The sequence below is a fragment of the Bacillus sp. 123MFChir2 genome (assembly GCF_000383235.1).
In the GTDB taxonomy this organism is placed as follows: Bacteria; Bacillota; Bacilli; order Bacillales; family Bacillaceae_G; genus Bacillus_A.
In genome coordinates, this window is sequence record NZ_KB910936.1 from 1 (window position 1) to 57,671 (window position 57,671).

The window sequence follows — 57,671 nt, forward strand, 5'->3', positions numbered from 1 at the left end:
GGAATGCCGCCAATGCAGGGAATACCGCCAATGCAGGGAATACCGCCAATGCAGGGAATACCGCCAATGCAGGGAATGCCGCCAATGCAGGGAATGCCGCCAATGCAGGGGATGCCGCCAATACAGGGAAGACCACCATATGATATGCAATACACTTTTATGCCGAATTCAAATGTTGAGCCTGTGACAATGGAAAATAATGTACCGCCGATGGGGGCAATGCAAGAGGATTGCGGTTGTGATGGCGAGCCGGAATTGTACAGTCCGCAGCCTGGAATGCCTTATTTCCCACGTGAGTTTAATCAGCAAAACCCATATATTCCGTATACACCGCAGCCGGGCACAATGTATTATCAACAAAATCCTCCCTCTGTATTTGGAACACCTTATCCAGAAGAGGAAAATTAATAAGAGTGATAAGAAGCCGTTCTTTTATAAAGAACGGTTTTTGTATGAGAATCTGTTTGGTAATTTGGTGGAGATTACAAAATAAAGTATTTTGAGTAAAAAGAATTGTAAAAGGCCTTATTGTTGGGAGCGGTATTATATTAGGTGTATGTAGTAAGCGCAGGTCTTTAGGAAGGTCGAACAGACGAAAATGAAAGGGAGTTCCTGAAAAGGATCCCCTTAATTATTGAGCGTCTTCATGCTCACTTAGGTCATAAGTGTCATTTAGCAGCAGCACATCCGAAATTTTAAGTAAAATACTTACAGTGTAAAAACCCTCTTTGTGACTCATGATAAGAGGGAGCTTTTCGAATGAAAAGTTCATTCTAACAGAGGGGGTTTTTGCATTGAACAAAAAAATTAAAATTATTGCTGCTTCTTTGTTAGTTACCAGTGCGTTAGCTGCATGTGGTACACCTAAAAATAAAAGTGCGATGGACCGTAATGCTAATTATAATTATGAGCGCACATCTTATGAGAATGCGTATCCGCATAGAGATAATGTAGCAGGTACAGACCGTTACACAGATTATGTCACATACCGTAACGATACGCGAACTGACCAGTATGGGAATGTAAAGTATACTAAAATTAATCAAGACATTCACAATAGTCGTGATAACGTTGGATACAATTATTACCGTGATGTAAACTATCATGGACAAATGACAAACCCATACCCAACTCGTAATGTAACGATGAACAACACGTATATAAACAACGATGGAAAAGTAGCTGAAGCAGTTTCCAACCGAGTAAAAGGGATGGATAATGTAGATCGTGTTTCTACTGTTGTACGTGGTAATGATGTTGTCATTGCGGTCAAAACTCGCAACAATCCAGACGAAAAAGCGCTAGAAAATGACATTCGCAAAGCTGTTGCGCCTCTTGTAAATAATCGTAATGTCTATGTAACAGCGAAAGCAGATATGTTTACTCGCGTTGATACAATGAGTACGCAGCTACGAAATGGAACAATTACAAATGATTTAAATCGTGATGTAACAAATATGTTCCGAGACCTTCGTACAAATGTAACTAACGTGGTACGATAATGGCGAGAAGGGGAGATGTTATTTCCCCTTCTTTTCACTTATGTAGTGTATCGCTTTTTCTGTTAATAAATGTATATCTTCTATGCAGTCTAATTGAAGTTCATCTTCTAATAAGTCTGAATTAATTGCACTATAATGTTGCTTTAATTCATGTAAGTCCGTGATGAGTTGATTCGGCTGAGGATTCGTTTTTCGTTCATTTAGTCGATGAGCCCAGACAGATTCATCACTGCAAATACATGAAATAGATGTTAAAACCCCTTCGTGTTGTTCGACCCAAGATTTTAACTTCAGTACATCCTCTAAGTGGTTATAGCCAAAATCGATAATAACGGTTGCATTGCAAGCAAGGGTGGATTCTAATAATCGGAAAAGGATATTAAAGCAAGCATTGTTTCGAATGAAGTGATCTGTTATATGGTCAGCGATGGAATCGTATAAATCGTCTTTATGAATGACTGGTATATGTAGTTGTGCGCCTACAGCATTTGATAGTGTTGTTTTGCCGGTACCCATTTTTCCTCTAAATAAGATTACTTGTGTCATCATTGCATATCCTTTCATTGAAGTATTTTCTGTATTCGACAATTTTTGTAATAATCCTGCTTCATAGAAGTAAAGGAACTAATAGAGAGTTTTGAAAAATATAAGCATAGGATATTTCAAAAAATATTACGCCGGGGTTAAAATTTTTCGACATATAGACGACTGCTGTTATGCAGAAACAAAGGGCTCTGCACTTGCTCTCTCCCACCTAAAAAGAATGGTTTTATGCCGTTTTTAAAATTTGAATTTATATATTTCCTTCTTGCTTTCTCTTACCATTAATGTTATATTAACAAAGCGATGAGCTAATTTACGTAAGACGAGAGATATGCTTAAGTGCTAAACACGCGGATGTGGCCGCCTGGTCTCTCGCCGTAAACGCATCAAGACGCCTGCATGACAGGCGTCTTTCTTATTATATAGAAAATTAAATTCTTATTATATAGAAAATTAAAGCGGAGTAGGCTGAAGAGCTTACTCCGCTTATTTGTATTCTTAATTTTGTACACCTAATTCTATATTGATAAAAAAGTCTATTTTATACAAATTCATTTTAATGTTTCTGCATATCAATTGTTGCTATGTAGAATACAACATAATCACTACTTGCTTCCTCCGCTTGTTTTAAACTGTGCATGTGGCAGGAAAAGGACCTGACCGTTTCTATGCACGGCCAGATGTTCTCGTCCATCTAAAAATAAAGGGGTTTTTATGTCGGTTTTTAATTTGTATTTATATAGTTAGTTAATGCTGTTTTTCGAGATATCTAACTTCAAATCTTCTAAGGGGCATAAAACTTCTTTTTTCGGTCAAACTGTAAATAGAAACTTTTATTTTCCCTAAAAGAGGTGATAGCATATGAAGTTCATGATCGTTGCCATGCAGATTGTGCTAGCTGCGTTTTATTTGTATCATGAATCGAGTGTAGCATCGGCAGAGAGTTCGAGTAATGCAGCCCAGCAGGAACCTCAAATTACAATCATGTTGCAGCGTATATATTTAGATGGGGAAGTGAGCCAGGAAATTTTTAGAGAAGAAGTTGTGAATTTAGAAAAGCTTTTAGAGCAATATAAAGATTGGCAACTCGTTGATCGAGATGATGTGCAAATTGTACTGCAACAGCACATTGATGATATTTCGCCGTTATTAAAAACGAGTGGGTATTTTGGAGTTTCGAAAGAGGGAATCCTCCAAATTTTTAACGGTGTACCGGAAAAGGACAATGCCATCCATTCCTTTTTTCAAATTGATATAAAAAAGATGGAAAGTTATCAGCGTGAGCAGCTGAAACGAGGAATTCGGGTGAAGTCAAAAGAGCGATTTGTGAAAGTGATGAAAGATATGGAGCAATATTCTATGAGCAATGGAAACAGCCGTAGCGTAAGATAGCTGCGGCTTGTTTCTTATTTTTATTTTGCTAAAATCATTTTTCGAGAGCAGCGTGTTAAATATGAAAATGAAAAAATAGGATGGAGAACATTTGTTGGGGGAATCTCGCATTTCTATCGTTATTTATGTTAAAATGGAATACATGATTTGAGAGGGAGAGATACAGTTTTGTTTGAATATATTACAGGTTATGTGGAATATGTAGGACCGGAGTATATCGTTCTTGATCATAATGGAATTGGTTATCAAATTTTCACGCCAAATCCGTATGTATTCCAAAGAAGTAAACAAGAACTTCGTGTATATACATATCATTATGTAAGAGAAGATATTATGGCTCTTTACGGATTTAAAACGCGTGAAGAGCGTTTACTATTTACAAAGCTTTTAGGTGTATCGGGGATTGGACCAAAGGGAGCGCTTGCGATTTTAGCTTCTGGTCAAACGGGGCAAGTTGTACAAGCGATTGAACATGAGGATGAAAAATTCTTAGTGAAGTTCCCGGGTGTCGGAAAGAAAACAGCACGTCAAATGATTTTGGACTTAAAAGGGAAATTGGCAGATGTTGTGCCGGATGCTTTTGTTGACTTGTTTTCAGATTCAGATCGTTTCGATGAGAAGAAAGGAACATCTGCCGAGCTTGATGAAGCGTTGGAAGCACTTCGAGCACTTGGATATGCAGAGCGAGAAGTATCTCGCGTCGTGCCAGAATTATTAAAAGAATCACTTACGACGGATCAATATATTAAAAAGGCACTTAGTCTTTTACTAAATGGTAAGAGGTGAGTAGGATGGACGAACGTCTCGTTTCAGGAGAATCCGCGTATGAAGATGCGGACTTAGAATATTCGTTAAGACCACAAACGCTCCGTCAATATATTGGCCAAGATAAAGCGAAGCATAATTTAGAAGTGTTTATTGAAGCTGCAAAAATGCGTGAGGAAACGTTAGATCACGTATTGTTATATGGACCGCCAGGACTTGGGAAAACGACATTAGCAAACATTATTGCAAATGAAATGGGCGTGAATATTCGTACAACATCAGGACCAGCAATTGAACGACCTGGTGATTTAGCAGCAGTATTAACAGCACTTCAACCAGGTGATGTTTTATTCATTGATGAAATTCACCGTTTACATCGTTCGATTGAAGAAGTATTGTATCCAGCGATGGAAGATTTTTGTCTTGATATTGTCATTGGAAAAGGACCAAGTGCACGCTCAGTTCGGCTCGATCTACCTCCATTTACGTTAATTGGGGCAACAACGCGTGCAGGGGCATTATCTGCACCGCTTCGAGATCGCTTCGGTGTATTGTCTCGTTTAGAGTATTACACAGTTGATCAGTTATCAGCTATTGTAGAACGTACTGCAGAAGTGTTTGAGGTTGAAATCGACTCTTTAGCTGCTTTAGAAATTGCAAGGCGTGCGCGCGGTACGCCTCGTATTGCGAACCGTTTATTGCGCCGTGTACGTGACTTTGCGCAAGTTCGAGGCGATGGAACGATTGCGATAGAAATTACGCAAATGGCCCTCGAACTACTACAAGTAGATAAGCTTGGTCTCGATCATATTGATCATAAATTATTGCTTGGTATTATTGAAAAATTCCGCGGTGGTCCAGTTGGATTAGAGACGGTTTCCGCGACAATTGGGGAAGAATCACACACAATTGAAGATGTGTATGAGCCGTATTTGCTGCAAATTGGCTTCTTGCAAAGAACGCCAAGAGGCCGCATTGTTACACCGCTTGTATATGAACACTTCGGATTGGAGATGCCGCAAGCATGACAGATATGCCAAAGCTGTTCATTACAGTAGGTATTCTGTTTATTGTTACTGGATTAGCTTGGAAGTTTCACTTTATAGGTAGACTTCCAGGCGATATTTTTGTGAAAAAAGGAAACGTTACCTTTTATTTTCCCATCATTACGTGTATTGTGATAAGTATTGTATTATCTTTGTAACTACCCAGTCATACATTTCATTGGAAAGTTATTTTCAGTTTTGGCATCTAGATTGCTGTCATGAAGATAAAAATGGACATACACCTCGCTACCTTTCTTTGTTTTCAAACGTTGCGCGTGGCAGGAAAAGGCCCTGACCGCTCCAACACGCGGCCAGTTGCTCTCGCCAACCTAAAAAGAAAGTGGTTTTCTGCCTTTTTTTCATAGAGTGACTGATAGTAGTTACTTATCTTTTATTATGTATGTCATAAATCGATTTAAATAGAAATAGGTGAACATAAGTTATGGATATTAATCTGTTTGATTTTCATTTACCAGAAGAACTCATTGCACAAATACCACTTGAAGAGCGGGAAACATCAAGATTAATGGTGTTAGATCGTGAAACGGGTGAGATTCAGCATAAACATTTCACAGATATTCTTTCTTATTTACATGAAGGGGATTGCTTAGTTTTAAATGAAACGAAAGTAATGCCTGCTCGTTTGCACGGTGTAAAAGAAGATACAGGGGCACATATTGAAGTGCTTTTATTAAAGCAAGAAGATGGAGATACTTGGGAGACGCTTGTTAAACCAGCGAAACGTGTGAAAGAAGGAACGATAATTTCTTTTGGAGAAGGAAAACTAAAAGCAACATGTGTTGGAACTGGTGAACAAGGCGGACGTCAGTTGGAATTTTCATATGACGGCATTTTCTATGAAATTTTAGATGAGCTTGGTGAAATGCCACTTCCCCCGTATATTAAAGAAACGCTTGAAGACCGTGACCGTTATCAGACGGTATTTGCACGTGAAGTTGGTTCGGCAGCTGCGCCAACAGCGGGGCTTCATTTTACAGAAGAGCTGTTAGAAGAACTGAAGAAAAAAGGCATTCAATTAGCGTTTATTACGCTTCATGTTGGTCTTGGGACATTTAGACCGGTTTCTGCGGAAACAATTGAAGAGCATCATATGCATGCGGAATATTATCATATGTCAGCGGAAACAGCAGACCTTCTAAATCGTGTGAAGCAAGAAGGAGGGCGTATTATTACTGTTGGAACAACATCAACGCGTACACTTGAAACGATTGCAACGGATAATAATGGCAAGATTTGCGAGGCTTCTGGCTGGACTGATATTTTTATGTATCCAGGATATGAATTTAAAGCAATTGATGGTTTAATTACAAACTTCCATTTGCCAAAGTCAACTTTAATTATGCTTGTGAGTGCATTTGCAGGAAGAGAAAATGTTCTTCATGCGTACAATGAAGCGGTGAAAGAAAAATATCGTTTCTTTAGCTTCGGTGATGCGATGTTTGTTGCCTCTCACTCTCAAGTAGAGAAGAAATAAAAAAGGAGTAAAGATATGACAGCAATACGTTATGAATTAATTAAAACATGTAAACAAACAGGCGCACGTTTAGGGCGTGTTCATACACCACACGGCTCATTTGAAACGCCAATTTTTATGCCAGTTGGAACACTTGCGACAGTAAAAACAATGTCACCAGAAGAGTTAAAAGCAATGGATGCGGGTATTATTTTAAGTAATACGTATCATTTATGGCTTCGTCCTGGTCATGAAATTGTACGTGAGGCAGGCGGCTTACATAAATTTATGAACTGGGATCGTTCGATTTTAACAGATTCAGGCGGTTTCCAGGTATTTAGTTTAAGTGACTTCCGCCGTATTGAAGAGGAAGGCGTTCATTTCCGCAATCACTTAAATGGGGATAAATTATTCCTATCACCAGAAAAGGCAATGGAAATTCAAAATGCACTTGGTTCTGATATTATGATGGCATTTGATGAGTGCCCGCCGTTTCCAGCAACATTTGAGTATATGAAAAAATCAGTAGAACGTACGAGCCGCTGGGCAGAACGTTGCTTAAAAGCGCACCAGCGTCCAGAGGATCAAGGTTTATTTGGTATTGTACAGGGCGGAGAGTTTGAAGAACTTCGCCGTCAAAGTGCCCGCGACCTTGTTTCAATGGATTTCCCAGGTTATGCAGTGGGTGGTTTATCCGTTGGAGAACCGAAAGATATTATGAACCGTGTGCTTGAATTTACAACACCGCTTCTTCCTGATAACAAGCCGCGTTATTTAATGGGTGTTGGATCACCAGATTCGTTAATTGACGGTGCAATCCGTGGTGTCGATATGTTCGACTGTGTACTTCCAACTCGTATTGCACGAAACGGTACGTGTATGACAAGTGAAGGCCGTTTAGTTGTGAAAAATGCAAAATTTGCGAAAGACTTTGGTCCGCTTGATCCGAATTGTGATTGTTATACATGTAAAAACTATTCACGTGCATACATTCGTCACTTAATGAAATGTGATGAAACATTCGGAATTCGTTTAACGTCTTACCACAACCTGCATTTTCTGTTAAAATTAATGGAGCAGGTGAGACAGGCCATTCGTGAAGATCGTCTTGGAGATTTCCGAGAGGAGTTCTTTGAACAATATGGCTTTAATAAACCGAATGCTAAAAACTTCTAATACATAATAATTAAGGAGGAATAAAAAATGAATCCAGGTATGATGAATATTGTCATGATCGTTGCGATGTTTGCGATTTTCTACTTCTTACTAATTCGCCCACAACAAAAACGTCAAAAGGCTGTAGCGCAAATGCAAAGCGAACTGACAAAAGGCGATGCAATCGTAACAATTGGTGGCTTACACGGTACAATCGAATCTGTAACTGATACAACAATCGTGATTAAATCTGGTGGTTCACACCTTACATTTGATCGCAGCGCAATTCGTGAAGTTGTGAAAAACTAATACAAAAGGTGCCCTAAAAACATTACTTTTAGGGCACCTTTTTTTCATAAAGTAACGGAGTAGTTACATTTTCTTATTACAATTAATTACATTTTCAATTAAGCCTTTACCAGGAAAATCAGCAGCAATAATTCCTGTATATGCTGGTTTGTTATTCGCTATATAATCAGTTGTTAACACGTTTGTTCCTTCAAATGAAATGGTGCAAATCCCCATAAAACAACCTGTTCTAGGGAAGTCTGGATAGGAACTATTCCAACCAGGAGTAGTAAGGCCAGTAGCAAGGCGAGGCGCAGATGTTCCAGGGCTACTATGTCCACTTGCTACAAAGTATGGGAATGAACCGCCGCTACCACTTAAATAATTTATATATTTATATTGATAACCATTTAGGTAATCCTGATTTGCTTCTTCCAGGTGCCCTTTTACAGATTCCCATTTCGCATATAGATCCCAGTTTGTAGACAGCGAATATTTATCTTGTTTATAAAATTCGTACCCATAACTAATACCAATATTTGATCCACCAACATCGCGAAGAATAACAATTTTACCACGCATTTCTTTTAGTTTAGGATTAGTTATTCTTCCGTCTTGACTATCCCAAAAGAATCCAGGGTATTTATCCATATATCCGCGAAGTGTGTTAGTAAATACTTCATTTGATTCGGAGCTATATTCTTGTTTCACTCGCATCAAAATTGTTTCACTTGGGTTTTCTTTTAAGAATGTAGTAACCTCATTTAGGACGTCATCAAACATTGCATTCAAATAAAAAGGACCATGATGAATTGCAAAAGCGCCATCTGTATATTTACAACGAATATCTAAAAAACGAATTCCAGAATGTAATTGCGTTTGTAATGACATAGATTGTGTATGGACGATATCGGCCGGAGCGCTCCATGAAGTACTATAAGCCATGGAATCGTGTGTACCTGGAATTGATAATTGACTTAATTTCGTATTACCGTTAATGCTCTTCATCCAATTTGGGTTTTCATATCCTATTGTAGAATCATGAGAATAACCTGGATGTTCATGAGCAAATGCAGATGAAGAAAAAGTGAAAATAAGCATGAAAGCGATCATGCAACTAAAAATGTTTTTCAAGTTGATTTCCTCCTTGTATAGTAGTAAAAGGTTTGTGATAGAATGTCTAGTTGATTCAGAGTGCTGGAGAAGCATAGAAGTATCGTTCAGTTTTATTTCCCTGTTTATTTAGGATGCATAAAGACTTGTGGAATTGATTTCTGGGAATAAACGACTTTTAGCTTTTCTATCGGATATACTCCCGCTGAATTTTGTTACATTTTTCACAATACTAATTGTATAGTGGAAAATAATAATTTCAATATATAAATTAAACAATAAATATGCAATTATGCATATTTAAGAGGGGTTATGTAAGGTTTTTGATGGCTTTTTTAATTATATACGGGTAAAAAAACGTAGAAGCTGTCTTCAAAAGTCTCTATTTATATAAATCCATTTTAATTTTTCGACATATAAGTAGCTGTTATGCAGAATGCAACACGACCTGTACTCGCTTGTTCCCTTTGTTTTAAAACATCCGCATGTGGCAGGAAAAGGCACTGACCGCTTCTATGCACGGCCAGATGCTCTCGTCCTCCCTTAAAAAGAAAGAGGTTTTTATGTCGGTTTTTTAATTTGGATATATAGTAATTTTTTGAGACAGCATCTATGTTTAATATGTTGTTCGCTTCCCGATATTGACTCCGAGTATGCCCCCAACTGTACTTGCCGCAATAATGACAAGTTGATAGAGAAGCTGTGCGTTCGATAACGCCGATGAAAAGCCTAAATAATTTACAAGAAATACGAGAATAGCAAATATGGCTCCAGTTGATCCACCGACAAACCATCCTTTTCCTTGTGCTTTTACTCCAGCAACAAATCCAGCGATTACTGTCGACACAATAGCGAGGACAAGAAGTGTGATAGATAAAGTCCCTTCATTTATGTTTGTAAATTTCAATAATAAAGCAATGATGATACTTGCTAGGCAAGCGAAAATAAGTAAGGTAACGATGCCGAATCCAACTGCAATTGATAATTTTTTAGTTCCATCCATAGAGCATCTCTCCTTTCTAATACAAGCATATTTCCTCTTTTGCTAAGTTAGACTAGTTTCTTTTTGTGCGGGGAAACTAATGTATAGAAATTGCAATGAGAAAGGAAAGGAAAGATGGAACTACTTCAAATTGTCTTTCGAACAATTCTTTTATACAGTGTGATGTTAATTATTTTTCGGCTGATGGGAAAACGCGAAATTGGTGAATTAAGTGTTTTAGACTTAGTCGTGTTTATTATGCTTGGTGAAATGGCGGTCATCGCAATTGAAAATATGGATAAGGCAATTTGGCATCAACTCGTTCCGATGGTGCTTATTATGATCATTCAAATTACGTTATCCCTCATCTCGTTAAAAAGTCAGCGCATTCGTCACATATTAGAAGGAGAGCCGGCTATTATTGTACGTGAAGGGAAGATTGATGAGAAGCAAATGCGTAAACAACGTTACAACATGGATGATTTACTTATGCAATTACGTGAACAAAGTATTGGTGATATACGTGATGTCGAGTATGCGATTTTAGAGCCATCGGGAAGATTATCAGTATTTGAAAAACAAAAAAGTAAGAAAAGTAAAAATGACACACCATTATTTTCGGTTCCGCTTATTATTGATGGAGAAATTCAGAAAAAACATTTATACATGATAGAACATACCGATATATGGCTGGAGGATAAGTTAAAGAAACTCGGACATATAGATATTGAGAAGATTTCATATTGTAGTTTTCAAAACGGTCAATTTTTTGTCGATTTAAAAGATGAGTAAATATACGATCCAAATAGGACTTCATGGAACTTTGTCGAATAAAAAAGGGGAAAGATGTCTAATTTGGAGTGAATGATATGGGAGTCACACTAGAAAAAGCTACAGTTTCTGACGCGGAATTGATTTATGCTATGCAAGTAGAGGCTTTTCTACCGGTATTGGAAACATACAAAGATTACAATACGAATCCGGCAAATGAGAAGCTTGATAGAGTCATTACAAGAATCGACAATCCGCATGGTCGATTTTATAAAATCATATACAATAAGGACATTGTTGGTGCTGTAAGTATAGCTTGGAAAGAAGGGACAAATGAATTTTGGATTAGTCCAATGTTCATTCTTCCGAAATATCAAGGGAATGGCATTGCTCAGAAAGTAATATTGTTACTAGAAGAGTTGTTCCCGCAAGCAACAAGTTGGAAATTAGCCACAATTTTAGAGGAAAAACGGAACTGTTATCTGTATGAAAAAATGGGTTTTGTACAGACTAGTGTTAGAAAAAGATTGAATGATTGTACAACGCTTGTCTATTACAAAAAGCCATTGCCGCTTACTAAATAAAAATAGCTATCGAAATACATTCGATAGCTATTTTTATTTAAAAAAAGAAAATTTACGAAGAATCGGGAGCCTTAGTAATTCTTCTTTTCGAATAATGCGAAAAAGGATTAACAGAAATACGTATAGTATCGAAGTAGATAAGACTTCCCATAATGTTTGCATACCAAGTGAAGGAGAGAAGATCATGCGCTTATGTATGTAATAACCCACTCCTCCGGTGATGATAATAGCAAGTAAGCCGTATATATAATCTTTTATATAAATAGTAAATGTAATTTTTTTCAAGACAGTTGCATAGTGAAGTAAAGTAACTGTAACAATATTGGCTGCAATTGCAAGAGCGACGCCCATCATTTGAAACTGTGGTTGCGAGGCCAAGACGAAAATAACAAGTAATTTCACAATTGCCCCGATAAATGTATTCATCATGGCAGCCCGTGCTAAATTTAGAGCTTGTAATACAGATGTGAGTGGTCCTTGGAAATAGTGAAATAAAAAGCAAGGTGCAAGGACTTGAATGAAAAGAGTTGCACTATCGGAACCGTACATAAGCGTTAAAATGGGCGAAGCGAATACATATAAAATGACGACAGACCATCCGCCTGTAATAAGAGAGATGCGCAGTGCTTGCTGTAATCTATGCTCTACTAAACGGCGTTGTTTTTTTGCATTTGCTTCACTAATAGAGGGCACAAGTGCCGTGGAAAGAGCATATGTAATAAAGGCTGGAAGAGACAAAAGTGGAAACGCATATCCATTTAATATGCCGTATTGCTGCGTTGCGATTGAAGCGGCAACTCCAGCAATTGCTAAACTTTGCATAACAACGATTGGTTCGAAAAAGTAAGAAATAGATCCAATTAAACGGCTTCCCGTTGTAGGCAGTGCGATATCCATTAAAGAATAAAAGGTACCTTTGCTTTCTTTTACAGTACTTATAAAATGAGAACGAATGGAAAGATGTTTTTCTCTTTGAAATAACGTTAATAAAAATAAGAGAGAAGCAACTTCTCCAAGCACAGCAGAGAGCATAGCACCTGCTGCTGCGTACTCTACTCCATATGGTAAAAAAAAGCGAATGCATACAGCGATAATCGTAATGCGAACGACTTGTTCTAGCACCTGTGCATAGGCACTCGGCTTCATATTTTGTCTTCCTTGAAAGTAACCACGAAGCACAGAGGAAACGGCAATGATAGGTACAACTGGTAAAATAGCGATTAATGGATAGTAAGTTCGTTTATCGGTTAATAATGTTTTTGCTAGTAAAGGAGCAAGAAGCATAATTCCGATTGTTAATAGAATACTAATGACTGAGGTAATGGATAATGAAACGGTTAATATTTTTTTAACTTGCTGTTTATCGTGTTTAGCTTCTGCTTCAGCAATCAGTTTTGCGATGGCAACTGGAAGACCGATTTGTGTAATGGTAATAGCTAATATAAATGTTGGAACAGCCATCATATATAGCCCAACACCTTCTTCTCCTAAAATGCGCGCCATCACAATGCGGTTTATAAAGCCTAATATTTTTGTAATAAAACCAGCGAACATTAAAATAAAAGCACCTCGTAAAAAGGTTTGTTTCGTCATCGTCTTCTCCTACCTTCTCAAAATCAATGGAATGATTTACAATAATTTATATGCATGAATAAGATAAGCATGACAAGCTTTTGAAATGAGGAACGTGAGACCAGAGGGAGATGAGCTAGAAATGGCTGAGAAAGATGCAATAGTAGAAGCGTATCGAGAGAAATTACAAATCGTTTTGAACAGTAAAGTAGAAGAGTTTCAAATGCTCGGCTATGATCGTGTTACACTAGAAGACGTATGGAAATGTTTAAAGAATAAAAAGTGGAAAAAAGTAGGGTCTGATGTCAGATTGTATGAGCTTGTAAATGATGTGTTAACGTTAACAGCTAGCGATTATATGACATATTTAACGCTGAAGGCGTATCAAGCACCGCTTTGGTCGTTTGATGAATATGAAAATAAATAATAAGGTTGTAATTGGTTTGTTCTTCCTCTTGCAGTATAATAGTGAATATTGATAAAGAGGTAATTTTGGAACAAGCGCTTTTGTTCAAAGGAGGAACAAGAAACATATGGCAAAGCGAAGTAGCAGAATCGTTGCCTTTTTCCTCGTTGTGTTATTAATCGGAGGAATCATTGGAACAACGACAAAAAACATTACAAAAGGAATTAACCTCGGACTTGATCTGCGAGGCGGCTTTGAAATCTTATATGAAGTAAAGCCAGCGAAAAAAGGGGATAAAGTTACGAGGGATACTCTTGTGAGTACGGTTGGTGCGCTTGAAAAACGTGTAAACGTTCTTGGTGTAAGCGAACCGAACATCCAAATTGAAGGAAATGATCGCATTCGTGTGCAGCTTGCCGGCGTCAAAGATCAACAGCAAGCCCGAGATGTATTATCAACGCAAGCGAAATTAACATTCCGTGATGTGAATGATAATATTCTTATGGACGGTGCGGATTTAGCAACGAACGGAGCTAAGCAAACGTTCGATGAACAAGGTCGACCAAGTGTTGGCTTAAAGTTAAAGAGTGCTGATAAATTCCGTCAAGTAACTGAGAAAGTATTAAGCATGAAGCCGAATAACTTAATGGTAATTTGGCTTGACTTTGAAGAAGGAAAAGATTCTTACAAGGCAGAAGCAGCGAAGCCAAAACCGAAATATTTATCAGCAGCTACTGTGAGTCAAGTATTTAATCAGGCGGAAGTATCTATTGTTGGTGGGAACTTTACAGTAGAGAGCGCAAAACAACTTTCAGAGTTGTTAAATGCCGGAGCACTTCCTGTTGATTTAAAAGAAATATACTCTACTTCTGTTGGAGCGAAATTTGGTGAGCAAGCCTTGCAAAAAACAATTTTTGCGAGTGCAATCGGTATAGCTCTTATTTTCTTGTTTATGCTTGTATTCTATCGTCTACCTGGTCTTGTAGCGATAATTATGCTTGGTTTATATATTTACATAACGTTACTCGTATTTAATTGGATGCACGCGGTTCTTACATTGCCGGGTATAGCAGCACTCGTGCTCGGGGTCGGAATTGCGGTTGATGCAAATGTAATTACATATGAAAGGCTGAAAGAAGAACTGCGCATCGGAAAATCGATGTTATCAGCATATCGTGCAGGTAATCAACGTTCGTTATCAACCATTTTAGATGCGAATATTACAACACTTGCAGCAGCTGGTGTCTTATTTGCATATGGTACAAGTTCTGTTAGAGGATTTGCGACAAGTTTAATTGTAAGTATTTTTGTCGGCTTTATCACAAACGTATATGGTACACGTTTTTTACTTGGCTTACTTGTGAAGAGTCGTTACTTTGATAAAAAATATGCTTACTTTGGTGTAAAACCGAAGGAAGTTATTCCGTTATCAAAAGGTGTAGAACATGCACCAACAAGATTTGACCGTATTAACTTTGTTAGTATCGGACATAAATTTTTCTGGTTCTCAGTTGTTGTCATGATTGCGGGTTCAATTATTTTACCAATTTTCAAGTTGAATCTAGGTATTGATTTTGAAAGTGGTACGCGCATGGATATTAAAACAAATCAAGCGATAACAGTATCACAAGTACAAAAAGAATTGCATGATTTGAAAGTAGATGTGAAACAAGAAGATATCGTGCCAACAGGTAATGATAATAAAGGATTTGCTGTTCGTACAATTGGTGTGCTATCAAAAGATGATATTTCGAAAGTAAAAACTGTCTTCCACGATAAATATGGTACAGAGCCAAACGTAAGTACAGTTTCTCCAACAATCGGGAAAGAAATTGCGCGAAATGCACTTATCGCTGTGCTGATCGCATCAGTTGTTATCATTTTATATGTGAGCATTCGTTTCCGCTTCACATATGCATTATCAGCAGTATTAGCACTTCTGCACGATGCATTCTTCATTATCGTTGCATTCAGCTTACTTCATCTAGAAGTTGACCTAACGTTTATCGCAGCGGTATTAACAATTATTGGTTATTCTATTAACGATTCAATTGTTACGTTTGACCGAAATCGCGAGCTATACAAACAAAAACAAAAAATTCGCACGTTAAGCGATTTAGAAGAGATTGTGAATGCGAGTATTCGCCAAACAATTGGTCGTTCAATTAATACGGTTATGACAGTGTTACTGCCTGTTATTACGTTATTAATTTTCGGCAGTGAGTCATTACGTAACTTCTCAATTGCGTTATTTGTCGGTTTAATTGTTGGTACTTACTCTTCTGTTTTCGTTGCATCCCAAATTTGGCTAATGCTTGAAAATCGCCGTTTGAAAAAAGGAAAAGGTCAGAAGAAAGTAGAAGTAAAGACATCTGAACCGCAAGTATAAGAAAAAACATTTAAATTTGAATGAAAAGAGATGCCTCTTTGCAGGCATTTCTTTTTTTGTTCTGGGATAGAATAAAGTGAAGGTTAGTGCGGGATAAAGTGAAACTTCCATTAGTGGAGTGGGTATCCCCTGCTTTTCTTCTTTAGAGAAGTGGCAGAATCTTGAGGTAGGGGTTTTACTATCCATGAATAGCGGAGTAAAGTGTACGTTGGTGAAAGAAAGGGTTTCGATTATGGAAAAAGATGAACGTTTTAAACAAGCGGAATTTGGTGCAATTATTGGAATTGTCGGCAATATTGTGCTTGCAATTGTCAAGGCGGTTATTGGATATATTGGAAATAGTAAGGCGCTTATGGCGGATGCAGTTCATTCTGGGTCGGATGTGATCGGTTCATTAGCAGTCTTCTTTGGGCTGCGTGCAGCAAAGCAACCGCCTGATGAGGATCATCCATATGGACATGGGAAAGCAGAATCTATTTCTGCAATTATTGTAGCTGTTCTCCTATTTATTGTTGGAATTGAAATTGTTGTTTCTTCTGTTAAAGCTTTTACAGAAGTGCTTGAGCCTCCGCGCTGGATTACTGTGATTGCTGTCCTTCTTTCGATTGTTGTGAAAGAAGGGATGTTTCGTTATAAATATCAGCTAGGCAAAAGGATAAATAGTGATGCTATTATTGCGAATGCGTATGAGCATCGTTCTGATGTATTTTCGTCAATTGCGGCTTTAATTGGTATTGGAGCAGCAATTATCGGGAGTAAATTGGGGGTGGAGTGGCTTGTATATGCCGATCCAGTTGCCGGTTTATTTGTATCTTTACTCGTTATAAAGATGGCTTGGGATATCGGAAAAGAAGCGATTCATACAACGCTGGATCACGTGCTTCATGAGGAAGATATTATCCCAATGAGAGAAGCGGTTATGCAAGTGGAAGGAATTAAGAAAATCGGTGCGCTATATGCAAGAGAGCATGGACATTACGTCATCGTTGATATTAAGGTGTCTGTTGATCCATACATTTCGGTAGAAGAAGGACATCGCATTGGTAAACGTGTGAAAGAGGTGCTCATGCAGCAAGATCATGTACAAAATGTTTTTGTTCATATTAATCCATACTCTCCTGATTAATATAGGGGAGAACCACTTGAAAGAGTCTAATTGGTTAATCAAACCTCATTGTCACCCCTTAGTCTGTCTTGTATAATAGACAGGTTAAGGGGTGATTTCGTGTTACAACCGAAGACGCGTTGGAAGGAAAAGGATAATAATGAGGAGCATGTGGAACAATTGGCAAACAAAATTCAATTGTCATCTCTTGTTACTTCGTTATTATTAAATAGAGGTTTAGATACAGAAGAAAAGATTGTGGATTTTTTAAATACAGAGCAGCAAGAATTTCACGATCCTTTTTTACTTGAAGGTATGGATCGTACTGCACTGCGCATTCGCCAAGCGATTCAAAACGGTGAACAAATTTTAATTTTCGGTGACTATGATGCGGACGGTGTTAGTAGTACAACCGTTTTATTTTTAGCATTACAAGAACTTGGAGCGGATGTAGAGTTTTATATTCCGAACCGATTTACAGAAGGATATGGACCGAATGAAGAAGCGTTTCGTTGGGCGCATCGTGCTGGTTTCTCACTTATTATTACGGTTGATACAGGGATTGCTGCTGTTCATGAGGCGCAAGTTGCGAAGGAGCTTGGCATTGATTTAATTATTACTGATCACCATGAGCCGCCGCCAGAATTGCCGGAAGCTTTCGCTATCATTCATCCGAAGTTAGAGGATGGTATATATCCATTTCACTATTTAGCAGGTGTTGGTGTTGCGTTTAAAGTTGCCCATGCTTTGCTTGGTAAGGTACCAGAACATTTATTGGAAATTGCTGTTATTGGTACAGTAGCCGATTTAGTGCCTCTTTCTGGTGAAAATCGTCTGCTTGTGCAGCGTGGTTTGAAAAAAATGCGAACGACGCAGCGAGTGGGATTACAAGCGTTGTTTAAAGTTGCAAATATTTCGCAAGGCGAAATTACAGAAGAAAGTGTTGGATTTGCAATCGGACCACGTATTAATGCGGTCGGACGATTAGAAGATGCAGCTCCGGCTGTTCATTTATTATTATCAGAAGACGTAGAAGAGGCAAAAGAACTCGCACAAGAAATCGATGAACTAAACAAATTACGAAAAGACATTGTAAAGCAAATTACAGAAGAAGCGATTGCGGAAGTAGAAGCACATTATCCACCAGAAGAGAATACAGTATTAGTGTTGGCAAAAGAAGGGTGGAATCCCGGCGTAATTGGAATTGTTGCTTCAAAGCTCGTAGATCGCTTTTATAGACCAGCAATTGTCCTAAGTATTGATCCTGAAAAAGGCACAGCAAAAGGTTCAGCTCGTAGTATTGAAGGTTTTGATTTATACGCGAATTTATCAGATTGCCGTGATATATTACCGCATTTTGGTGGTCATCCAATGGCAGCTGGTATGACTCTTAGTATGGAGGATGTCGATGAACTGCGCCGCCGCTTAAATGAGCAAGCTGCTGCATTGTTATCGGATGAAGATTTTATTCCAGTTACTACGGTCGATGTCGTATGTAAAGTGGAGGATGTCACACTTGCAGCAATAGAAGAAATGCAAAAGCTTTCTCCGTTTGGTGTTGGAAATCCAAAGCCACGCATCGCTGTGAAAGATGCAAGTCTAGAGAGTATTCGAGCCATTGGCTCCGATGGCTCGCATTTGAAAATGACACTTCGTGATGGACAAGCAACATTAGATAGTATTGGCTTTGGTTTCGGGGCATTCGCAAAAGAAATTTCTCCTGTAGCGCAAGTATCGATTGTCGGAGAAGCTTCTATTAACGAATGGAATAATTTCCGTAAACCACAAATTATGGTTCAAGACATTGCTGTAGAAGCTTGGCAATTATTTGATTGGCGCAGCATGCGTAATGTAGAAACGAATTTAGCAGATCTTTCACGTGATAAACTGACAATCGTGTATTTTAAGGAAGAAGCACTGCAGAAGTTTTCGTTAGAAACATATAAAGATTATGCAATACATGCGAAAGATGTGACAACATTAGAAGATCGATACGCTGTTCTTCTTGATTTACCAGATAGGGCAGAAGATTTAAAGCACATATGTGAAAAAGGATTCCCAGCTCGTATTTATACTGTATTTTATCAAGAAAACAATCATTTATTTAGTACGGTTCCTACGAGAGAGCATTTTAAATGGTATTTTTCATTCCTGCAACAAAAAGCACCATTTTCACTTCGTCAATATGGAGAGCAGCTTTGCCGTCATAAAGGCTGGTCAAAAGATACAGTAAATTTCATGACACAGGTGTTTTTTGAGTTAGAATTTGTTACAATAAGAGACGGTGTCATTTTTATGGCAGAAGAAATGCAAAAGCGTGATTTAACCGAATCAAACACGTATCGTGAGAAAACAAGCCAATTACAATTAGAAAAGGAACTGGTTTATAGCACATATCAGCAGTTATATGCATGGTTTGAAACGATTCGTAATCATAAAGAAGTAGAACAGTTAGGGTAAAGGACTTGTATTTACAACTCTGTTATATTCGAGGAGGATTCATAAATATGGATTTCAAGCAACATATTGCAATCGTACCAGATTATCCGAAAGAAGGTATTGTCTTTAAAGACATCACACCTTTAATGAACGATGGACAAGCATATAAAGCAGCAACTGATGAAATTGTTGCGTATGCAAAAGAAAGAGATATCGACCTTGTAGTAGGACCAGAAGCACGTGGTTTTATTATTGGATGTCCAGTTTCTTATGCATTAGAAGTAGGTTTTGCACCAGTTCGTAAATTAGGTAAATTGCCACGCGAAGTAATCAAAGTAGATTACGGTAAAGAGTATGGTAAAGATGTGTTAACAATTCATAAAGATGCAATCAAACCAGGTCAACGCGTATTAATTACAGATGACTTATTAGCTACAGGTGGAACAATTGAAGCAACAATTAAGCTAGTAGAAGAACTTGGCGGTGTTGTTGCAGGTATCGCATTTTTAGTAGAACTTACTTACTTAGATGGCCGTAAAATGTTAGATGGCTATGACGTATTAGTGTTAGAACAATATTAATCGTAAACAGGGCAACATGCGGAGTACCCGTGAATCTCTTTGAGAGGATCGGGTATTTTTATATATGTATCGAAAAAAAGTAAAGTGAAATGTCTGTAAAATCTTTTCCTTTTCACAATTCACAATCATTACGTTATAATGGTAAGATAAAAATTATTCTAATTGGCAAAGGTAAAGATTATGAATCTTCAATAAAAGGTGATTAGATGGCGAATGAACAAGTACTAACAGCTGAGCAGGTACTGGAGAAAGCAGGGCAATATTTACACAATGAGGACATTGACCTTGTTGCGCGCGCGTATGAATTTGCACGTGCGGCACATAGTGAGCAATACCGAAAATCAGGTGAACCATATATTATCCACCCTATTCAAGTAGCAGGAATTTTAGTTGACTTACACATGGATCCGTCTACTGTATCAGCGGGTTTTTTACATGATGTAGTAGAAGATACAGATGTAACATTAGAAGACATTGAACGTGAATTTACAAAAGAGATTGCGATGCTTGTTGATGGTGTAACAAAATTAGGGAAAATTAAATACAAATCTCATGAACAGCAGCAGGCAGAAAATCATCGAAAAATGTTTATCGCAATGGCGCAAGATATTCGTGTTATTTTAATTAAGCTTGCAGACCGCCTTCATAACATGCGAACATTGAAACATTTACCACAAGAAAAACAACGCCGCATTGCAAATGAAACATTAGAAATTTTCGCACCATTAGCACACAGACTCGGAATTAATACGATTAAGTGGGAACTAGAAGATACAGCGCTTCGTTATTTAAATCCGCAGCAATATTATCGTATTGTCAACTTAATGAAACGTAAGCGTGCAGAACGCGAAGAATATTTAGATGAAGTTATGACCGGAATTCGTGACAAATTAAAAGAGGTTGCAATTCAACCAGAGATTTCTGGTCGTCCGAAGCATATTTATAGCATTTATCGAAAAATGGCAATGCAAAATAAACAATTCAATGAAATTTACGATTTGTTAGCTGTTCGTGTTGTTGTAAATAGTATTAAAGATTGCTATGCCGTTCTAGGTATTATTCATACGTGCTGGAAGCCGATGCCGGGCCGTTTTAAAGATTATATCGCAATGCCAAAAGCGAACTTGTATCAGTCGCTGCATACGACAGTAATTGGACCGAAAGGTGATCCGCTTGAAGTGCAAATTCGTACGAAAGAAATGCATGAAATTGCCGAATACGGAATTGCGGCCCACTGGGCATATAAAGAAGGAAAAGCTGCTGAAACAACAGGTACGCTTGAGAAAAAATTAACATGGTTCCGTCAAATTTTAGAATGGCAAAACGAAGCTTCGAATGCAGAAGAATTTATGGAATCATTAAAAATTGATTTATTCTCTGATATGGTATTTGTCTTTACACCAAAAGGAGATGTCATGGAATTGCCGCTTGGCTCTGTACCAATTGACTTTGCTTACCGCGTTCACTCTGAAATCGGGAATAAAACGATTGGTGCAAAAGTAAACAGTAAAATGGTCACCCTAGATTATAAGTTAAAAACAGGTGACATCATTGAAATTTTAACATCTAAACATTCATATGGCCCGAGTCAGGACTGGGTGAAATTAGCGCAAACATCCCATGCGAAAAATAAAATTCGTCAATTTTTCAAAAAGCAACGCCGCGATGAGAATATTGAAAAAGGTCGCGAGCTTGTTGAAAAAGAGGTGCGAGGCCTTGAGTATGAGATGAAAGAAGTGTTAGCACCTGATAATTTAAAGCGCGTTGCTGAGAAGTTTAATTTTGCAAACGAAGAAGATATGTTTGCAGCTGTTGGATATAACGGAATTACTGCATCGCAAATTGTGACGCGCTTAACAGATAAATTCCGTAAGCAACGTGAAGAAGATTTAACAGAAGTAAAAGAAGTTCGAAAACCAATGAAAATTCGCAAATGGGATTCTGGTGTAAAAGTAAGCGGTGCAGATAATTTACTTATCCGTTTATCGAAGTGCTGTAATCCAGTTCCGGGCGACGATATCATTGGTTATATTACAAAAGGTCGCGGTGTCTCGATTCACCGTACAGACTGTGTAAATATTCATACAGAAGAAGCGCAGGCAAGACTGTTAGAAGTAGAGTGGGAAGGCAGCCCAGAAAAAGAAATTGAATACAATGTTGATATTGAAATTTCAGGGTATGATCGTCGCGGTTTACTAAATGAAGTACTGCAAGCTGTAACAGAAACGAAAACATACATTTCAGCTGTTTCAGGAAGAAGTGATCGCAACAAAATGGCGACAATTCATATGTCTATTTCAATTCGTAACTTACAGCATTTGAAAAAAGTTGTCGAGCGCATTAAACGGGTTCCAGAAATTTATGCAGTGCGCCGCATGATGCATTAATAAGGAGTGAAGTGAAATGAGAGTTGTCTTACAACGATCAAAAGAAGCATCTGTAACGGTAAAAGGTGAAGTTGTAGGGCAAATTCCTTTCGGTTTAACACTATTAGTTGGAATCGCCCATGAAGATACAGAAAAAGATGCAACATATATCGCTGAAAAAATTGCAAACTTACGCATTTTTGAAGACGAAAACGAAAAAATGAACCATTCTGTATTAGATGTTGGTGGACAAGTTCTTTCCATTTCTCAGTTCACGTTATACGGAGATTGCCGAAAAGGAAGAAGGCCAAACTTTATGGATGCAGCAAAACCTGACTACGCAGAACGCTTATACGAATTCTTTAACGAAGAACTTCGCAAACAAGGACTGCATGTAGAAACAGGAAAGTTCGGAGCGATGATGGACGTTCAGCTTATTAATGATGGTCCAGTGACATTGATTGTAGAGAGTAAATAATGATGGGAAGAGAGGGGGGTGTTCTCCTCTCTTTTTTTGCTTTGTTTAAAACATATGCATAATTGGTCTATTGTATAATGGAAAGGGGGAGTGATGTGATGAATAGAGAATATGAAAAGTTAATTGTAAAAAATTTCTTTAATTCAAAAGTACAAGAGAGAATTATGTACGAATTATCTTCAGTAAAAAAGCGAGAGAAAGCTTTAGGGCGCCTTGCTCATCACTATGACTCCATATTGAATCCTACATATATTGAGAAAATCCCGAAAAAATTGATTCACGTTGAAGGTATTGCAAAACTTTTAAAAGAATATGGTGCAGGAGATTGTTGTTATGTCATCTCATTTATTAAGGAAATAGATGGTACGTTCATGCAATTAGAATCTGCAATAGAAGAAGTAATTTGGTGCGGCTTACCTTGTTTCATTTCATGTATACCTGAAAAATTGGTGTATTTTCAGAGTGAACAAGGATTTGGACCACCAGAAAGATATATTTTACGGAAATAAGGAATAAGGTTCGAGAGTGAAAAGAAGGGGATGTAATGACATCATGCAGAGTATTTATGATTATTTTGATGAATTGCAAAATAACATTTTTAATTTAGAACCAAAAGATATTGAATTGAAATATTTTGATATTTGTAAGCGGCTATCAGATACAGCGTTTGTACAAGACATATACGAATTGAATATGAATGAGTATGAAGAAGGGTTAGAGGATAGCTTTAAAGCGGCATTGCGATATTTACATGATGATAAAATAAAAGCAATTTATTTTGAGTATGATATGGATAATAATTGGGCAAGTGAATTTTATCTATGTAAAGATTACGATGAGCTTTCAGAAGAGGATGATGACTGGGCTTGTGATTGGGATTTACATATAGAAGGACCAAGCCTTAGTAGATTTGCTCAAATGTATCAAATGAAAGGTGGATTTAATACTCCAAAAGAATCGATAGGCATAACATTATTTTTGATTGTTAGAACGATTGTTTCATTCTTAAATGTAGTAAAAAAATATAATATATCTATTCCTGTTTGTATAGCGCATCATGATCAGGATCCTATTATGAGAACCCAAAAGGACTAGTTATAGGTAAAAATAAGGAATAATATTTCCATGTATTATCGTTATGGATTAAATTATACAAAAGGTGCTCGATATTATGAAGTATTCATACAAGGGATTTTCGCGAAATTTATTAGCGCAGATTAAGGAGATAGAACAATCTTTAAAAGAGCCTATTGCATTATTGTTAAAAAAATATAAACCCGTTTTCGCAGAAAAAAATATAGATTTTGATGCAGGACTTGAGATAGAGGGAGAAAAATATTTTACTCCTGGATACAATTTTGCTGTTGTTATGGCAATATCGAAAGAAGATGAGTTATTTGATGTATATATAATGACAATTTGGAAATGTGAACGAACGTGGCTTGGTTTACCTGTTTCTAAGAATATACCTGGCTGCAGAATTACGGGAGAGTTAGTGGAGGAATCAGTAGAAGAAATTTTATTAGAGCTAACAGAACATATTGAAGAAATATGGAAAGATGATGCGCTTGAAGGTAAGTTATAGTATGTGTGTAGTGTGATTGTTAGGCGAAAAGAACTTTATCAGATGATTCCTGTTAGTAACAACGTATAACCCTTACATCAATATGGAACACTATTCATTAGAATTCCACTACCGAATGTGAGGGATATACGTATGCGTATGAATGAGAAGGGAAACTCTGCTACTAACGGAGCGAACCAATTGTTTAATGTGAATTTTCATGAGTTTATTTCAAAAGAACAGCAAAATACATCGCTAGAACTTGCTTCTGAATTTGGGATTTCTTTAAAAGATGTGAAAACTTTAAAGAAGCACCTCGGACGTTCTTGAGAATCTTGACAATAATTGTGAATAACCGTATAGTAGTAAACAAATTCATTTTTTACAGTTACATATGGTATAAACCGACGATAGAGAAGAGTAGATGAGAGCCACATGAAAAGAGAGGAAATGTCTAAGGCTGAAAACATTTCTGCATGATGACTGATCGAATGACACTCTGTAGGTTTCGTCTTGAACAGCATAGTGCTTAGTAGAGGTCGAACGCAATTTAAGCGTTATTAAAAAAGTGGAAGCATACGTGCTTCAATTAGGGTGGCACCACGGGTATTATACTCTCGTCCCTACTGTACAATCAGTAGAGGCGGGAGTTTTTTTATTTTTATTACTATTGAGAAAATGAGGAGGAACTGAATATGTCTATTCAAATCCCACGCGGAACGCAAGATATCCTTCCTGGTACTGTGGAATTATGGCAGTATATTGAAGGGCAAGCACGTGAAATTTGTCGTCGTTACAACTATAAAGAAATTCGTACACCAATTTTTGAGCATACTGAATTATTTTTACGCGGTGTTGGGGATACGACAGATATCGTACAAAAAGAAATGTACACATTCGAAGATCGCGGAGAGCGCAGCTTAACACTTCGTCCAGAAGGAACAGCTCCAGTTGTACGTTCTTATGTAGAAAATAAAATGTTCGGTGATGCGACGCAGCCGACAAAATTATATTATATCGGGCAGATGTTCCGTTATGAAAGACCACAAGCTGGACGTTATCGTCAATTTGTTCAGTTTGGTATTGAGGCGATTGGCAGTAATGACCCAGCAATTGACGCAGAAGTGATTGCGCTTGCTGTTGAGTTTTACCGCGGCATGGGTTTAAAAAATATTAAAGTTGTGTTAAATAGCTTAGGTGATGCAGCGAGCCGTAAAGCGCACCGCGATGCGTTAATTGCACACTTTGAGCCTCGCATTGGTGAGTTTTGTTCAGATTGCCAATCTCGTTTAGAGAAAAACCCACTTCGTATTTTGGATTGTAAAAAAGATCGCAATCATGAATTGATGCCCGCGGCACCATCGATTACAGAATACTTAAACGAAGAATCAAGTGTGTACTATGAAAAAGTACAAGAATTATTAACAATGATGGGTATTCCATTTGAGAAAGATCCAAACCTTGTGCGTGGTTTAGATTATTATCAGCACACTGTATTTGAAATTATGAGCGAAGCAGAAGGTTTTGGTGCAATTACAACATTAAGCGGCGGTGGCCGATACAACGGACTTGTACAAGAAATCGGTGGACCAGAAATGCCTGGTATTGGTTTTGCGATGAGTATCGAACGCTTAATTATGGCGCTGAAGGCTGAGAATATTGAATTGCCAATTGCTCATCACATTGATTGTTATGTGGTAGCGCTTGGTGAAAAGGCGAAAGATCATGCTGCAAAAATTGTCTTTGACCTTCGTAAGGCAGGATTAGCAGTTGAGAAAGATTACTTAGATCGTAAAATGAAGGCACAGTTTAAATCAGCGGATCGTCTAAGTGCAAAATATGTAGCTGTATTAGGTGATGATGAATTAGAAAAAGGCATTATCAACTTAAAAGATATGGCAACGGGCGAACAAGAAGAAGTTGCGTTAGATGTATTTGCTTCTTACGTAGCAGAAAAGTCACTATAGGGGGAAAAGGAAATGGCTGAAAGAACGCATGCATGTGGAAAAGTAACAGTAGAAGCAGTTGGACAAACGGTTCAATTAAAAGGTTGGGTACAAAAGCGCCGTGATTTAGGCGGATTAATTTTCATTGACTTACGTGACCGTACAGGTATTGTACAAGTCGTGTTTAGTCCAGAAACTTCAAAGGAAGCGTTAGAAGTAGCAGAAACAATTCGTGGTGAATACGTACTACATGTAGAAGGTACAGTTGCCAATCGCGCGGCTGGTGCAATTAATGAAAATATGGCAACAGGCCGTATTGAAGTACAAGCTATGAAAGTAAACGTACTCAATGCAGCAAAAACACCACCAATTATGATTACGGATGATACAGATGCATCAGAAGATGTACGCTTAAAATATCGTTACTTAGACTTACGTCGTCCTGCAATGTACAACACATTTAAAATGCGTCACGACGTAACGAAAACAATTCGTAACTTCTTAGATAGTGAAGAGTTCTTAGAAGTTGAAACACCGATTTTAACGAAAAGTACACCAGAAGGAGCTCGTGATTACTTAGTACCAAGTCGTGTACATGAAGGAGAATTTTATGCGTTGCCGCAATCTCCGCAGTTATTTAAACAGCTATTAATGGTCGGCGGATTTGAGCGTTATTACCAAGTAGCACGTTGTTTCCGTGATGAAGATTTACGTGCAGATCGTCAGCCAGAATTTACACAAGTCGACATTGAGACATCATTCTTAACACAAGAAGAAATTTTAGAAATGATGGAACGTATGATGACAAAAGTGATGAAAGATGCAAAAGGTGTAGAGATTAACGCACCATTCCCACGCATGACATATGCAGATGCAATGGCTCGCTACGGTTCTGATAAACCAGATACACGCTTTGCGATGGAGCTGATTGATCTATCAGAATTTGCAGCGGGCTGCGGATTTAAAGTGTTCACAAGCGCTGTAGAGAGCGGTGGACAAGTAAAAGCAATTAATGCAAAAGGTGCAGGGAGCAAATATTCTCGTAAAGATATCGATGCATTAACAGAATTCGTTAAAGTATACGGAGCGAAAGGATTAGCTTGGTTAAAAGTTGAAGAAGACGGTTTAAAAGGACCAATCGCAAAATTCTTTAACGAAGAAGATGCAAATGCACTTATGAGCACGTTAGATGGGACTGCTGGTGACTTATTATTATTCGTTGCTGATAAGAAGAGCGTTGTTGCAGACAGCTTAGGAGCCCTTCGTTCACGTCTAGGTAAAGAACTTGAGTTAATTGATGAAAGCAAGTTTAACTTCCTATGGGTAACAGATTGGCCGCTTCTTGAGTATGATGAGGATGCTGATCGTTACTTTGCAGCGCATCACCCATTCACAATGCCATTCCGTGAAGATGTAGAACTATTAGAAACAGCGCCGGAAAAAGCGCGTGCACAAGCGTATGACCTTGTATTGAATGGTTATGAGCTTGGCGGCGGCTCACTTCGTATTTACGAGCGTGACGTACAAGAAAAAATGTTTAAAGCACTTGGTTTCTCACAAGAAGAAGCACAAGAGCAGTTCGGATTCTTATTAGAAGCATTCGAATACGGTACACCGCCGCACGGAGGAATTGCATTAGGTTTAGACCGTCTTGTGATGTTACTTGCGGGTCGTACGAACCTTCGTGATACAATTGCCTTCCCGAAAACAGCAAGCGCAAGCTGCTTATTAACAGAAGCGCCAAGCCCAGTTGCAGACGCGCAGCTTGAAGAGCTTTACTTGCAACTAAAAGTAAAAGAAGAGAAGTAAGAACGAGATCCTAGATGGACATACTAATTCCATCTAGGATTTTTTGTTTGAGTATATAACTTTTTCGTAACGGCCCAGTTACTTTATGAAAAAAAGAAGAAAAGCATCTTTTTTAAATGGTCAAGAGGGACTGGCCGTGTATGGTAGCGGTCAGGGCCTATTTCTGCCACGGGCAACGTTTTAAAACAAAGAGAGGTAGCAAGGCGCATTGCCATTTGTATTGTCATGGCAGCAATCTATATGTTGAAAAATGAAATGTATGGCTGAGTAATTATACTTTTTCTATACAAATAGTCAGAAAAGCGCTAGAATACATGGTAGACCATTTTGTAAATAGAAGGTATTATACTTATGAACAATATCTTTCGTATAAAGGGATTCGCAAGAAACATAACAATAGAAGATCATCTACACAAGATTTTCAACTTCTAATCAAAAAGATGATTTAAAAAATCAAGTTGACTTTCTTAGACAATATGCTAATGCAAAAGGAATAATAGTTGATGAAATAATTGAGGACTATGGAAGTGGATTAAACTATAATCGTAAAAAATGGAACAAATGAAGTTCACGAAAACATCAACAAAACAGGAAGAGTAAGAAAGCTAGAAAGAAAACTAAAACGTGAGCAGCGCTCTTTATCACGAAAGTATGAAAATCTAAAAAAGAGAGGTGAAAAATCTGCTACTAATAAAAGAGCAAATATAGACAAAAATATTCTTAGCGTACAAAAACTACATGTTCGTTTAGTAAATACTAGACTAGAGTATGTAAAGTCTGTTGTGAATAAGTTAGTGAAAACCAAACCAACGTATATCACAATAGAGGACTTGAATATAAAAGGGATGATGAAGAATAAGCATCTATCTAAAGCGGTCGCACAGCAATGTTTTTATACGTTTCAAACATGGTTATTAGCAAAGTGTAAAGAATATGGCATTGAATTACGCCAAGTAGGCAGATTCTATCCTTCTTCTAAGTTATGCTCATGTTGTGGCCATAAGAAAGTGGATTTAAAACTGTCTGACAGAGTATATACATGCGAGTGTGAAAATGAAATAGATAGAGATTTAAACGCATCCATCAACCTTTTACAAGCAAAAGAATATACCATACTAACTTAAACTAGTGGGTATATATGTACGGTGGGCTACATCGGAATTAACGCCTGTGGAGAGCCATATAAACCAAAGTAGCAAGATAGTGGCGAAATGGGGCTCGTAGAAGCAGGAAAACTCTAAGAGTATACATTTGTATATGTTTTTAGTAGCAGTGTAGGACGCATGTTACATCAATTTTCACGTAATGAATTAGCCTTCGGAAAAGAAGGTATTGAAATATTAAAAAATAGTACAGTTGGTATTTTAGGAATTGGCGGCGTTGGTTCGTTTGCAGCAGAAGCGTTAGCACGTTCTGGCGTCGGTCGTCTTGTATTAGTTGATAAAGACGTTGTCGATATTACAAATGTTAACCGTCAAATCCATGCGTTACTTTCTACTGTGGGTCGTTCGAAAGTAGAACTAATGAAAGAACGTATTGCTGATATTAATCCGGACTGCGAAGTTATCGCATTAGAAATGTTTTATACAGATGAAACATACGAAGAGTTCTTTAAACATGGTTTGGATTTCGTAGTGGATGCATCTGATACAATTACGTTCAAAATTCATTTAATTAAACAGTGCTTGCGACGTAAAATTAAAATCATTTCAAGTATGGGTGCAGCAAATAAAATGGATCCAACTCGTTTCCGTATTGCCGATATTTCTAAAACGAACACAGATCCAATTGCGAAAGTGATTCGTACGAAACTTCGTAAAGAAGGTATTAAAAAAGGTGTGAAAGTTGTATTCTCTGATGAAAATCCAATTGTGATTCGTGAAGATATTCGTAAAGAAATCGTTCCAGATGAAAATGCAAAAATTCGCAAAGCGAAATTACCACCGTCCTCTAACGCCTTCGTTCCGTCTGTGGCAGGCTTAATTATGGCAAGTCATGTTGTGCGTGAACGTTTGAAGGATATCGAAGTAAAACGTGTGGGACAAGAATAAAATGAGACACACATGTCTCTTTATTGAAGCATGTGTGTTTTTTTATGTTAAATATTTAGAAAAATGTTAAGATTTATATGTAAAGGAGGGGGGAAATGAGAAATAAGAAATCTCTGTTATGCTTGATTATGCTGCTTTGTTTCGTTTTACTTTCCGCATGTAATTCATATGAAGATTATTGGGTGTTAGAGAAATCAAGGTATAATGAGGCGCCAGAAATGGTTGATTATTTTCCAAAACGCGCACAGGAGAATCCTTCACGCGTAGGCTATTCTACATATACGATTTCAGAAGGACGAAAAATGATCGCATTAGCAGTTGGGTCTCAGCATAAAGGTAGTGAAATTGAAGTAACAAAATTTCAGGAAAAAGGCAATACAACATATGTAACTGTGAATATAGAAAAGGGAAAATCGAGTGAAGAAAATCCTGTTATTTTAATTGGGGTAAGTAAATTACATAAGAATATCGTGATACAAGATATGGATGGAAATAAATACAAAAAACTATAGAGCTTAAGGATATAGTGGAAGAATGACAAATAAACAGAAAATATGAAACGCATGAATTTTATCCATGCGTTTTTTATGTGCTCTTTTTTGTAATTTCAATTTTCTGCTGTGTACACAATATCTAAATTTCCGTTCTGATCCATTTTGAAAATCGGTGCCATCTGCTCTTTTGGCTCGTCTAATATAACAAGTTTGCGAGCTCGGTCCATAATTCTAACAAGTGTTTCATAGTCTTCTTGTACAGATTGTTGTTGCTTCTTCAATGTTTCAAGCTTTTTCTCTAATTCTTGATTTGTTTTTTGCTGTTGTTCGAGCTGCCGACGTAACGTTTCATTTTCAGTTTGTAACTTCTCTAATCGCGGATTGTTTTGTTCAATGTTTTGAAGAAATGAGATTACCTCTTGCATCGTAAGTGATGATTGATTTGCGCTGAGTTCCTCTGAAAACTCAGCATCAATAACGACCTTTTTCTTCGGCTCTAATCGTGATACTTGTGGTTTCGGTTTCACTGCTTGTTCTCTCTTTAATTCTTTGCGTTGCTTTCTCGCGATTTGCACAGCTTCTTCATAGCCTTGCCGAACTTCTGCATTCCAACGAAAGCCACAAGCGGCAGAAGTTCTGTTTAATTGATCGCCCACTTCATCAAATGCTTTTAATTGCGTACTGCCTTCGCGAATGTGACGTAAAACGGTTTCTGCTAGAAGTAAATCATCTTCTCCAGTCCATGCATCTTGACGCATTTTCATTGTGAAACCCCCATATTTCATGTCGTTTTCGCTTATGTTACCCTTTTGATTCACTTTTATACGAATGTTGTAATCTTTCATAAACAGTAGCGAGTGCTTGCTCAAATTTACCAGTCGTTTTTGGTTTATAGTATTGCTTGTTTTTAATTTTGTCCGGTAAGTATTGTTGCTGAACCCATCCATTAGGATAATCGTGCGGATAGAGGTAGCCAATCCCTCTGCCGAGTGACTCTGCGCCTTTATAGTGGCTATCTTTTAAATGAGCTGGAACATCACCTGTTTGTCCGTTTCGTAAGTCCTGAAGCGCTGCATCGAGCGCTTTATATGCTGAATTTGATTTTGGTGATAAGCATAGCTCGATGACCGCATTTGCCAGTGGAATGCGAGCTTCTGGAAAGCCGACGCGTTCTGCGGATTCGATGGCCGCAAGTGTACGGGGCCCAGCCTGAGGGTTCGCAAGTCCAACATCTTCGTATGCCATAATTAGTAAGCGTCTGCCAATGCTTTGTATGTCACCAGCTTCAATAAGGCGGGCTAAATAATGAAGGGCGGCATTTACATCACTTCCGCGCACTGATTTTTGGAAAGCTGATAAGACATCGTAATGAGCGTCGCCGCCTTTGTCGTGTACAAAACTTTTCTTCTGTAAACATTCTTCAGCGATTTCAAGTGAAATTTCTACTGCTTCTTCATTTGTTGTAAAGCTAGATAAGACTGCGAGCTCAAGTGCATTATAAGCCGAGCGCATATCACCGCCATTTGCGTTTGCAAAGTGACCCAGAGCTTCATCGGTTACGATTACGTTGTATTCTCCTAGTCCTTTTTCCTGATCTGTTAAAGCGCGTTTTAATCCTTGTAAAAGGTTTTCTTCTGTTAAAGCGTGTAGTTCGAAAATTTGACAACGGCTTCGAATAGCAGAATTAATTGCGTGAAATGGATTGCTTGTCGTTGCCCCAATTAATGTAATGAGCCCGCTCTCTAAGTGAGGGAGAAGGAAATCTTGTTTTCCTTTATCTAATCGATGCACTTCATCTAAAATTAAGATAAGATGGCGATGCATTTTTGCCTCTTGGACAACAACTTCCATATCTTTTTTATTATGAGTAACAGCATTTAATAGACGAAAAGGCATACCGATGCTGCCGGCAATGGCGCTTGCAATTGATGTTTTTCCTGTTCCGGGAGGACCGTACAAAATCATTGATTGTAGATGCTTTGCTTGTATCATCCGCCATAAAATTTTGCCTTCGCCCACTAAATGTTCTTGTCCGATAACTTCTGTAATATTGGTCGGACGCATTCGATGTGCGAGTGGTTGTTTCATATGTTCTCTCTCCTTCGGTGGCCGTTCTTGTTCATGTTATAAACTCTGAGTTATTCAATATATAAATCCAATTTATTTTTTACATATAGATTGCTACTATGAAAAAAGGAACCTGCAATTGTTTGCTCTTTTGGTTTTTCAACATATAAGTTGCTGTTATATAAAATAAAAAGTGATATGCACTTGTTTCCTCTCTTTGTTTTAACCCTTGCACGTGGCAGAAAAAGCCCATAACCGCTACTATGCATGGCCAGATGTTCTCGCCCACTTAAAAAGAGGGATGTTTTATGTCCGTTTTCGATGTGTATTTATATATATTATCATTTCTGTTAGAAAAGTTGAAATTCCTTATCATACTATATTATGCTATAATTTCAAAGGATTTTGATTTCAAAGAGTGTCTTTCCTATAAAATAAACGAATAACGAAGAAGTAGAAGCAAAAGACTTGAAAAGAGGTGCTACATATATGAAAATCTCAACAAAAGGCCGTTACGGTTTAACAATTATGATTGATCTTGCGAAGAAGTTTGGGGAAGGCCCAATTTCATTAAAATCGATTGCGCAGGCGCACGATTTATCAGAGCATTATTTAGAGCAATTAATTTCCCCGCTTCGTAATGCTCGTCTTGTGAAAAGTACACGCGGTGCATATGGTGGTTATGTATTATCAGATCAACCGATTAACATTACAGCAGGTGATGTAATCCGCGTATTAGAAGGGCCGATTAGCGTAGTAGAAATGTTGGATGAAGAAGAACCAGCACAGCGTCAGCTTTGGATCCGTGTTCGTGATGCAGTGCAAGAGGTTCTTGATAGTACAACGTTAGAAGATTTAGTACGCTATGAAGAAGAAAACAACGGCGGTTATATGTTTTATATTTAATTCCGTGTGTAACGATTTGGAAAGAAGGAGATATTATGGAACGCATTTACTTAGATCATGCTGCGACATCTCCGGCTCACCCAGAAGTAGTCGAAAAGATGATTCCATATATGACAGAAGTATTTGGTAATCCGTCAAGCATCCATTTCTTTGGGCGCCAAGGCCGTCATGTGGTGGATGAAGCGAGACGTGCGTGCGCACGCAGCATTCATGCAAATCCAAATGAAATTATTTTTACAAGCGGCGGTACAGAGGCTGATAATTTAGCCCTTCTTGGCGTAGCTCGTGCGAATCGTAAGAAAGGAAATCATATTATTACGACAACAATTGAGCATCATGCGATTTTGCATACGTGTAATGTGTTAGAACGAGAAGGGTTTGAAGTGACGTATTTACCTGTTGATGAAACAGGGCGTATTCGCATTTCAGATTTGAAAGCAGCTTTAACAGAGCAAACGATTCTTGTCTCTATTATGTTTGGGAATAATGAAGTTGGTACAGTGCAGCCGATAGCAGAAATCGGTGCTCTATTAAAAGAACATAGCGCTTATTTTCATACAGACGCAGTACAAGCATACGGCTTAACAACAATTGATGTGAAAGAGCTTGGTATTGATCTCTTGTCAATTTCTGGGCATAAAATTAATGGTCCAAAGGGTGTGGGCTTTTTATATGCAGGGCAGCATGTAAAGTTTGGACCGCTGTTAACAGGCGGAGAGCAAGAACGAAAACGCCGTGCTGGTACAGAGAATGTGCCGGGGATTGTTGGGATTTGGCAAGCTATTTTGTTAGCAGAACAAAATCGTGAGCAAAAAATTGCCCGGTACAATGGATTTAAAGATATAATGATATCTGTCTTTAAAGACGAAGGCATTACTTTCGAGGTAAACGGAAACTTCGAGCATAGCTTACCACATGTGTTAAATGTAAGTTTTATAGGAATGCATATTGAGTCATTTTTAATGAATTTAGATTTAGCGGGAGTTGCGGTTTCAAGTGGATCTGCTTGTACAGCCGGTTCGATTGATCCATCACATGTGCTTGTAGCGATGTTCGGAAAAGAATCCGATAAAATACGTTCATCCGTACGTTTTAGCTTTGGGCTTGGCAATACGAAAGAACAAGTAGAAAAAGCAGCGTACGAAACAGTGAAGATCGTGAAGCGATTAACACAAAATTAATATAGGAGGTGAGAGGATGAACAAACTACCTCACGAAACACGTGTTGTCATCGGAATGTCCGGTGGCGTTGATTCATCTGTAGCAGCAATGTTATTAAAGAAACAAGGCTATGATGTAATCGGAATTTTTATGAAAAACTGGGATGATACGGACGAAAACGGTGTATGTACAGCAACAGAAGACTATAACGATGTCATTGAAGTATGTAACCAAATTGGAATCCCGTATTATGCAGTCAATTTTGAAAAACAATATTGGGATAAAGTATTTACCTATTTCTTAGACGAGTACCGCGCTGGTCGTACACCAAACCCAGATGTAATGTGTAATAAAGAAATTAAATTTAAAGCGTTTTTAGAACATGCGATGGCGCTTGGCGCGGATTATGTGGCGACAGGACACTATGCACGTGTAGCGTATATAGACGGGGAATATAAAATGCTGCGCGGCGTTGATGATAATAAAGACCAAACATATTTCTTGAATCAACTTGGACAAGACCAATTATCAAAAACACTGTTCCCACTTGGTGAGTTAAAGAAGCCGCAAATTCGTGAAATGGCGAAAGAAGCTGGTTTAGCAACAGCGGCGAAAAAAGATAGCACAGGTATTTGTTTTATTGGCGAACGTAACTTTAAAGACTTTTTGAGCAACTACTTGCCGGCACAGCCAGGTAAGATGCAAACATTATCTGGTGAAGCGAAAGGGAAACATGACGGGTTAATGTATTATACAATTGGACAACGTCATGGCCTTGGCATTGGCGGTAATGGAGATCCATGGTTCGCTGTTGGAAAGAACTTGAAAGAAAACATTTTATATGTAGAACAAGGATTCCATAATGAACTGTTATATGGCGATGAAGTATTTGCGACAAATGTAAGTTGGGTTAGCGATAAGCCGAAAGAAAAAGAATTTGCATGTACAGCGAAATTCCGCTATCGTCAAGCGGATAACGGTGTAAAGGTTCAAATCGTTGACGAGAATACAATTCGTATTCTTTGTGACGAACCAATTCGTGCAATAACGCCAGGACAAGCGGTTGTTTTCTATGATGGAGATGAGTGCTTAGGCGGTGCGACAATTGATGACGTATACCGTAATGGTAAGAAACTTGATTATTTAGGATAAGAAAGAAGAACCTCTGCCTTGTATTGGTCAGAGGTTTCTTTTTAGATAAAAACGCATTTTCGTTCGCTCGAAAAATAGATTCTTTGTTATAATTTGTTGTAGAGGTGAAGAAGACATGTCAAATAAGCTGGAAACAGGCATTCAATATATGCAAGAAGGAAACTGGGAAGAAGCCGCAAAGAATTTTACTGAGGCGATTGAGGAAAATCCAAAAGGTGCACTTGGTTATATTAACTTTGCAAATTTACTAGATGTTTTAGGGGATAGTGAACGTGCAATTGCCTTTTATAAACGTGCGATTGCATTAGATGAGCAATCTGCAACGGCATACTATGGATTAGGAAATATATATTATCAGCAAGAACTTTTTGCAGAGGCGAAAGAAGCGTTTGAGAAGGCAATGCAAGTGGGACTGCAGACAGGAGATGTGTCGTTTATGCTTGGCATTACATATGTGCAGCTTGGAAATGACCGTTTAGCACTGCCGTTTTTACAACGTGCCACTGAATTAGATGAAAATGACGTTGAAGCCATTTTCCAATGCGGATTATGTTTTGCTCGTCTAGAACATGTAAAAGAGGCGAAACCTTATTTTGAAAAAGTTGTAGCACTTGATGAAGAACATGCAGATGCATATTACAATTTAGGAGTTGCATATGCGTTTGAAGAAAATCGTGAGAAGGCGCTTGCGATGTTTAAGAAGGCTGTAGCGATTCAGTCAGATCATTTTTTAGCTGGTAATGGTATTCGTTTATTAGAACAAGACGCATAAAATGGAAGGAGGGGTAAAATGGGAAATCAACATGCAATGGATTTGTTTGAGGAAGAGCAAAAGTTTATAAAAGCACAAGTTCTTCATACCATTTTCCACAACGAAGAAAACCTCTATTCCGTTGTCAGTATGAAAATTATTGAAACGAATGAAACACATGACGAAAAAAAGGTCATGATAACAGGTCACTTTCCCCGTATGCATGAAGATGAAGTGTTTACACTAACGGGCCATTTTAAGGATCATCCAAAGTACGGGAAACAATATCATATTGAAACGTTTAAAAAAGAATTGCCGCAAACAAAAACCGGAATGGTGCAATATTTAGCGAGCGATTTATTCAAAGGAATTGGGAAACGAACAGCGGAAAAGATTGTTGATCATCTTGGTGAACATGCGATTTCGAAAATCATGGATGATCCCGCAGCTTTAGATGGAATTGTAAATAAGCAAAAAGCACAGGAAATATACGAGACGATTATTGAACATCAAGGCCTTGAAAAAGTGATGAGCTTTCTAAATGGTTATGGGTTTGGAACGAAGCTCTCTATTAAAATTTATCAACAATATAAAGAAATGACACTTGAAGTTATCCGCAAAAATCCGTATCAACTGATTGAAGAGGTAGAGGGTATTGGATTTGGCCGAGCGGATGATATTGGCCGAGCACTTGGCATCTCTGGTAATCATGCTGATCGAGTACGAGCAGGTTGCTTTTATACATTAGAGCACGTTTCGCTGCAAGAAGGTCATGTGTATATGAAAAGAGAGCAGTTAGTGCAACAAACGATGGAGTTGTTGAATAACCAATTTGCGTCTGTTACAGAAGAAGATGTTTTGCAATGTGCGGAAATGATGCAAGGAGAAGGCAAAATTATTATAGAAGATGAGCGTGTATATTTAGCCTCCTTGTATTATTCGGAAAAAGGTGTTGTCACCTCTATCAATCGTTTACTTGGTCAAGAAGAACTTCCTTCCTTTCCTGAATCGGAATTGTTGTTAACACTTGGAAAAATTGAAGAGCAGTTCGGCGTGCAATACGCACCGCTTCAGCAAGAAGGTATTCAAACGGCTCTTCACAAGCCAATGATGATTTTAACAGGTGGACCTGGTACAGGAAAGACGACGGTTATTAAAGGGATTGTTGAAATGTATGCTTCTCTTCACGGTTTATCATTAGACCCGAAGGATTATAGTGATGACAATCCGTTCCCTATTCTTTTAACAGCTCCGACAGGAAGAGCTGCAAAGCGTATGAGTGAGTCAACAGGATTGCCTGCTTGTACGATCCATCGTCTGCTTGGATGGACACCAGAAGGATCGTTTCAACGTAATGAGCACGATCCTGTTAAAGGGAAATTACTTATTATTGACGAATTTTCTATGGTTGATATTTGGCTTGCGAATCAATTGTTCAAGTCGTTGCCAACTACGATTCAGGTCATCATCGTTGGAGATGAAGATCAATTGCCATCTGTTGGTCCTGGACAAGTGTTGAAAGATTTATTAGAATCGGGCGTTATGCCGACGGTAAAGCTTACGGAAATTTATAGACAAGCAGAAGGTTCATCTGTCATTCAGCTTGCTCATGCGATTAAAAAAGGTGCATTACCTTCTGATGTAACACAAAATAAGAAAGATCGTTCGTTTATTGCTTGCACAGGTACGCAAATTGTTGATGTTGTGAAAAAAGTATGTGAAAACGCAAAAACAAAAGGGTTTAGTGCGCGTGACGTACAAGTGCTAGCTCCGATGTACAAAGGGCCAGCAGGTATTAATACATTAAATGAAGCGCTGCAAGAAGTGTTTAATCCGAAAAAAGAAAAAAGAAAAGAAATCGCATATGGCGAAGTTGTATACAGGACTGGAGATAAGGTGCTTCAACTTGTCAATCAACCGGAAAGTCAAGTGTTTAACGGTGATATTGGTGAGATTGTGTCGGTGTTTTATGCGAAAGAAAATGTGGAACAACAAGATATGGTTGTTGTTTCTTTTGACGGTATCGAAGTGACCTATACAAAGGCAGATTTAAATCAAATTACACATGCATATTGTTGTTCAATCCATAAATCGCAAGGAAGCGAATTTCCAATTGTAATTATGCCTGTTGTGAAAAGTTATTATCGTATGCTGCGCCGCAATTTAATTTACACAGGGATTACACGCAGTAAAAAGTTTTTAATTATTTGCGGTGAAGAATCAGCGTTTCAATCTGGTGTAAATCGCCTTGATGATGCACTCCGTCAAACTACATTATGCAATCGCCTGCAAGGAAAGACCGAAGAGACTGAGGTGATAAGTGAGGAAGGCCCCGATGTGGAAAACATTTCACCGTATGATTTTATGTAGCGAGGTGAAATTATATAGTGTAATGCAGTTCTTCTCATGTATAAACATATACAGTTTGGACATAATGGCGTAATAGAATACGGGAGATTGTAAGGAGATGAACGCCATATGTTCAGTTGTCCAAACTGTAAAGGAAAAGATATCGGGAAAATCGGTGTGAATCAATATTATTGCTGGAACTGCTTTATTGAATTATCGATTTCAAAGGGGAAAATTCATACACATCAAGTCGAAGAAGACGGTTCATTAAGTTCTTTAGATGATTTATTTGATGAGAATGAACGGACAATCGGCTAATAAGGAGAGTGTTAACTTTGAAATTGCGCTCATCATTAATCGTATTAGGTGTAGGAGCAGCGGCATATCAATATGCACGTAAGCAAGATGTATTTTCAAGAAGAAATATGAAAAGAGCACGAAAAATGCTGAAGTCTTACTTATAAATTACATTATGTATGTGAAAAAGGCTCCCTAATTTTGGGGAGCTTTTATTATATATATAAATACAAGTTGACTTTTTAACATCTAAGTCGCTGCTATGCAGAACAAAACATGGCCGCTACTTGCTGTTTATCTTTGTTTTAAACTTTGCACGTGGCAGGAAAAGGCCCTGACCGCCTTATACACGGCCAGTTACTCTCGCCCACCGAAAAAGAAAAGGGTTTTTATGTTAGTTTCTTAATTTGCATTTATATATCTAGCGATTCATCCTCCGCCTCAAGTGTGAAACTGTAGGTGGGGGTAGTTCAATATGTACTTGTATAAAGATAAAATAGTCCAATTTGGGAGAAGAGATGAGAAAGTCCGTAGCAACCAAGTCCTAAAATACCATAGTACCAGAGATGCCTGGCGCGTTCTTGATTGGAAGCGGGAATGAAAAATCCCTTCCAAATGCCAAACCCGATGCATACCCATTCCAATAGCATACAAAGTGTGGAAAGACCTAACATTAACCAAACCATTGTATTCCCCCTAACTTTGTAGAAAAAATTGGGATATTACTGTTTATTTATGTGTAATACTTTATGAAAATGTATTTGTTATGTTAAGTATTTTTCTACAAAACAGTAAGAATACCTACAAAAATATCATGGCGCGGCAATGTTTTTTATTTTTTACACATAACCTTCTTTATTTCTTTTCAAACTAAGAAATAGAGGAGGTTTTTCTGTTGAAGAATCTTAAAATTATTTGGATTTATCGGTTAGGTTTATTATTGCTGATTTTTTTATGTTTACTTGTCTTTTTGAAAATTAAGCCACTGTGGGCACCGATTTTATTTGTGCTTAAGGTCGCCATTACACCATTTTTACTGGCTTGCTTTATTGCTTATTTGTTGCATCCGCTTATTGAAAAATTACATGAAAAAGGTGTGCCGCGCACACTTGCCATTTTACTCATTTACATTCTTTTCTTTGGCGGTATTGGATACGGTGTGTATAAAGGAACACCAGCCGTTGTTGCGCAGCTCCAAGAAATGAATGAACAATTCCCGCAATTTGTAAATATGTATGAAACGTGGACGGATGGAGTAAGAGAGCAAACTGAAAATTTTCCTGAGTTTGTGAATGAGAAAGTGAAGCAAATATTTGTAGGAGTTGAAGGGAAGATACAAACGCTTTTAAATAAAGTAATGAGTACAGCAAGAGGAATACTTGATTCCCTTCTTATCATTTTCTTAATTCCATTTATCGTATTTTATATATTAAAAGACTACGGAGAGTTTTATCATATTTTTTGGAAGGTTATACCATCTAAATGGCGGAAGGATGGGCAACAGTTAGCAAAAGAAATTGATAAGTCTCTTGGAAATTACATTCGCGGTCAATTATTTGTTTGTTTAATTTTAGGCGGTGTTTCTGCGTTAGCCTTTTGGTTTATCGGGATGAAATATCCATTGCTGTTAGGAATTATTGTTGGGGTTACTGATATTATCCCGTATTTCGGCCCTATTTTAGGGGCAATCCCAACATTAATGATTGCTGCAACAGTATCGATGAATTTAGTTATTAAAGCTGGTATTGCGCTTGCGATTTTACAATTTGTTGAGAGTAATATACTATCTCCATATATTGTAGGAAGGTCGTTGCGGATGCACCCAGTTGTGATTATGCTTGCGCTGCTTGTTGGCGGAGAAATTGGCGGTATTGTCGGACTTTTATTGTCCGTGCCGCTGTTAGCAGTTCTTCGTACGATTATTGTACACACTAAGCTGTATTGGAAACATTGACAAACGGAAATGGATTCGCTACAATTTTGGCATATAGTATATGATAAATTGATGATGGAACGAGTATGTTACAGTCCATTTTGCAGAGAGAGGCTTCCTTAGGCTGTAAGAAGCTTCAAATGAAGGGTAACAGAACGCTATTCCTGAGAGCAGCTAATCCCTGCCGTCTTGCCACGTTACGGCAACTTGAGGTGATGAAATATATGCATATGATTACGCTATGCAATCTAGCTGTCGTGTCTAAAAGTGAGACACTTCTGCTTTTTATTTCATAATCAGGGTGGTAACGCGAGTCAACTCTCGTCCCTGTTATAGGGGACGGGAGTTTTTTGTTTTCTAATTGATATTAATGAAGGAGGAAATACATATGAAACACTTAACAGGCGCACAAATTCGTCAAATGTTTTTAGATTTTTTCCAGGAAAAAGGACATGCGGTAGAACCAAGTGCATCATTAGTTCCGCACGAAGATCCATCTCTTTTATGGATTAACAGCGGTGTTGCAACGCTGAAAAAATATTTTGATGGCCGCGTAATTCCGCAAAACCCACGCATTACAAATGCGCAAAAATCAATTCGTACAAACGATATTGAAAATGTAGGAAAAACAGCTCGTCACCATACATTCTTTGAAATGTTAGGGAACTTCTCGATTGGTGATTACTTCAAAGAAGAAGCGATTACATGGGCTTGGGAATTTTTAACAAGTGATAAGTGGATTGGATTCGATAAAGAATTACTATCTGTTACGATTCATCCAGAAGACGAAGAAGCATTTACGATTTGGCATGAAAAAATGGGCGTGCCAAAAGAGCGCATTATTCGTTTGGAAGAAAACTTCTGGGATATCGGCGAAGGGCCAAGTGGACCAAATACAGAAATTTTCTACGACCGCGGAGAAGCTTATGGCAATGATTTTAGTGACCCAGAATTATATCCAGGCGGAGAAAACGAGCGTTATTTAGAAGTGTGGAACCTTGTATTCTCACAATTTAACCATAACCCTGATGGTACGTATACGCCGCTTCCAAAGAAAAATATTGATACAGGGATGGGTCTTGAGCGTATGGTGTCTGTTGTACAAAACGTGCCAACGAACTTTGACACTGACTTATTTATGCCAATTATTAACGCGGCAGAAGCAATTTCTGGTGAAAAATATCGTGCTGGTAATCAAGAACAAGACACAGCATTTAAAGTAGTTGCTGACCATATTCGTACAGTAACGTTTGCTGTTGGGGACGGAGCTCTTCCTTCTAACGAAGGCCGCGGTTATGTATTACGTCGTTTATTACGCCGCGCTGTGCGTTATGCGAAGAAACTAAACATTAACCGTCCATTTATGTACGAATTAGTACCAGTAGTTGGGGAAGTAATGAAAGACTTCTATCCAGAAGTTCTAGAAAAGAAAGATTTCATTGCACGTGTTGTGAAAAATGAAGAGGAGCGTTTCCATGAAACACTTCATGATGGTGAAGCAATTTTAGCTGAAGTAATCGGTAAAGCAAATTCCGCAAAATCAACAGTTATTTCTGGCGAAGACGCATTCCGTCTATATGACACATACGGATTCCCAATTGAGTTAACAGAAGAATATGCAGAAGAAGCTGGCATGACAGTTGATCATGAAGGCTTTGAAGCAGAGATGGAAAAACAACGTGAGCGTGCACGTGCAGCTCGTCAAGACGTTGATTCTATGCAAGTGCAAGGCGGCGTTCTTGGAGAAATTAAAGTAGCGAGCGAATTTGTTGGTTATGGTACGGTAGCTACAGAAAGTAACGTTGTTGCACTTGTGAAAAATGGTGAGTTTACAGATAGCTTACAAGCTGGTGAAGAAGGACAATTAATGTTAGATGTAACACCATTCTATGCTGAGAGCGGTGGTCAAATTGCTGACCGTGGTTATCTTCTTGCTGATGGCGTAAAGGTACTTGTAAAAGACGTACAAAAAGCGCCTAATGGTCAAAATTTACACAAAGTAGTTGTAGAAGAAGGAACATTAACGAAAGATGCAGCAGTAAAAACGTTAATCGATACGAAAAACCGTGCAGCAATCGTGAAAAACCATACAGCAACTCACCTTCTGCACCAAGCATTAAAAGATATCCTTGGCGGACACGTAAACCAAGCGGGATCTCTTGTAACATCAGACCGTTTACGTTTTGATTTCTCTCACTTTGGTCAAGTGCAAGCAGATGAACTTGAAAAAATTGAGCGTATTGTAAACGAGAAAATTTGGGAAAGTATCACAGTAGACATTTCTCAAAAAGCAATTGAAGAAGCAAAAGAGATGGGTGCAATGGCACTATTCGGGGAAAAATACGGGGATGTAGTACGCGTTGTACAAGTAGGCGATTATAGCTTAGAGCTTTGCGGCGGTTGTCACGTAGATAATACAGCATCTATCGGGATTTTCAAAATTGTTGCTGAATCTGGTATCGGAGCAGGAACGCGCCGTATTGAGGCAGTAACCGGGAAATCGGCATATGAACTAATGAACGAACAAGTAGGTTTATTAAAAGAAGCAGCAAATAAAATGAAAACAAACTCAAAAGACATTTTAACTAGAGTAGATGGCTTATTTGCTGAAGTAAAACAACTGCAAAAAGAAAATGAATCTCTTGCAGCAAAACTAAGCAACATTGAAGCTGGTAACTTAACAGATGCAGTGCGTACAATTGATGGTGTAAATGTACTTGCGACGAAAGTAAATGTTGCAGATATGAACAACTTACGTACGATGATGGATGATTTAAAGAATAAATTACAATCTGGGGTTATTGTGCTTACAGCAGTAAATGATGATAAAGTTAACATTCTTGCTGGTGTAACAAAAGATTTAATTGAACAAGGATACCATGCTGGTAAACTTGTGAAAGAAGTAGCTTCTCGCTGTGGCGGCGGTGGTGGTGGTCGTCCTGATATGGCACAAGCTGGTGGTAAAAACCCAGCACAAGTAGATGATGCGCTAGCATTTGTAGAAGAGTACGTTAAATCTGTTTCAAAATAATGAGATAGTAGTGTACAATAGTAGGGAGAAGGGATATCTTTCTCCCTATACCTAGTAAAGTGAGGTGCTTAAAATGGACGGATTCGATAAAACGATGAAGTTTAACTTCCAAGAAGAAAAACAGAATGTCCATGTCAATGACGTACTATTAACTGTGTATGATGCACTTCAAGAAAAAGGATATAATCCGATTAATCAAATCGTCGGTTATTTATTAAGCGGCGATCCTGCATACATACCACGTCATAAAGATGCTCGCAATGTTATTCGTAAGCTAGAACGTGATGAATTGATTGAGGAGCTTGTTAAGTCTTACTTGAAACATCATCGTGAGGAGTAGTTTATGCGTATATTAGGTTTAGATGTTGGTACAAAAACAGTCGGCGTTGCAATAAGCGATGAGATGGGCTGGACGGCGCAAGGTTTGGAAACGATTAAAATTAATGAAGAAAGAGGCGAGTTTGGTTTTAATCGTATTTCTGAATTAGTAAAACAGTACAATGTGGACAAGATAGTAGTAGGATTGCCTAAGAACATGAATGGTACAATCGGTCCGCGAGGCGAAGCTTGCCAGCAATTTGCGGAAAACTTGCATGAGCTTTTTCAATTAGAAGTTGTACTGTGGGATGAACGCTTGTCAACAATGGCAGCGGAGCGCTTGCTCATTTCGGCAGATGTAAGCCGGAAAAAACGAAAGCAAGTTATCGATAAGATGGCGGCTGTCGTAATTTTGCAAGGATATTTAGATAGTAAATAAGAGGTGACCATAATGGAAGAAAATCAAATTACAATTGTTGACGAAAAAGGTAACGAACATCTATGTGAAATTATTTTCACTTTTGATGCTGAAAAATTCGGTAAAAAATCTTACGTAGTATTCTCACCGATCGGTGAAGTTGACGAAGATGGCGATCCGATTTATGATGCAATGGCTTTCGAGCAAAACGAAGATGAGTCTGGTGGCACATTACTTCCAATCGAATCAGAAGAAGAGTGGGAAATGGTACAAGAAATGTTTAACACTCTTGCTGAAGAAGAAGGCGAACAAGCTTAATATGGGAAATGTAAAGAAACTGATTTCAATATGAAATCAGTTTCTTTACTATATATATCCAAATTAAAAAACCGACATAAAAACCTCTTTCTTTTTAGGGGAGGACAAGAGCATCTAGCCGTGCATAGAAGCGGTCAGGTCCTTTTCCTGCCTTCTAAAACAAAGGGCGCAAGCAAGTACAGGTCGTGTTGCAGCCTGCATAACAGCTAAAAGTGTAAAATGACGTGCTTAAAGATTGTTAATTATCTTTTTATCAGTAGATGTAAACTATATTTGTAGGATGAATGAAAGATTTTTTTTATCGAAAGCATGCCGTTCTTTGTAGTATAATAGTACAGATTGCAGAAAAAAGAAAAAACATGTCTAACGGTAGACATGTTTTTTAATGTTCCGTAGATTTTGTATAGGGTATACCCGTGCAGTCTATAATGGGGAGTAAGGAGGAAGTGCGGTAGTGGGTCAAAAGAAAACCAAAAAACTAAGACAAGTGATTACTGTTATTTTCGTTGCATTGCTTGTTGTATGCGGCGGTACGTATGCGTATGTTACATCAGCTTTACAACCACTAAATCCAGCAAGTAAACAAGAAATTGAAGTGGAAATTCCAAAAGGTTCTTCTACAAGTAAGATCGGAGAGGTTTTGGAGGATAAAGGAATTGTGAAAAACGGGACTATATTTAGTTTTTATGCAAAAATGAAATCCAAAAATTTACAAGCTGGCGTATATTTGTTAAACCCATCAATGAATACAGAGGAAATAATGGGGCAAATGTCATCAGGTAATGTGCATCGTCCAGTTGCTTATAAAGTGACAGTTAAAGAAGGTGCACAAGTTGTTGAAATTGCAGATACAATTGCAAAGGAATTGAAGTGGAATAAAGAAGATGTTGTTCGCCAATTAAACGATAAAGCATTTGTACAAAAATTACAGAAGAAATATCCGGTTTTATTAACAGATAAAATTTTTGATGCAAATATTAAATATTCATTGGAAGGATATTTATATCCAGCAACGTATCCTTTTTATAAAAAGGGCGTAACGTTAGAAGAAATTATTATTCCAATGTTAGAGAAAACAAACAAGCTTATTGTTGAAAATGAACAGAAAATGAAAGCGAAAAATTGGGATGTTCATCAATTATTAACTTTATCTTCGCTTATTGAAGAAGAAGCAACAGGTTATACAGATCGCCAAAAAATTGCAAGTGTGTTCTATAATCGTTTAGCGAAAGGAATGCCTTTGCAAACAGATCCAACGGTGTTATATGCATTAGGTAAGCATAAAGAGCGTGTATTATATGATGATTTAAAAGTAAACTCTCCGTATAATACATACGTTATAAAAGGGTTACCAGTTGGACCAATTTCGAATTCTAGTGTAAAATCATTACAGGCAGCACTTGAACCTGAAAAAACAGATTATTATTATTTCTTGGCGGCACCAGACGGTCAAGTGTACTACGCGAAGACATTAGAAGAACATAACGCGTTAAAACAAAAATATATTACACAAAAGCAATCGTAAATTTTTTGAGGGAAGCGAGAAAAATTCGCATATCCCTCTTTTTTATGATAAAATATACCGGGTTAAAAACTGGTAGAAGAATCGTTTTTAATATAGAAACGGGACGTACAAGCTAAGGAGAGAGCGGGCTTGTATTTTTCTTTCCACATAGAGACAATATTCTTTTTTACTTCTCCATGCGATAAGGAGGACTATCTATGGAGCAACAAGATGTAGTTTGTGAATATTTGCTGTCTTTTATCGATCCAAAAGATGAGCTTATTCTTGAAATGGAACAGTATGCACGTGAGCAACATGTACCAATTATGGATCGCCTTGGTATGGAATTTATGTTGCAATTTTTGCGTTTAATTGGGCCAAAGAGCATATTAGAACTTGGTACAGCAATTGGATATTCTAGCATTCGCATGATGCAAGCTATTCCAAATTCAAGCATTGTGACAGTAGAGCGAAACGCAGATCGATATGAAAAAGCACTTGAATATATAAATCGTTCCCTAGTAAAAGAGCGCATTTCTGTTATTTTTGGAGATGCTTTAGAAACAGGGGAACAAGTAAAAGAACATGGCACATTTGATGTTATTTTTATTGATGCAGCAAAAGGGCAATATCGTCGCTTTTTTGACATATATGAGCCGTTATTAAATCCTGGCGGTGTCATTATTTCAGATAATGTACTATATCACGGTCTTGTGACGACAAAGGAACACATTGAAAATAGACGTACACGCGGTTTAATTAGACGAATCAAAACGTATAACGAGTGGCTCATGAATCATGAAGGATATGATACAACCATTTTCCCAATTGGTGACGGGGTAGCAGTGAGTAAAAAGAAAGGGTGACAGGCAATGAAAAAACCTGAGTTGTTAGTAACGCCAAAAACAGTGGCGGATATCGAACCACTTGCGAAGGCAGGCGCGGATGCAGTGATGATTGGTGAACAAAAGTTTGGCTTACGTTTAGCTGGTGAATTTTCTCGCGAGGATGTAAAAGAAGCGGTAGCAATTGCACATGAAAATAATATGAAAGTATATGTCGCAATGAATGCGATGTTCCACAATGAGAAAGTAGAAGCTTTACAAGATTACGTTTCATTTTTACAAGAAGTAAACGTAGATGCAGTTGTATTTGGAGATCCAGCTGTATTAATGACGGTGCGTGAAGTTGCCCCAAATATGAAAATGCACTGGAATACAGAAACAACAGCAACGAACTGGTTTACATGTAATTACTGGGGACGTAAAGGTGCAAAACGTGCTGTGTTAGCTCGTGAATTAAGCTTAGATGCAATTGTTGAGCTAAAAGAACATGCAGAAGTAGAAATAGAAGTACAAATTCACGGTATGACATGTATGTTTCAGTCGAAGCGTTCTTTAGTAGGAAACTACTTCGAATATCAAGGTCGTGAAATGGAAATCGAGAAGAAGAAATACGAAGAGAACATGTTCTTGCATGATGCAGAGCGTAACAATAAGTATCCAATTTATGAAGATGAAAACGGTACGCACATTATGAGTCCAAATGACATTTGCTTCATCGACGAGCTAGAAGAGTTAATTGATGCAGAAATTGATAGTTTAAAAATTGAGGGTGTATTAAAAAGCTCTGAGTATATCATTGAAGTGACAAAGAAATATCGTAAGGCGATTGATTTATGTGTAGAAAATCGTGACGCATATTACGATGTGAAAGACGACTTATATAAAGAGATTGAAGAATTACAACCAGTAAATCGTCCGTTAGATACAGGGTTCTTCTTTAAAGAAACGGTTTATTAAAATAGGAGGTAACGTACATGAGTTTTCAAGAAATTTCACGCGTCATTAACGGAAAGCGTGTTATTGTAAAAAAACCTGAGTTATTAATGCCCGCAGGAAACCTAGAAAAATTAAAAATAGCTATTCATTACGGCGCAGATGCTGTATTTTTAGGAGGACAAGAATTTGGTCTTCGTTCGAATGCAGGGAACTTCACGTTAGAAGACATGGCTGAAGGCGTTGAATTTGCAAAGAAGTACGGTGCAAAAATATATGTTACAACAAATATCTTTGCTCATAATGAAAATATGGATGGGCTAGAAGAATATTTAAGAGGGATTGAAAAAGCAGGTGTAACAGGTATAATCGTTGCAGACCCTCTTATCATCGAAACATGTAAACGCGTAGCTCCTTCTGTGGAAATTCATTTAAGTACACAGCAATCATTATCAAACTGGAAAGCGTCCCAGTATTGGAAAGAAGAAGGATTGCACCGCCTTGTACTTGCTCGTGAAGTAAGCTATGAGGAAATGAAAGAAATTAAAGAAAAAGTGGATATTGAAATTGAAGCATTTATTCATGGTGCAATGTGCATTGCTTACTCTGGAAGATGTACATTAAGTAATCATATGACAGCGCGTGACTCAAACCGTGGTGGTTGCTGCCAGTCTTGTCGCTGGGATTATGATTTAATTCAAACAGTATCGCAACATAAAGAGGCACAAGAACTTCCTCTATTCCAGGAAGAGGATGCTCCGTTTGCAATGAGTCCAAAAGACTTAAATCTTATTTTATCAATTCCGAAGATGATTGAAATTGGAATTGACAGCTTGAAAGTTGAAGGCCGCATGAAATCTATTCACTATATTGCAACTGTAGCAACTGTATACCGCAAAGTAATTGATACGTATTGCGGGGACCCAGACAACTTCGAGTTTAAACAAGAATGGTTAGAAGAGCTTGATAAATGTGCAAATCGTGATACAGCGCCTGCATTCTTTGAAGGAGTTCCAGGGCACTTAGAGCAAATGTATGGAAATCATAGTAAGAAAACAACGTATGATTTTGCTGGTTTAGTGTTAGATTATAATGAAGAAACTGGCATTGCGACAGTAGAGCAGCGTAACTACTTCAAGCCAGGTCAGGAAGTTGAGTTCTTTGGGCCAGAAATTGAAAACTTTACACAAACGGTGGAAAAAATTTGGGATGAGGATGGAAACGAATTAGATGCAGCGAGACATCCGCTGCAAATCGTGAAATTCAAAGTGGATCGACCAGTGTATGTGAACAACATGATGCGAAAAAGCATACTTCAATAAGAAAGAGTGGTAGTTGAATGGGGACGAACAAGCCTGTTGTAATTGGAATTGCTGGTGGTTCAGGATCAGGTAAAACAAGTGTAACAAAAGCAATTTTTGATCAATTTCAAGGTCATTCCATTTTAATTTTGGAGCAAGATTATTATTACAAAGATCAAAGCCATTTGCCGATGGAAGAGCGTTTAAAAACAAACTATGATCATCCATTAGCATTTGATAATGACTTACTAATTGAGCACTTACATCAGTTGCTTTCCTATAAGCAGATTGAGAAACCTGTATATGATTATACATTGCATACACGCTCAGAAGAAATTATTCCAGTAGAACCGAAAGATGTAATTATTTTAGAAGGGATTCTAATCTTAGAAGACCCACGTCTTTGCGATATAATGGACATTAAAGTATTTGTTGATACAGATGCTGACCTTCGCATCTTACGTCGTATGCAGCGCGACATTAAAGAACGTGGTCGTACGATGGACTCAGTTATTGAACAATATGTAAATGTTGTGCGTCCAATGCACAATCAATTTATTGAGCCTTCTAAGAAATTTGCGGATATTATTATCCCAGAAGGTGGACAAAATCATGTTGCAATTGATATTATGGTCACAAAAATTGCAACAATTCTTGAAGAAAAAGTGAATTTGTAATAGCATAGTAAAAGATATTCGATAGGAAGGGATTTTCTCCCTTTTTATCGAATACAATGAAACATGCAAACCTCACCCACATCTAGGTGAGGGCATATTTATATTAGCTTTCCATACATATCTTTTTGATATAAGGAAGAAGTAAGTACATACGGGGTTGTATGTGACAACTCCGCTAGTGCTGCCTGTACTAGAAACCTCTGCTATTTTATAAGGCGGGGGAGTTTTCATATGTAACTCCTCTTTTTTTGGGGGATCGGTATATAAAAGGAGTGGAAAACATGGCAACAGAAAAAACATACCCTATGACACTTGAGGGAAAACAAAAATTAGAACATGAGCTTGAACAATTAAAAACAGTAAGACGTAAAGAAGTTGTAGAACGTATTAAAATTGCGCGCAGTTTTGGTGATCTTTCTGAGAACTCTGAGTACGATGCAGCAAAAGATGAGCAAGCATTTGTAGAAGGGCGTATTACACAACTTGAAAACATGATTCGCAATGCAGTTATTATTGAAGATAATGGTGAAGAATCTACAGTTGTAACGTTAGGTAAAACTGTAATATTTAAAGAATTACCGGACGGAGAAGAAGAAGCATATACAATCGTTGGTAGTGCAGAAGCAGATCCATTTGAAGGTAGAATTTCTAACGATTCTCCAATCGCAAAAAGCTTACTAGGAAAGCAAATTGGCGAAAAAGTTGCAATTCAAACACCAGGTGGAGAAATGCAAGTAGAGATCGTTTCTGTAAAATAATAAAAAGGTTCACTCCTCGGAGTGAACTTTTTTTATGTTTATATATAAATCTAAATTAAAAACCTGACATAAAGTCCTTTTCTTTTTAGATGGACGAGAGCGTCTGGCCATGCATAGAAACGGTCAGTGCCTATTTCTACCACATGCGCAGCGAAAAACAGAGATAGCAAGCGAGTGCAGCTTCCTTTTTTCTGCATAGCAGCAATCTATATACTGGGAAATTAAAATGGATTTATATAGCTTGTAAAAGAAATTGCTTAAGTATAAAAAGAATACCACCTCGTCAACACTGAAAGATGAGGTGTTTGTAATGAATATGCAGCAACGAATAATCATCATTTTAATAGCCTTTATGTGTATTATATGTATTTTACTTGGTCGTTTACTACAGATTCAGCTTGTGGAAACGGAGTCGTTTACTGATAAACATATTAATTTAATTGAAAAAAGTGTTGCGCAGCGTACACAAGCAATGATTGTAGATGATGGGCGCGGCCGTTTTACAGATCGAAATGGAGAAGAGTTAATAGATGACAATCAGCCAATGTTGATTTTATTTCCATTTCTACAAAGTACGACTTGGCCGATGCAAAAGATTGCTCACATTATTGGGGCGCAAGAGAAAGATATAGAGAAGCAAATACGAAGAGCAAAACAGCCTGTTGTATTTCAACGAGATGAAGAGCCGTTGAAATTAACAAATAAACAAATGAAGCAAGTTAATGATTTAAAGATTCCGGGCGTTATAGCCGTGCATGTAAGAAATAAACAAGCTAACATGATAGCAGAGCATTTCATTGGAATTACTGGAGAAAATGAGGAGCAGTTTGTAAAAAGATACGGAGATAAAGAAAAGCAGAAAACACCAGTTGGTATTTCAGGATTACAACGATCGTTTGATGAATTTTTATTGTCAGACGGGGAAGCGAAAATACTCTATCATGTTGACGGACAAGGAGAACCGATTTTCGGCAGAAATGTTAAGTATACATATCCTGCTAATCCTTTTTATCCTCTGAGAATAGAGACGACATTGGATAAAAGTTTACAAATGAAAGCAGAAGACTTGATCGATGAGTACAAACTTGTAAAAGGTGGTCTCATATTACTCGACATTCAAACGAATGAAATTTTAGCAATGGTGAGTAAGCCATCATTACATACGAATAATAAGGAAGCATATAAGCGGGGGGCAAGTAATCAAATGCTGATTCCTCACTTTCCTGGATCTGTTTTTAAAACAGTTATTGCAGCAGCTGCTATTGAAGAAGGAATACTTATAGCAAGGCGAAGATTTGATTGCAATATGGATCTTTATGGAGAAGAGAAAGCCGACCGGATGATGGGAACGCTATCGTTTACAGAAAGCTTTTCTCGTAGTTGTAATCGTACGTTTGCAGATCTTGGACGAGAATTGTTGCAAAAAGATAAAATGATGATTGAGAAGTATGTCGAAGCATTAGGGGCGTCTAAAAGTGTTGGATGGGAAGGAACTGTTTTTCATACGACTGCATTTCGGCAGTTTACAGAGGAAAAAGAGGGAACGATTTGGCGAGATGAAAGAGATAAAAACGTTCGCAAAGCAATTGCACAAACGGCAATCGGTCAAAAGGACGTTCGCGTATCACCGCTAGCTGTTGCGAATATGATGGCAACCATTGCAAGGGGCGGTGAAAAGAAAGAGGTTAAAGCTGTTAGAGACATTACATATAAAAATGGTACGAAAGTATTTCATTTTGAAGATCATGTATTACAAGGAAAAACACTGAAAAGAAATACGATTAAGAAAGTGCAGAAATTGTTAAGAAGTGTTGTAACGGCATCGTATGGTACAGGATCTGCGTATCAATCATTACCATTTACAATAGCGGGAAAATCAGGGACTGCACAAACAGGGAAAGAAAATTATGAAAATCGTTGGTTTGCTGGTTACTTTCCATATGAAAATCCTCGGTATGTGTTAGTTGTCGTTGATTTAGAAACGAATAGGAAAGACAATGTCGTAACACAAGTTTTTGCTGATTATGTGAAGGAAATTCATAAGGCGGAACAATTGCGAAAATGATAAGAATATTTTCATTTTGTGAAAAAGTGATCCTACTCCTTCAACCTTTGGGCATTTGATGTTACAATAACAAGTATGAAAATTGTCATGGAGGTTTGAATAATGGCAGGAGGAACTAGATTTCACCAAAAACAACAAAGGCGTCGCCAAAATGGTATATTGAATATCGCAATTGGTATCGTGTTATTAGCGGTAGTAATTGTAGCATATCAATTATTCTTTACTTCTGATAATACAGAGCAGGATGCTTCTAGCGGTAAAAAAGTAACGCAGCAAACTGAAAAAGAAAAAGAAGCCGCAAAAAAGAAAGAAAAAGAAGAAGCTGCTAAGAAGAAAGAAGAAGCAAAAGCAGCGGAACAAAAGAAAAAAGAAGAAGAAGCTAAGAAGAAAGCGGAAGAAGAAGCGAAAGCAAAAGAGAACGAAAAAGTATCCGCGGAGAAAACAATTCCACAAGCGAAAGAAGCATATACAAAACCAGCTTGGAAACCAGTTGGTACTGAGCAAGGGCAATCACCTGCAATGACATTCCAAAAAGGAAGCGTGGACTGGAATGAGATGAATAAAGCGATTGCTTATGCAATTGATATCCCAGTGGAACAGGTGGTAATTCAACGTATTGGAAATAACGGAAAACAGAAAGCATACGGCAGAGTAGTAGATAAACAAACAGGAAACAAATATAATGTAAATATTGATTGGGTAGAGAATGAGGGCTGGAAACCAACGCTTGTTCAAACCCTGAATTAAAAAGGAGAGAGGTGATAAAGCCTCTCTCCTTTTTAGCGCAATTTTTTCAATTTAAAGTGAACAACAGCGCTATAATATGGTCGTTTGCTTTCGGGATCCATCATCATTTGATGCGAAACGTGATGTACTTCTAACATCAGTGCCTTATTATTATCGATTTGTTCATTAATTTTCTTTTCTAGCAATGCTAAGCTAGCTGCCTCAAAAAACTCAACCTTATCTTCTATCATTTCAAATGTAAACGACATGAAGAGCACCTCTTTCTGCATGTTCATAGTTTAGTTTATCAAAGAAAACTAAGAAATACCATGTGCATTTTTGTTGACTTTTTGATGAATAAGGCATATTATACTGATAAATCCGATAAGAAAAAGGGGAATTTCTATGGGGACAGAATTTAATGAACTATTTGATCAATGGGCTCATACGTACGATTCGTTCGTACAGGGTGAAGATATACAATATAAAGAAGTTTTCGCCCATTATGAGGAGATTTTAGAGGATGTAGTAAATAAATCTTTTGGCAATGTTTTAGAATTTGGTGTTGGTACCGGCAACTTAACAAATAGATTATTAGCTGCTGGTCGCACTGTTTACGGGATAGAGCCATCGAAAGAAATGCGTACGATTGCTAAGCAAAAGCTTCCAAAAGAAGTAGCAATTACAGAAGGAGATTTTTTAAATTTCGTCACTCCTTCGCATGTGGATACAATTGTCAGCACATATGCGTTTCACCACTTACTTGATGAGGAAAAAAATGTAGCAATTGCGAAGTATGGTCAATTGGTAAACAAAGGTGGTAAAATAGTGTTTGCTGACACAATATTTGTAGATCAGGAAGCATATGATAAAACTATTGAATATGCACAGCAGCGAGGGTTTTATGAGTTAGCAAATGATTTACAAACGGAATATTATACGCGTATTCCAGTCATGCAATCTATTTTTGAAAACAATGGCTTTCATGTCTCATTTACTCGCATGAATCATTATGTTTGGGTAATGGAGGCAACGAAGCAATAGAAAGAGGGATTCGATTGAGAATTGCTGTAATTGGAGCAATGGAAGAAGAAGTACGTATTTTACGTGACAAGTTAGAACAAGCAGAAACAGAAACAGTTGCGGGTTGTGAATTTACGAAAGGTACATTAGCAGGGCATGAAGTAATCTTGTTGAAATCGGGTATCGGTAAAGTAAATGCAGCGATGTCTACAACGATTTTATTAGAACGTTATCAGCCGGAAAAAATTATTAATACAGGTTCAGCTGGTGGATTCCATCATTCTTTAAACGTAGGTGATGTTGTCATTTCAACAGAAGTTCGTCACCATGACGTAGATGTAACAGCATTTAACTATGAATACGGTCAAGTACCAGGAATGCCAGCAGGATTTCCAGCAGATGAAGAACTTGTTGCATTGGCTGAAAAATGTATGCAAACAGCAGAAGGAATTCAAGTTGTTAAAGGCATGATTGCAACAGGAGATTCTTTCATGAGCGATCCAAACCGCGTTTCATTTATTCGTGAGAAGTTCACTGATCTGTATGCAGTAGAAATGGAAGCTGCGGCAGTTGCACAAGTGTGTTATCAATATAAAGTGCCATTTGTTATCATTCGTGCACTTTCTGATATTGCTGGTAAAGAATCAGATGTTTCGTTTGAACAGTTTTTAGATCAAGCAGCTCTTCATTCTACAAACTTTATTGTAAAAGTATTAGAAGAGTTAAAGTAATGTAGCAAAAAGGCAACTGTTTCATATATAGAAATTACATACAGTTGCCTTTTTCTTTTAAGGGGTTAGGTAAGGAGGAAATACAATGAAAGTGTATCGCAGCATTCATGACCTCATCGGACATACACCACTTGTTGAGATTACGCGCTTTTTACTTCCGAAAGATGTGCGAATTTTTGCGAAACTTGAATTTTTTAATCCAGGTGGAAGTGTGAAAGATCGGCTAGGTCGAGAATTAATTGAGGATGCTCTCGCTAAAGGGCTTGTAAAACCAGGGGGGACCATTATTGAACCGACAGCAGGCAATACGGGAATCGGACTGGCGCTTGCAGCACTTGAGCATGATTTACATGTTATTGTTTGCATTCCAGAAAAATTTAGTATTGAAAAACAAGAACTTATAAAAGCTCTTGGTGCAACAATTGTTCATACACCTACGTCACAAGGAATGACAGGTGCTATTGTAAAAGCAGAAGAACTTCTGAAAGAAATTCCAAATTCGTATTCTCCATGTCAATTTGCAAATGAAGCAAATCCACGTGCATACTATAAAACATTAGGGCCTGAACTGTGGGAGGCACTAGATGGACATATTGATATATTTGTCGCTGGTGCTGGAACCGGTGGAACCTTTATGGGAACAGCATCATATTTGAAAGAGCAAAATAAACAAATTCAAACAGTCATTGTTGAACCAGAAGGCTCTATTTTAAATGGGGGAGAAGCCGGTTCTCATGAGACAGAAGGAATTGGGCTTGAGTTTATACCATCATTTCTTAATCCAACATATTTTGATGCCATTCATACGATTTCGGATCGTGATGCGTTTTCTCGTGTGAAACAACTGGCGAAAAAAGAAGGGCTCCTCGTTGGCAGTTCTTCGGGGGCAGCACTTCATGCAAGCTTATTAGAAGCTGAGAAAGCAAAGCCAGGAACAAATATTTTAACCATTTTTCCAGATAGCAGCGAACGCTATTTGAGTAAGCACATATACAAAGGATGGGAATAAAATGAGAACAAAAACAAAGTTAATTCATGGTATTCATATCGGAGAACCTTCAACTGGAGCGGTAACAGTACCAATTTATCAAACGAGTACGTACAAACAAGAGGGTGTAGGAAATCATAAAGGCTATGAATATTCACGTACAGGAAATCCGACTCGTTCAGCTCTTGAAGAAACAATTGCTGTCCTTGAAAACGGTCATGCAGGATTTGCATTTGGATCAGGTATGGCAGCAATTACAGCGGTAATGATGCTTTTCTCTAAAGGAGATCACGTTATTTTAACAGATGATGTGTACGGCGGAACGTACCGCATCATGTCAAAAGTGTTAAATCGCTTTGGGATTGAGCATACATTTGTTGATACAACAAACTTAGAAGAATTAAAAGTAGCGATTCTTCCAAATACAAAAGCAATTTATGTTGAAACACCGACGAACCCGCTATTAAAAATTACGGATATTAAACAAATTGCAGCACTTGCTAAAGAACAAGGCCTATTAACAATTGTTGATAATACATTTATGACACCGTATTGGCAAACACCAATCTCTCTTGGTGCAGATATTGTCCTTCATAGTGCTACA

57 protein-coding genes, 3 pseudogenes and 1 other annotated feature (1 of these 61 running past the window's edge) are annotated in these 57,671 nt (G+C 37.9%); of the genes and pseudogenes, 52 read left to right on the forward strand and 8 right to left on the reverse strand.

What is annotated here, in order from left to right:
* Nucleotides 1–408: pseudogene (locus H280_RS26070) on the forward strand (hypothetical protein); the annotation flags it as partial.
* Nucleotides 409–794: 386 nt separating this feature from the next.
* On the forward strand, nt 795–1,502 hold the full coding sequence (locus tag H280_RS0109130; protein WP_020060811.1) for a YhcN/YlaJ family sporulation lipoprotein: 708 nt from the start codon (nt 795–797) through the stop codon (nt 1,500–1,502).
* Between the two features lie 18 nt (nt 1,503–1,520).
* Here H280_RS0109130 and H280_RS0109135 read toward each other — a convergent pair whose 3' ends face one another.
* Nucleotides 1,521–2,051 carry an AAA family ATPase gene (locus H280_RS0109135; protein ID WP_231401775.1) on the reverse strand — a complete coding sequence of 177 codons (531 nt, stop codon included), beginning with the start codon at nt 2,049–2,051 and terminating at the stop codon, nt 1,521–1,523.
* A gap of 855 nt (nt 2,052–2,906) precedes the next feature.
* Here H280_RS0109135 and H280_RS0109140 point away from each other — a divergent pair.
* The 7 genes from H280_RS0109140 (at nt 2,907) to yajC (ending at nt 8,186) form a co-directional block, all read left to right on the forward strand.
* Nucleotides 2,907–3,437, forward strand: a complete 531-nt coding sequence (locus tag H280_RS0109140) for a BofC C-terminal domain-containing protein (protein WP_020060813.1) — start codon at nt 2,907–2,909, stop codon at nt 3,435–3,437.
* Nucleotides 3,438–3,605: 168 nt separating this feature from the next.
* Complete coding sequence (ruvA, locus tag H280_RS0109145; RefSeq protein ID WP_020060814.1) at nt 3,606–4,223, forward strand: Holliday junction DNA helicase RuvA; 618 nt, start codon at nt 3,606–3,608, stop codon at nt 4,221–4,223.
* Between the two features lie 5 nt (nt 4,224–4,228).
* Entirely contained in the window at nt 4,229–5,230 is a 1,002-nt protein-coding gene (ruvB, locus tag H280_RS0109150; RefSeq protein WP_020060815.1) for a Holliday junction branch migration DNA helicase RuvB, read from the forward strand.
* Entirely contained in the window at nt 5,227–5,406 is a 180-nt protein-coding gene (locus tag H280_RS0109155; protein WP_020060816.1) for a DUF2905 domain-containing protein, read from the forward strand. The genes ruvB and H280_RS0109155 overlap by 4 nt, the downstream gene beginning before the upstream one ends.
* Before the next feature lie 284 nt (nt 5,407–5,690).
* On the forward strand, nt 5,691–6,743 hold the full coding sequence (queA, locus tag H280_RS0109160; protein WP_020060817.1) for a tRNA preQ1(34) S-adenosylmethionine ribosyltransferase-isomerase QueA: 1,053 nt from the start codon (nt 5,691–5,693) through the stop codon (nt 6,741–6,743).
* 15 nt (nt 6,744–6,758) lie between these two features.
* Nucleotides 6,759–7,898, forward strand: a complete 1,140-nt coding sequence (gene tgt, locus H280_RS0109165) for a tRNA guanosine(34) transglycosylase Tgt (RefSeq protein ID WP_020060818.1) — start codon at nt 6,759–6,761, stop codon at nt 7,896–7,898.
* 27 nt (nt 7,899–7,925) lie between these two features.
* Nucleotides 7,926–8,186: a preprotein translocase subunit YajC gene (gene yajC, locus H280_RS0109170; RefSeq protein ID WP_020060819.1), complete on the forward strand. Its 261-nt coding sequence runs from the start codon at nt 7,926–7,928 to the stop codon at nt 8,184–8,186.
* Between the two features lie 63 nt (nt 8,187–8,249).
* Here yajC and H280_RS0109175 read toward each other — a convergent pair whose 3' ends face one another.
* Nucleotides 8,250–9,299 carry a phosphatidylinositol-specific phospholipase C gene (locus H280_RS0109175; protein WP_020060820.1) on the reverse strand — a complete coding sequence of 350 codons (1,050 nt, stop codon included), beginning with the start codon at nt 9,297–9,299 and terminating at the stop codon, nt 8,250–8,252.
* Nucleotides 9,300–9,894: 595 nt separating this feature from the next.
* The gene (locus tag H280_RS0109180; RefSeq protein WP_020060821.1) at nt 9,895–10,281 is read right to left on the reverse strand and encodes a TIGR04086 family membrane protein; all 387 of its coding nucleotides are present in this window, start codon (nt 10,279–10,281) and stop codon (nt 9,895–9,897) included.
* Between the two features lie 114 nt (nt 10,282–10,395).
* On the opposite strand from H280_RS0109180, the gene H280_RS0109185 reads away from it, so the two are divergent.
* Both H280_RS0109185 and H280_RS0109190 read left to right on the forward strand, forming a co-directional pair.
* A complete protein-coding gene (locus tag H280_RS0109185; RefSeq protein WP_020060822.1) occupies nt 10,396–11,052 on the forward strand; it encodes a DUF421 domain-containing protein in 657 nt (218 codons plus the stop codon).
* A 77-nt stretch (nt 11,053–11,129) separates the two neighbouring features.
* Complete coding sequence (locus H280_RS0109190) at nt 11,130–11,615, forward strand: GNAT family N-acetyltransferase (RefSeq protein ID WP_020060823.1); 486 nt, start codon at nt 11,130–11,132, stop codon at nt 11,613–11,615.
* Nucleotides 11,616–11,648: 33 nt separating this feature from the next.
* On the opposite strand, the gene spoVB is transcribed toward H280_RS0109190, so the two are convergent.
* Nucleotides 11,649–13,208, reverse strand: coding sequence for a stage V sporulation protein B (gene spoVB, locus H280_RS0109195; protein WP_020060824.1), 1,560 nt, complete (start codon nt 13,206–13,208; stop codon nt 11,649–11,651).
* A 121-nt stretch (nt 13,209–13,329) separates the two neighbouring features.
* Between spoVB and H280_RS0109200 the strand changes: the two genes are divergently transcribed.
* The 17 genes and pseudogenes from H280_RS0109200 to H280_RS0109270 all read left to right on the forward strand — a co-directional run bounded on the left by H280_RS0109200 (nt 13,330) and on the right by H280_RS0109270 (nt 30,833).
* The gene (locus H280_RS0109200) at nt 13,330–13,614 is read left to right on the forward strand and encodes a post-transcriptional regulator (protein WP_020060825.1); all 285 of its coding nucleotides are present in this window, start codon (nt 13,330–13,332) and stop codon (nt 13,612–13,614) included.
* A 106-nt stretch (nt 13,615–13,720) separates the two neighbouring features.
* Nucleotides 13,721–15,982, forward strand: a complete 2,262-nt coding sequence (secDF, locus tag H280_RS0109205) for a protein translocase subunit SecDF (protein WP_020060826.1) — start codon at nt 13,721–13,723, stop codon at nt 15,980–15,982.
* Nucleotides 15,983–16,214: 232 nt separating this feature from the next.
* The gene (locus tag H280_RS0109210) at nt 16,215–17,108 is read left to right on the forward strand and encodes a cation diffusion facilitator family transporter (protein ID WP_028411173.1); all 894 of its coding nucleotides are present in this window, start codon (nt 16,215–16,217) and stop codon (nt 17,106–17,108) included.
* A gap of 99 nt (nt 17,109–17,207) precedes the next feature.
* A complete protein-coding gene (gene recJ / locus H280_RS0109215; protein WP_020060828.1) occupies nt 17,208–19,547 on the forward strand; it encodes a single-stranded-DNA-specific exonuclease RecJ in 2,340 nt (779 codons plus the stop codon).
* Between the two features lie 47 nt (nt 19,548–19,594).
* Complete coding sequence (locus H280_RS0109220) at nt 19,595–20,107, forward strand: adenine phosphoribosyltransferase (RefSeq protein WP_020060829.1); 513 nt, start codon at nt 19,595–19,597, stop codon at nt 20,105–20,107.
* Between the two features lie 206 nt (nt 20,108–20,313).
* Nucleotides 20,314–22,494 carry a GTP diphosphokinase gene (relA, locus tag H280_RS0109225; protein ID WP_020060830.1) on the forward strand — a complete coding sequence of 727 codons (2,181 nt, stop codon included), beginning with the start codon at nt 20,314–20,316 and terminating at the stop codon, nt 22,492–22,494.
* A 16-nt stretch (nt 22,495–22,510) separates the two neighbouring features.
* On the forward strand, nt 22,511–22,951 hold the full coding sequence (gene dtd, locus H280_RS0109230; RefSeq protein WP_020060831.1) for a D-aminoacyl-tRNA deacylase: 441 nt from the start codon (nt 22,511–22,513) through the stop codon (nt 22,949–22,951).
* Between the two features lie 98 nt (nt 22,952–23,049).
* Nucleotides 23,050–23,460 (forward strand): hypothetical protein, encoded by a 411-nt coding sequence (locus H280_RS26420; protein WP_020060832.1) that lies wholly within the window; start codon nt 23,050–23,052, stop codon nt 23,458–23,460.
* A 43-nt stretch (nt 23,461–23,503) separates the two neighbouring features.
* A complete protein-coding gene (locus H280_RS0109240; protein WP_020060833.1) occupies nt 23,504–24,046 on the forward strand; it encodes a hypothetical protein in 543 nt (180 codons plus the stop codon).
* Nucleotides 24,047–24,122: 76 nt separating this feature from the next.
* Entirely contained in the window at nt 24,123–24,536 is a 414-nt protein-coding gene (locus tag H280_RS0109245) for a hypothetical protein (protein ID WP_020060834.1), read from the forward strand.
* A 132-nt stretch (nt 24,537–24,668) separates the two neighbouring features.
* Nucleotides 24,669–24,845 (forward strand): hypothetical protein, encoded by a 177-nt coding sequence (locus H280_RS26080; protein ID WP_020060835.1) that lies wholly within the window; start codon nt 24,669–24,671, stop codon nt 24,843–24,845.
* 68 nt (nt 24,846–24,913) lie between these two features.
* Nucleotides 24,914–25,143, forward strand: a binding site (T-box leader).
* Between the two features lie 67 nt (nt 25,144–25,210).
* A complete protein-coding gene (hisS, locus tag H280_RS0109255; protein WP_020060836.1) occupies nt 25,211–26,482 on the forward strand; it encodes a histidine--tRNA ligase in 1,272 nt (423 codons plus the stop codon).
* 12 nt (nt 26,483–26,494) lie between these two features.
* Nucleotides 26,495–28,270, forward strand: coding sequence for an aspartate--tRNA ligase (gene aspS / locus H280_RS0109260; RefSeq protein WP_020060837.1), 1,776 nt, complete (start codon nt 26,495–26,497; stop codon nt 28,268–28,270).
* A 332-nt stretch (nt 28,271–28,602) separates the two neighbouring features.
* A pseudogene (locus tag H280_RS24955) lies at nt 28,603–28,832 on the forward strand (recombinase family protein); the annotation flags it as partial.
* A gap of 4 nt (nt 28,833–28,836) precedes the next feature.
* Nucleotides 28,837–29,394: pseudogene (locus tag H280_RS24960) on the forward strand (RNA-guided endonuclease InsQ/TnpB family protein); the annotation flags it as partial.
* A gap of 159 nt (nt 29,395–29,553) precedes the next feature.
* Nucleotides 29,554–30,321 (forward strand): tRNA threonylcarbamoyladenosine dehydratase, encoded by a 768-nt coding sequence (locus tag H280_RS0109265; protein ID WP_020060839.1) that lies wholly within the window; start codon nt 29,554–29,556, stop codon nt 30,319–30,321.
* 95 nt (nt 30,322–30,416) lie between these two features.
* Nucleotides 30,417–30,833 (forward strand): hypothetical protein, encoded by a 417-nt coding sequence (locus H280_RS0109270; protein ID WP_020060840.1) that lies wholly within the window; start codon nt 30,417–30,419, stop codon nt 30,831–30,833.
* Between the two features lie 95 nt (nt 30,834–30,928).
* Here the strand turns inward: H280_RS0109270 and H280_RS0109275 are convergent, their stop codons facing one another.
* Both H280_RS0109275 and H280_RS0109280 read right to left on the reverse strand, forming a co-directional pair.
* A complete protein-coding gene (locus tag H280_RS0109275; RefSeq protein WP_020060841.1) occupies nt 30,929–31,579 on the reverse strand; it encodes an RsfA family transcriptional regulator in 651 nt (216 codons plus the stop codon).
* A 37-nt stretch (nt 31,580–31,616) separates the two neighbouring features.
* The gene (locus H280_RS0109280) at nt 31,617–32,903 is read right to left on the reverse strand and encodes a replication-associated recombination protein A (protein WP_020060842.1); all 1,287 of its coding nucleotides are present in this window, start codon (nt 32,901–32,903) and stop codon (nt 31,617–31,619) included.
* A 468-nt stretch (nt 32,904–33,371) separates the two neighbouring features.
* Here H280_RS0109280 and cymR point away from each other — a divergent pair, with 468 nt between their 5' ends.
* The 7 genes from cymR (at nt 33,372) to H280_RS0109315 (ending at nt 39,665) form a co-directional block, all read left to right on the forward strand.
* A complete protein-coding gene (gene cymR, locus H280_RS0109285; protein WP_020060843.1) occupies nt 33,372–33,788 on the forward strand; it encodes a cysteine metabolism transcriptional regulator CymR in 417 nt (138 codons plus the stop codon).
* A gap of 35 nt (nt 33,789–33,823) precedes the next feature.
* Nucleotides 33,824–34,969: a cysteine desulfurase family protein gene (locus H280_RS0109290; protein WP_020060844.1), complete on the forward strand. Its 1,146-nt coding sequence runs from the start codon at nt 33,824–33,826 to the stop codon at nt 34,967–34,969.
* Nucleotides 34,970–34,985: 16 nt separating this feature from the next.
* Nucleotides 34,986–36,101 carry a tRNA 2-thiouridine(34) synthase MnmA gene (mnmA, locus tag H280_RS0109295; protein WP_020060845.1) on the forward strand — a complete coding sequence of 372 codons (1,116 nt, stop codon included), beginning with the start codon at nt 34,986–34,988 and terminating at the stop codon, nt 36,099–36,101.
* Between the two features lie 115 nt (nt 36,102–36,216).
* Nucleotides 36,217–36,873: a tetratricopeptide repeat protein gene (locus H280_RS0109300; protein WP_020060846.1), complete on the forward strand. Its 657-nt coding sequence runs from the start codon at nt 36,217–36,219 to the stop codon at nt 36,871–36,873.
* A gap of 18 nt (nt 36,874–36,891) precedes the next feature.
* On the forward strand, nt 36,892–39,222 hold the full coding sequence (gene recD2 / locus H280_RS0109305) for an SF1B family DNA helicase RecD2 (protein ID WP_020060847.1): 2,331 nt from the start codon (nt 36,892–36,894) through the stop codon (nt 39,220–39,222).
* Nucleotides 39,223–39,330: 108 nt separating this feature from the next.
* Nucleotides 39,331–39,519: a hypothetical protein gene (locus tag H280_RS0109310; RefSeq protein WP_020060848.1), complete on the forward strand. Its 189-nt coding sequence runs from the start codon at nt 39,331–39,333 to the stop codon at nt 39,517–39,519.
* 17 nt (nt 39,520–39,536) lie between these two features.
* Nucleotides 39,537–39,665: a YrzQ family protein gene (locus tag H280_RS0109315; RefSeq protein WP_020060849.1), complete on the forward strand. Its 129-nt coding sequence runs from the start codon at nt 39,537–39,539 to the stop codon at nt 39,663–39,665.
* A gap of 303 nt (nt 39,666–39,968) precedes the next feature.
* On the opposite strand, the gene H280_RS0109320 is transcribed toward H280_RS0109315, so the two are convergent.
* Nucleotides 39,969–40,184: a hypothetical protein gene (locus H280_RS0109320; protein ID WP_020060850.1), complete on the reverse strand. Its 216-nt coding sequence runs from the start codon at nt 40,182–40,184 to the stop codon at nt 39,969–39,971.
* Nucleotides 40,185–40,375: 191 nt separating this feature from the next.
* Here H280_RS0109320 and H280_RS0109325 point away from each other — a divergent pair, with 191 nt between their 5' ends.
* The 13 genes from H280_RS0109325 to H280_RS0109385 all read left to right on the forward strand — a co-directional run bounded on the left by H280_RS0109325 (nt 40,376) and on the right by H280_RS0109385 (nt 54,346).
* The gene (locus tag H280_RS0109325) at nt 40,376–41,452 is read left to right on the forward strand and encodes an AI-2E family transporter (RefSeq protein WP_196810711.1); all 1,077 of its coding nucleotides are present in this window, start codon (nt 40,376–40,378) and stop codon (nt 41,450–41,452) included.
* A 367-nt stretch (nt 41,453–41,819) separates the two neighbouring features.
* Nucleotides 41,820–44,462 carry an alanine--tRNA ligase gene (gene alaS, locus H280_RS0109330; RefSeq protein WP_020060852.1) on the forward strand — a complete coding sequence of 881 codons (2,643 nt, stop codon included), beginning with the start codon at nt 41,820–41,822 and terminating at the stop codon, nt 44,460–44,462.
* Between the two features lie 73 nt (nt 44,463–44,535).
* Nucleotides 44,536–44,802, forward strand: coding sequence for an IreB family regulatory phosphoprotein (locus tag H280_RS0109335; protein WP_020060853.1), 267 nt, complete (start codon nt 44,536–44,538; stop codon nt 44,800–44,802).
* A 3-nt stretch (nt 44,803–44,805) separates the two neighbouring features.
* Nucleotides 44,806–45,219, forward strand: a complete 414-nt coding sequence (gene ruvX, locus H280_RS0109340; RefSeq protein WP_020060854.1) for a Holliday junction resolvase RuvX — start codon at nt 44,806–44,808, stop codon at nt 45,217–45,219.
* Nucleotides 45,220–45,231: 12 nt separating this feature from the next.
* Complete coding sequence (locus H280_RS0109345; protein WP_020060855.1) at nt 45,232–45,516, forward strand: DUF1292 domain-containing protein; 285 nt, start codon at nt 45,232–45,234, stop codon at nt 45,514–45,516.
* A gap of 454 nt (nt 45,517–45,970) precedes the next feature.
* Nucleotides 45,971–47,041: an endolytic transglycosylase MltG gene (gene mltG, locus H280_RS0109350; RefSeq protein ID WP_020060856.1), complete on the forward strand. Its 1,071-nt coding sequence runs from the start codon at nt 45,971–45,973 to the stop codon at nt 47,039–47,041.
* Between the two features lie 197 nt (nt 47,042–47,238).
* A complete protein-coding gene (locus H280_RS0109355) occupies nt 47,239–47,886 on the forward strand; it encodes an O-methyltransferase (protein WP_020060857.1) in 648 nt (215 codons plus the stop codon).
* A gap of 6 nt (nt 47,887–47,892) precedes the next feature.
* On the forward strand, nt 47,893–48,822 hold the full coding sequence (locus tag H280_RS0109360; RefSeq protein ID WP_020060858.1) for a peptidase U32 family protein: 930 nt from the start codon (nt 47,893–47,895) through the stop codon (nt 48,820–48,822).
* A 17-nt stretch (nt 48,823–48,839) separates the two neighbouring features.
* Nucleotides 48,840–50,120, forward strand: coding sequence for a peptidase U32 family protein (locus H280_RS0109365; RefSeq protein ID WP_020060859.1), 1,281 nt, complete (start codon nt 48,840–48,842; stop codon nt 50,118–50,120).
* 17 nt (nt 50,121–50,137) lie between these two features.
* Nucleotides 50,138–50,776 (forward strand): uridine kinase, encoded by a 639-nt coding sequence (gene udk / locus H280_RS0109370; protein ID WP_020060860.1) that lies wholly within the window; start codon nt 50,138–50,140, stop codon nt 50,774–50,776.
* A 281-nt stretch (nt 50,777–51,057) separates the two neighbouring features.
* Nucleotides 51,058–51,534 (forward strand): transcription elongation factor GreA, encoded by a 477-nt coding sequence (greA, locus tag H280_RS0109375; protein ID WP_020060861.1) that lies wholly within the window; start codon nt 51,058–51,060, stop codon nt 51,532–51,534.
* Between the two features lie 310 nt (nt 51,535–51,844).
* Nucleotides 51,845–53,599, forward strand: a complete 1,755-nt coding sequence (locus H280_RS0109380; RefSeq protein ID WP_020060862.1) for a peptidoglycan D,D-transpeptidase FtsI family protein — start codon at nt 51,845–51,847, stop codon at nt 53,597–53,599.
* 102 nt (nt 53,600–53,701) lie between these two features.
* Complete coding sequence (locus tag H280_RS0109385; RefSeq protein ID WP_020060863.1) at nt 53,702–54,346, forward strand: YrrS family protein; 645 nt, start codon at nt 53,702–53,704, stop codon at nt 54,344–54,346.
* 32 nt (nt 54,347–54,378) lie between these two features.
* Here H280_RS0109385 and H280_RS0109390 read toward each other — a convergent pair whose 3' ends face one another.
* Nucleotides 54,379–54,594: a YrzA family protein gene (locus H280_RS0109390; RefSeq protein ID WP_020060864.1), complete on the reverse strand. Its 216-nt coding sequence runs from the start codon at nt 54,592–54,594 to the stop codon at nt 54,379–54,381.
* 136 nt (nt 54,595–54,730) lie between these two features.
* Here H280_RS0109390 and H280_RS0109395 point away from each other — a divergent pair, with 136 nt between their 5' ends.
* From H280_RS0109395 to H280_RS0109410, 4 genes are all read left to right on the forward strand, one after another.
* A complete protein-coding gene (locus H280_RS0109395; protein WP_020060865.1) occupies nt 54,731–55,369 on the forward strand; it encodes a class I SAM-dependent DNA methyltransferase in 639 nt (212 codons plus the stop codon).
* Between the two features lie 14 nt (nt 55,370–55,383).
* Complete coding sequence (mtnN, locus tag H280_RS0109400) at nt 55,384–56,079, forward strand: 5'-methylthioadenosine/S-adenosylhomocysteine nucleosidase (protein WP_020060866.1); 696 nt, start codon at nt 55,384–55,386, stop codon at nt 56,077–56,079.
* Nucleotides 56,080–56,164: 85 nt separating this feature from the next.
* A complete protein-coding gene (locus tag H280_RS0109405) occupies nt 56,165–57,088 on the forward strand; it encodes an O-acetylserine dependent cystathionine beta-synthase (protein WP_020060867.1) in 924 nt (307 codons plus the stop codon).
* A gap of 1 nt (nt 57,089) precedes the next feature.
* Nucleotides 57,090–57,671, forward strand: partial view of a bifunctional cystathionine gamma-lyase/homocysteine desulfhydrase gene (locus tag H280_RS0109410; RefSeq protein ID WP_020060868.1) — the 5' portion only. The gene runs 552 nt beyond the window's last position; only the first 582 of its 1,134 coding nucleotides appear in the window; the start codon lies at nt 57,090–57,092; the stop codon falls past the right edge of the window.

Excerpts from the sequence above, each read along its gene's own strand:
- H280_RS0109135 (WP_231401775.1), bottom strand. The coding sequence starts at position 2,051 with ATGATGACACAAGTAATCTTATTTAGAGGAAAAATGGGTACCGGCAAA.
- H280_RS0109140 (WP_020060813.1), top strand. The coding sequence starts at position 2,907 with ATGAAGTTCATGATCGTTGCCATGCAGATTGTGCTAGCTGCGTTTTAT.
- ruvB (WP_020060815.1), top strand. The coding sequence starts at position 4,229 with ATGGACGAACGTCTCGTTTCAGGAGAATCCGCGTATGAAGATGCGGAC.
- H280_RS0109155 (WP_020060816.1), top strand. The coding sequence starts at position 5,227 with ATGACAGATATGCCAAAGCTGTTCATTACAGTAGGTATTCTGTTTATT.
- queA (WP_020060817.1), top strand. The coding sequence starts at position 5,691 with ATGGATATTAATCTGTTTGATTTTCATTTACCAGAAGAACTCATTGCA.
- tgt (WP_020060818.1), top strand. The coding sequence starts at position 6,759 with ATGACAGCAATACGTTATGAATTAATTAAAACATGTAAACAAACAGGC.
- yajC (WP_020060819.1), top strand. The coding sequence starts at position 7,926 with ATGAATCCAGGTATGATGAATATTGTCATGATCGTTGCGATGTTTGCG.
- H280_RS0109180 (WP_020060821.1), bottom strand. The coding sequence starts at position 10,281 with ATGGATGGAACTAAAAAATTATCAATTGCAGTTGGATTCGGCATCGTT.
- H280_RS0109185 (WP_020060822.1), top strand. The coding sequence starts at position 10,396 with ATGGAACTACTTCAAATTGTCTTTCGAACAATTCTTTTATACAGTGTG.
- H280_RS0109190 (WP_020060823.1), top strand. The coding sequence starts at position 11,130 with ATGGGAGTCACACTAGAAAAAGCTACAGTTTCTGACGCGGAATTGATT.
- spoVB (WP_020060824.1), bottom strand. The coding sequence starts at position 13,208 with ATGACGAAACAAACCTTTTTACGAGGTGCTTTTATTTTAATGTTCGCT.
- H280_RS0109200 (WP_020060825.1), top strand. The coding sequence starts at position 13,330 with ATGGCTGAGAAAGATGCAATAGTAGAAGCGTATCGAGAGAAATTACAA.
- secDF (WP_020060826.1), top strand. The coding sequence starts at position 13,721 with ATGGCAAAGCGAAGTAGCAGAATCGTTGCCTTTTTCCTCGTTGTGTTA.
- H280_RS0109210 (WP_028411173.1), top strand. The coding sequence starts at position 16,215 with ATGGAAAAAGATGAACGTTTTAAACAAGCGGAATTTGGTGCAATTATT.
- H280_RS0109220 (WP_020060829.1), top strand. The coding sequence starts at position 19,595 with ATGGATTTCAAGCAACATATTGCAATCGTACCAGATTATCCGAAAGAA.
- relA (WP_020060830.1), top strand. The coding sequence starts at position 20,314 with ATGGCGAATGAACAAGTACTAACAGCTGAGCAGGTACTGGAGAAAGCA.
- dtd (WP_020060831.1), top strand. The coding sequence starts at position 22,511 with ATGAGAGTTGTCTTACAACGATCAAAAGAAGCATCTGTAACGGTAAAA.
- H280_RS26420 (WP_020060832.1), top strand. The coding sequence starts at position 23,050 with ATGAATAGAGAATATGAAAAGTTAATTGTAAAAAATTTCTTTAATTCA.
- H280_RS0109240 (WP_020060833.1), top strand. The coding sequence starts at position 23,504 with ATGCAGAGTATTTATGATTATTTTGATGAATTGCAAAATAACATTTTT.
- H280_RS0109245 (WP_020060834.1), top strand. The coding sequence starts at position 24,123 with ATGAAGTATTCATACAAGGGATTTTCGCGAAATTTATTAGCGCAGATT.
- H280_RS26080 (WP_020060835.1), top strand. The coding sequence starts at position 24,669 with ATGCGTATGAATGAGAAGGGAAACTCTGCTACTAACGGAGCGAACCAA.
- hisS (WP_020060836.1), top strand. The coding sequence starts at position 25,211 with ATGTCTATTCAAATCCCACGCGGAACGCAAGATATCCTTCCTGGTACT.
- aspS (WP_020060837.1), top strand. The coding sequence starts at position 26,495 with ATGGCTGAAAGAACGCATGCATGTGGAAAAGTAACAGTAGAAGCAGTT.
- H280_RS0109265 (WP_020060839.1), top strand. The coding sequence starts at position 29,554 with ATGTTACATCAATTTTCACGTAATGAATTAGCCTTCGGAAAAGAAGGT.
- H280_RS0109270 (WP_020060840.1), top strand. The coding sequence starts at position 30,417 with ATGAGAAATAAGAAATCTCTGTTATGCTTGATTATGCTGCTTTGTTTC.
- H280_RS0109275 (WP_020060841.1), bottom strand. The coding sequence starts at position 31,579 with ATGAAAATGCGTCAAGATGCATGGACTGGAGAAGATGATTTACTTCTA.
- H280_RS0109280 (WP_020060842.1), bottom strand. The coding sequence starts at position 32,903 with ATGAAACAACCACTCGCACATCGAATGCGTCCGACCAATATTACAGAA.
- cymR (WP_020060843.1), top strand. The coding sequence starts at position 33,372 with ATGAAAATCTCAACAAAAGGCCGTTACGGTTTAACAATTATGATTGAT.
- H280_RS0109290 (WP_020060844.1), top strand. The coding sequence starts at position 33,824 with ATGGAACGCATTTACTTAGATCATGCTGCGACATCTCCGGCTCACCCA.
- mnmA (WP_020060845.1), top strand. The coding sequence starts at position 34,986 with ATGAACAAACTACCTCACGAAACACGTGTTGTCATCGGAATGTCCGGT.
- H280_RS0109300 (WP_020060846.1), top strand. The coding sequence starts at position 36,217 with ATGTCAAATAAGCTGGAAACAGGCATTCAATATATGCAAGAAGGAAAC.
- recD2 (WP_020060847.1), top strand. The coding sequence starts at position 36,892 with ATGGGAAATCAACATGCAATGGATTTGTTTGAGGAAGAGCAAAAGTTT.
- H280_RS0109310 (WP_020060848.1), top strand. The coding sequence starts at position 39,331 with ATGTTCAGTTGTCCAAACTGTAAAGGAAAAGATATCGGGAAAATCGGT.
- H280_RS0109320 (WP_020060850.1), bottom strand. The coding sequence starts at position 40,184 with ATGGTTTGGTTAATGTTAGGTCTTTCCACACTTTGTATGCTATTGGAA.
- alaS (WP_020060852.1), top strand. The coding sequence starts at position 41,820 with ATGAAACACTTAACAGGCGCACAAATTCGTCAAATGTTTTTAGATTTT.
- H280_RS0109335 (WP_020060853.1), top strand. The coding sequence starts at position 44,536 with ATGGACGGATTCGATAAAACGATGAAGTTTAACTTCCAAGAAGAAAAA.
- ruvX (WP_020060854.1), top strand. The coding sequence starts at position 44,806 with ATGCGTATATTAGGTTTAGATGTTGGTACAAAAACAGTCGGCGTTGCA.
- H280_RS0109345 (WP_020060855.1), top strand. The coding sequence starts at position 45,232 with ATGGAAGAAAATCAAATTACAATTGTTGACGAAAAAGGTAACGAACAT.
- H280_RS0109355 (WP_020060857.1), top strand. The coding sequence starts at position 47,239 with ATGGAGCAACAAGATGTAGTTTGTGAATATTTGCTGTCTTTTATCGAT.
- H280_RS0109360 (WP_020060858.1), top strand. The coding sequence starts at position 47,893 with ATGAAAAAACCTGAGTTGTTAGTAACGCCAAAAACAGTGGCGGATATC.
- H280_RS0109365 (WP_020060859.1), top strand. The coding sequence starts at position 48,840 with ATGAGTTTTCAAGAAATTTCACGCGTCATTAACGGAAAGCGTGTTATT.
- udk (WP_020060860.1), top strand. The coding sequence starts at position 50,138 with ATGGGGACGAACAAGCCTGTTGTAATTGGAATTGCTGGTGGTTCAGGA.
- greA (WP_020060861.1), top strand. The coding sequence starts at position 51,058 with ATGGCAACAGAAAAAACATACCCTATGACACTTGAGGGAAAACAAAAA.
- H280_RS0109380 (WP_020060862.1), top strand. The coding sequence starts at position 51,845 with ATGAATATGCAGCAACGAATAATCATCATTTTAATAGCCTTTATGTGT.
- H280_RS0109385 (WP_020060863.1), top strand. The coding sequence starts at position 53,702 with ATGGCAGGAGGAACTAGATTTCACCAAAAACAACAAAGGCGTCGCCAA.
- H280_RS0109390 (WP_020060864.1), bottom strand. The coding sequence starts at position 54,594 with ATGTCGTTTACATTTGAAATGATAGAAGATAAGGTTGAGTTTTTTGAG.
- H280_RS0109395 (WP_020060865.1), top strand. The coding sequence starts at position 54,731 with ATGGGGACAGAATTTAATGAACTATTTGATCAATGGGCTCATACGTAC.
- H280_RS0109405 (WP_020060867.1), top strand. The coding sequence starts at position 56,165 with ATGAAAGTGTATCGCAGCATTCATGACCTCATCGGACATACACCACTT.